At 70.9% G+C, this 57,671-nt stretch carries 47 protein-coding genes (2 of these 47 cut by a window edge); 28 read left to right on the forward strand and 19 right to left on the reverse strand.

Annotation, left to right across the window (positions count from 1 at the left end):
* Together WME82_RS18820 and WME82_RS18825 are read left to right on the forward strand one after the other, a co-directional pair.
* Positions 1-335, forward strand: partial view of a DUF6603 domain-containing protein gene (locus WME82_RS18820; RefSeq protein WP_438043962.1) — the final stretch only. The gene continues 2,725 nt to the left of window position 1, outside the view; the window shows 335 of its 3,060 coding nt (coding positions 2,726-3,060); its start codon lies off the left edge, out of view; the stop codon is at positions 333-335.
* Between the two features lie 29 nt (positions 336-364).
* On the forward strand, positions 365-2,365 hold the full coding sequence (locus tag WME82_RS18825) for a hypothetical protein (protein WP_438043963.1): 2,001 nt from the start codon (positions 365-367) through the stop codon (positions 2,363-2,365).
* Between the two features lie 280 nt (positions 2,366-2,645).
* Here the strand turns inward: WME82_RS18825 and WME82_RS18830 are convergent, their stop codons facing one another.
* The 6 genes from WME82_RS18830 to WME82_RS18855 all read right to left on the reverse strand — a co-directional run bounded on the left by WME82_RS18830 (position 2,646) and on the right by WME82_RS18855 (position 7,717).
* Complete coding sequence (locus tag WME82_RS18830) at positions 2,646-3,101, reverse strand: nucleoside deaminase (protein ID WP_438043964.1); 456 nt, start codon at positions 3,099-3,101, stop codon at positions 2,646-2,648.
* On the reverse strand, positions 3,098-4,138 hold the full coding sequence (locus WME82_RS18835; protein ID WP_438043965.1) for an aliphatic sulfonate ABC transporter substrate-binding protein: 1,041 nt from the start codon (positions 4,136-4,138) through the stop codon (positions 3,098-3,100). Before WME82_RS18835 ends, WME82_RS18830 begins: the two co-directional genes overlap by 4 nt.
* The gene (locus WME82_RS18840; protein WP_438043966.1) at positions 4,135-4,980 is read right to left on the reverse strand and encodes an ABC transporter ATP-binding protein; all 846 of its coding nucleotides are present in this window, start codon (positions 4,978-4,980) and stop codon (positions 4,135-4,137) included. The genes WME82_RS18835 and WME82_RS18840 overlap by 4 nt, the downstream gene beginning before the upstream one ends.
* Entirely contained in the window at positions 4,977-5,822 is an 846-nt protein-coding gene (locus tag WME82_RS18845; protein WP_438043967.1) for an ABC transporter permease, read from the reverse strand. The genes WME82_RS18840 and WME82_RS18845 overlap by 4 nt, the downstream gene beginning before the upstream one ends.
* A 3-nt stretch (positions 5,823-5,825) precedes the next feature.
* On the reverse strand, positions 5,826-6,428 hold the full coding sequence (locus tag WME82_RS18850) for a cysteine hydrolase family protein (protein ID WP_438043968.1): 603 nt from the start codon (positions 6,426-6,428) through the stop codon (positions 5,826-5,828).
* 284 nt (positions 6,429-6,712) lie between these two features.
* On the reverse strand, positions 6,713-7,717 hold the full coding sequence (locus WME82_RS18855) for a PAS domain-containing protein (RefSeq protein WP_438043969.1): 1,005 nt from the start codon (positions 7,715-7,717) through the stop codon (positions 6,713-6,715).
* 686 nt (positions 7,718-8,403) lie between these two features.
* Here WME82_RS18855 and WME82_RS18860 point away from each other — a divergent pair.
* Positions 8,404-9,330, forward strand: a complete 927-nt coding sequence (locus WME82_RS18860) for an SMP-30/gluconolactonase/LRE family protein (protein ID WP_438043970.1) — start codon at positions 8,404-8,406, stop codon at positions 9,328-9,330.
* A gap of 115 nt (positions 9,331-9,445) precedes the next feature.
* On the forward strand, positions 9,446-10,435 hold the full coding sequence (locus WME82_RS18865) for a helix-turn-helix transcriptional regulator (protein ID WP_438043971.1): 990 nt from the start codon (positions 9,446-9,448) through the stop codon (positions 10,433-10,435).
* Positions 10,436-10,440: 5 nt separating this feature from the next.
* Here WME82_RS18865 and WME82_RS18870 read toward each other — a convergent pair whose 3' ends face one another.
* Positions 10,441-11,571 carry a pirin family protein gene (locus WME82_RS18870; protein ID WP_438043972.1) on the reverse strand — a complete coding sequence of 377 codons (1,131 nt, stop codon included), beginning with the start codon at positions 11,569-11,571 and terminating at the stop codon, positions 10,441-10,443.
* 209 nt (positions 11,572-11,780) lie between these two features.
* Between WME82_RS18870 and WME82_RS18875 the strand changes: the two genes are divergently transcribed.
* Positions 11,781-12,992, forward strand: coding sequence for an MFS transporter (locus tag WME82_RS18875; protein WP_438043973.1), 1,212 nt, complete (start codon positions 11,781-11,783; stop codon positions 12,990-12,992).
* Between the two features lie 57 nt (positions 12,993-13,049).
* On the opposite strand, the gene WME82_RS18880 is transcribed toward WME82_RS18875, so the two are convergent.
* Both WME82_RS18880 and WME82_RS18885 read right to left on the reverse strand, forming a co-directional pair.
* Complete coding sequence (locus tag WME82_RS18880; protein ID WP_438043974.1) at positions 13,050-13,274, reverse strand: hypothetical protein; 225 nt, start codon at positions 13,272-13,274, stop codon at positions 13,050-13,052.
* Between the two features lie 194 nt (positions 13,275-13,468).
* Positions 13,469-13,768: a hypothetical protein gene (locus tag WME82_RS18885; RefSeq protein ID WP_438045046.1), complete on the reverse strand. Its 300-nt coding sequence runs from the start codon at positions 13,766-13,768 to the stop codon at positions 13,469-13,471.
* Positions 13,769-14,500: 732 nt separating this feature from the next.
* Between WME82_RS18885 and WME82_RS18890 the strand changes: the two genes are divergently transcribed.
* Together WME82_RS18890 and WME82_RS18895 are read left to right on the forward strand one after the other, a co-directional pair.
* Positions 14,501-15,211, forward strand: coding sequence for a hypothetical protein (locus WME82_RS18890; RefSeq protein ID WP_438043975.1), 711 nt, complete (start codon positions 14,501-14,503; stop codon positions 15,209-15,211).
* Positions 15,212-15,431: 220 nt separating this feature from the next.
* Positions 15,432-16,232, forward strand: coding sequence for a Uma2 family endonuclease (locus WME82_RS18895; RefSeq protein ID WP_438043976.1), 801 nt, complete (start codon positions 15,432-15,434; stop codon positions 16,230-16,232).
* A 56-nt stretch (positions 16,233-16,288) separates the two neighbouring features.
* Here WME82_RS18895 and pheT read toward each other — a convergent pair whose 3' ends face one another.
* Both pheT and pheS read right to left on the reverse strand, forming a co-directional pair.
* Entirely contained in the window at positions 16,289-18,748 is a 2,460-nt protein-coding gene (gene pheT / locus WME82_RS18900; RefSeq protein WP_438043977.1) for a phenylalanine--tRNA ligase subunit beta, read from the reverse strand.
* A gap of 33 nt (positions 18,749-18,781) precedes the next feature.
* Positions 18,782-19,831 carry a phenylalanine--tRNA ligase subunit alpha gene (gene pheS, locus WME82_RS18905; RefSeq protein ID WP_012236022.1) on the reverse strand — a complete coding sequence of 350 codons (1,050 nt, stop codon included), beginning with the start codon at positions 19,829-19,831 and terminating at the stop codon, positions 18,782-18,784.
* A gap of 598 nt (positions 19,832-20,429) precedes the next feature.
* Between pheS and WME82_RS18910 the strand changes: the two genes are divergently transcribed.
* The 11 genes from WME82_RS18910 (at position 20,430) to WME82_RS18960 (ending at position 32,772) form a co-directional block, all read left to right on the forward strand.
* Complete coding sequence (locus WME82_RS18910; protein WP_438043978.1) at positions 20,430-21,482, forward strand: TRAP transporter substrate-binding protein; 1,053 nt, start codon at positions 20,430-20,432, stop codon at positions 21,480-21,482.
* A 197-nt stretch (positions 21,483-21,679) separates the two neighbouring features.
* The gene (locus WME82_RS18915; protein ID WP_438043979.1) at positions 21,680-22,147 is read left to right on the forward strand and encodes a TRAP transporter small permease; all 468 of its coding nucleotides are present in this window, start codon (positions 21,680-21,682) and stop codon (positions 22,145-22,147) included.
* 20 nt (positions 22,148-22,167) lie between these two features.
* Entirely contained in the window at positions 22,168-23,460 is a 1,293-nt protein-coding gene (locus WME82_RS18920; RefSeq protein WP_437746890.1) for a TRAP transporter large permease, read from the forward strand.
* A 663-nt stretch (positions 23,461-24,123) separates the two neighbouring features.
* Positions 24,124-25,782 carry a carbohydrate porin gene (locus WME82_RS18925; RefSeq protein ID WP_438043980.1) on the forward strand — a complete coding sequence of 553 codons (1,659 nt, stop codon included), beginning with the start codon at positions 24,124-24,126 and terminating at the stop codon, positions 25,780-25,782.
* Between the two features lie 76 nt (positions 25,783-25,858).
* Positions 25,859-26,677, forward strand: a complete 819-nt coding sequence (locus WME82_RS18930; protein WP_437746892.1) for a 5-deoxy-glucuronate isomerase — start codon at positions 25,859-25,861, stop codon at positions 26,675-26,677.
* Between the two features lie 83 nt (positions 26,678-26,760).
* Positions 26,761-28,068: an MFS transporter gene (locus WME82_RS18935; protein WP_438044906.1), complete on the forward strand. Its 1,308-nt coding sequence runs from the start codon at positions 26,761-26,763 to the stop codon at positions 28,066-28,068.
* A gap of 4 nt (positions 28,069-28,072) precedes the next feature.
* Positions 28,073-28,834, forward strand: a complete 762-nt coding sequence (gene kduD, locus WME82_RS18940) for a 2-dehydro-3-deoxy-D-gluconate 5-dehydrogenase KduD (RefSeq protein ID WP_437872803.1) — start codon at positions 28,073-28,075, stop codon at positions 28,832-28,834.
* Between the two features lie 11 nt (positions 28,835-28,845).
* A complete protein-coding gene (locus tag WME82_RS18945; protein ID WP_438043981.1) occupies positions 28,846-29,934 on the forward strand; it encodes a PfkB family carbohydrate kinase in 1,089 nt (362 codons plus the stop codon).
* Positions 29,931-30,620, forward strand: a complete 690-nt coding sequence (locus WME82_RS18950) for a bifunctional 4-hydroxy-2-oxoglutarate aldolase/2-dehydro-3-deoxy-phosphogluconate aldolase (protein WP_438043982.1) — start codon at positions 29,931-29,933, stop codon at positions 30,618-30,620. The genes WME82_RS18945 and WME82_RS18950 overlap by 4 nt, the downstream gene beginning before the upstream one ends.
* Positions 30,621-30,649: 29 nt before the next feature.
* Positions 30,650-31,009 (forward strand): cupin domain-containing protein, encoded by a 360-nt coding sequence (locus tag WME82_RS18955; RefSeq protein ID WP_438043983.1) that lies wholly within the window; start codon positions 30,650-30,652, stop codon positions 31,007-31,009.
* Between the two features lie 98 nt (positions 31,010-31,107).
* Positions 31,108-32,772, forward strand: a complete 1,665-nt coding sequence (locus tag WME82_RS18960; RefSeq protein ID WP_438043984.1) for a pectate lyase — start codon at positions 31,108-31,110, stop codon at positions 32,770-32,772.
* A gap of 83 nt (positions 32,773-32,855) precedes the next feature.
* Here WME82_RS18960 and WME82_RS18965 read toward each other — a convergent pair whose 3' ends face one another.
* Positions 32,856-33,185, reverse strand: coding sequence for a hypothetical protein (locus WME82_RS18965; protein ID WP_438043985.1), 330 nt, complete (start codon positions 33,183-33,185; stop codon positions 32,856-32,858).
* Between the two features lie 11 nt (positions 33,186-33,196).
* Between WME82_RS18965 and WME82_RS18970 the strand changes: the two genes are divergently transcribed.
* From WME82_RS18970 to WME82_RS18990, 5 genes are all read left to right on the forward strand, one after another.
* A complete protein-coding gene (locus WME82_RS18970; RefSeq protein WP_438043986.1) occupies positions 33,197-34,690 on the forward strand; it encodes a right-handed parallel beta-helix repeat-containing protein in 1,494 nt (497 codons plus the stop codon).
* A 66-nt stretch (positions 34,691-34,756) separates the two neighbouring features.
* Positions 34,757-36,016 carry a pectate lyase family protein gene (locus WME82_RS18975; protein ID WP_438043987.1) on the forward strand — a complete coding sequence of 420 codons (1,260 nt, stop codon included), beginning with the start codon at positions 34,757-34,759 and terminating at the stop codon, positions 36,014-36,016.
* A gap of 152 nt (positions 36,017-36,168) precedes the next feature.
* The gene (locus WME82_RS18980) at positions 36,169-37,353 is read left to right on the forward strand and encodes a vWA domain-containing protein (RefSeq protein ID WP_438043988.1); all 1,185 of its coding nucleotides are present in this window, start codon (positions 36,169-36,171) and stop codon (positions 37,351-37,353) included.
* Between the two features lie 278 nt (positions 37,354-37,631).
* Positions 37,632-39,293: a serine/threonine-protein kinase gene (locus WME82_RS18985; RefSeq protein ID WP_438043989.1), complete on the forward strand. Its 1,662-nt coding sequence runs from the start codon at positions 37,632-37,634 to the stop codon at positions 39,291-39,293.
* A gap of 28 nt (positions 39,294-39,321) precedes the next feature.
* Positions 39,322-40,146 (forward strand): hypothetical protein, encoded by an 825-nt coding sequence (locus WME82_RS18990; protein WP_438043990.1) that lies wholly within the window; start codon positions 39,322-39,324, stop codon positions 40,144-40,146.
* A gap of 46 nt (positions 40,147-40,192) precedes the next feature.
* Here the strand turns inward: WME82_RS18990 and WME82_RS18995 are convergent, their stop codons facing one another.
* Positions 40,193-41,518: a sigma 54-interacting transcriptional regulator gene (locus WME82_RS18995; protein WP_438043991.1), complete on the reverse strand. Its 1,326-nt coding sequence runs from the start codon at positions 41,516-41,518 to the stop codon at positions 40,193-40,195.
* 108 nt (positions 41,519-41,626) lie between these two features.
* Between WME82_RS18995 and WME82_RS19000 the strand changes: the two genes are divergently transcribed.
* Positions 41,627-42,616: a diguanylate cyclase gene (locus tag WME82_RS19000; RefSeq protein WP_438043992.1), complete on the forward strand. Its 990-nt coding sequence runs from the start codon at positions 41,627-41,629 to the stop codon at positions 42,614-42,616.
* A 71-nt stretch (positions 42,617-42,687) separates the two neighbouring features.
* Positions 42,688-43,278 carry an HD domain-containing protein gene (locus WME82_RS19005; protein WP_438044907.1) on the forward strand — a complete coding sequence of 197 codons (591 nt, stop codon included), beginning with the start codon at positions 42,688-42,690 and terminating at the stop codon, positions 43,276-43,278.
* Positions 43,279-43,414: 136 nt separating this feature from the next.
* On the opposite strand, the gene WME82_RS19010 is transcribed toward WME82_RS19005, so the two are convergent.
* Positions 43,415-44,488: a pectate lyase gene (locus WME82_RS19010; protein WP_438043993.1), complete on the reverse strand. Its 1,074-nt coding sequence runs from the start codon at positions 44,486-44,488 to the stop codon at positions 43,415-43,417.
* Positions 44,489-44,885: 397 nt separating this feature from the next.
* Here WME82_RS19010 and WME82_RS19015 point away from each other — a divergent pair, with 397 nt between their 5' ends.
* Complete coding sequence (locus tag WME82_RS19015) at positions 44,886-45,500, forward strand: hypothetical protein (RefSeq protein ID WP_438043994.1); 615 nt, start codon at positions 44,886-44,888, stop codon at positions 45,498-45,500.
* Positions 45,501-45,634: 134 nt separating this feature from the next.
* On the opposite strand, the gene WME82_RS19020 is transcribed toward WME82_RS19015, so the two are convergent.
* From WME82_RS19020 to WME82_RS19030, 3 genes are all read right to left on the reverse strand, one after another.
* Positions 45,635-46,747: a vWA domain-containing protein gene (locus WME82_RS19020; protein WP_438043995.1), complete on the reverse strand. Its 1,113-nt coding sequence runs from the start codon at positions 46,745-46,747 to the stop codon at positions 45,635-45,637.
* 116 nt (positions 46,748-46,863) lie between these two features.
* Entirely contained in the window at positions 46,864-48,366 is a 1,503-nt protein-coding gene (locus WME82_RS19025; RefSeq protein ID WP_438043996.1) for a pectate lyase family protein, read from the reverse strand.
* A gap of 59 nt (positions 48,367-48,425) precedes the next feature.
* Entirely contained in the window at positions 48,426-49,631 is a 1,206-nt protein-coding gene (locus WME82_RS19030) for a pectate lyase (protein WP_438043997.1), read from the reverse strand.
* 719 nt (positions 49,632-50,350) lie between these two features.
* Here WME82_RS19030 and WME82_RS19035 point away from each other — a divergent pair.
* Complete coding sequence (locus WME82_RS19035; protein WP_438043998.1) at positions 50,351-51,532, forward strand: pectate lyase family protein; 1,182 nt, start codon at positions 50,351-50,353, stop codon at positions 51,530-51,532.
* 10 nt (positions 51,533-51,542) lie between these two features.
* On the opposite strand, the gene WME82_RS19040 is transcribed toward WME82_RS19035, so the two are convergent.
* Positions 51,543-52,403: a hypothetical protein gene (locus WME82_RS19040; protein ID WP_438043999.1), complete on the reverse strand. Its 861-nt coding sequence runs from the start codon at positions 52,401-52,403 to the stop codon at positions 51,543-51,545.
* Between the two features lie 248 nt (positions 52,404-52,651).
* Between WME82_RS19040 and WME82_RS19045 the strand changes: the two genes are divergently transcribed.
* On the forward strand, positions 52,652-57,025 hold the full coding sequence (locus WME82_RS19045) for a DNA topoisomerase 3 (RefSeq protein WP_438044000.1): 4,374 nt from the start codon (positions 52,652-52,654) through the stop codon (positions 57,023-57,025).
* 165 nt (positions 57,026-57,190) lie between these two features.
* Here the strand turns inward: WME82_RS19045 and WME82_RS19050 are convergent, their stop codons facing one another.
* A protein-coding gene (locus WME82_RS19050; RefSeq protein WP_438044001.1) for an SBBP repeat-containing protein crosses the window boundary here: on the reverse strand, positions 57,191-57,671 show its 3' end. 929 nt of this gene lie beyond the right edge of the window; the window shows 481 of its 1,410 coding nt (coding positions 930-1,410); the start codon falls outside the window, past its right edge; its stop codon occupies positions 57,191-57,193.

Genomic DNA, 57,671 nt, shown 5'->3' on the forward strand with positions numbered 1-57,671 from the left:
CCCTCTCCGGCCTGCAGGTAAGGCCCGCGGTGCAGCCGAAGGGCGGTATCACCGACAGGCTGCCGGTCGCGCGGCTGCAGTTCGAGGTGGAAGAAGCCGCCGGCGGCTACGCCTTCGGGACGTTGCCCGCGTTCCACGAGAGCGGGGACGAGGACGCCGGGCGCCGCGAGACCATCCGGACGACAATCGTCAGGAACACGCAGCGGGACGCGCTGCTCTCGTCGCTGGGCTTCGACCCGGCCGAGGATGTGGTCCTCACCGAGGACATCGCGGCTGCCTTCGTGATCCCGCCGCAGGTGAAGGAAGCCGGCGAGAGCGCGCAGGCGAGCGCATGAAGCCCCAAGGAACAGCGAGGTATACCCCCATGCAGCTTCTCAACATTCCGAGCCCGGGTGCGCAGATCGAGTTCCTGGAGTTCCAGCAGCCCGCGCTGGAGAGCGGGACGTACGAGGTCGAGGTCAAGCAGACCCTCACGGGCGTGTCCGCCAGCAACCCCGAGGAGACAATCGACGAGGAGTTCCCGCAGCACCTCACCTTCGAGGTCACCGGAGAGCGCTTCGGCCCGCTCAGCCCGACGGACATCGCCGCCGTGTTCCCTCCTCCCGACAGCGTGGGTGAGCACGCCAATGTGCTGCCGCACATCACCCTCCGGCGCAGCACGTTGCCCTGGGAGCGCTTCCCGGGGCAGGAGGGAAAGGACGAGAACCTCTCGTGGCTCGTGCTGCTCCTGCTCCGCGCGTCCGACTTCGGCGAAGGCGAGAAGGAGCCCGAGCCGAAGAGCATCACCGTTCGTGACCTGCTCGCCACCCGGCCAGAAACGGCGTACTTCCCCGAGCTGCTGAAGGAGCACGGCCAGCAGGACGACGATCTGGTCACGGTGATCGACGTGCCGCGGAGGATCCTCGAGCCGCTGTTGCCGAGCGCCGCGGAGCTCGCCTGGCTCGCGCACGCGCGGCAGCGCCTGACGCAGAACGACGCCGTGGAGAGCGAGGCCGAGGCGACGGTGCTCTGCAGGCGGTTGCCCGCGCCAGGAGGCAAGAGCACCGTCCATCTGGTGTCGGTGGAGAGGCGCTACAAGGCCGATGGAACCTTCGATTTCACCTTCGGTTCCCAGGAGGGTTCCCAGGAGGGTTCCCAGGAGGCCGGCCCGACGGACCTGATCCGGCTGGTGAGCCTTGCGCGCTGGACGTTCCACTGCGTGGATCCGGCGCAGAGCTTCAGCGCCCTGCTCGAGAAGCTCGACAGGGAGCCGGGCGTGCTCCGGGCGCCGGTCACGGACGAGATGACGACCGAGGCAGCGGCCTGGATCGAGCAGGGCCACGTCCCGGTGGTGCACCGGATGCGTCAGGGCAACAGGACGGTCTCGTTCTATCGCGGGCCCCTGCTGCCCGGCCCGAACCCGGACACGGTCTCCCTGGAGGACGTGCAGTGCGCGGACCAGCTCTTGCGCTACCACCCGGACTCGGGACTGCTCGACGTGTCCTATGCGGCCGCGTGGGAGCTTGGGCGGCTCTTGACGCTGGACAACACCCGCGTGGCGCTCGAGCTGTTCAACTGGAAGCGGCAGACCGCGCATCAGGAGCATACGCTGCGGCAGCGCTCGGTGAGGCGCCTGCCGCGCGGGCGGCAGCGGGCGGAGGTGTCGAGCGCGAAGCCGCAGGCCGTGGCGGCCTGGTTCCAGGGCCTCACGCGCCTGGTCGGGCTGCCGTTCTCCTACCTGGTGCCGGAGGAGCGGCTCTTGCCCGCCGAGTCGCTGCGCTTCTTCTGGCTCGACCCGGTGTGGGTCGACTGCCTGACGGACGGGGCGCTGAGCGTGGGCCGGGTGACGGAGGCGGACATGGTGCACGATCGCCGCCTGCGCGCGCGCATGGCCCTGCGACAGGGCGGGCCCGCGGTGACCGGGTTCTTGATACGCTCGAGCGTGGTCTCGGGCTGGCCCGATCTGCTCGTGGAGGGCTACCCCGAGCGGGTGGACGACGCCGGCTTCATCCCCGACCGCGGGGATACGCTGAAGCTGTTGCGGTTCGACCGGCTCGCCGACGATGTGCTCATCTGCCTGTTCGAGGGAGAGATCAAGACGCTGGATGTGCACCAGAAGCCGGAGGCCATGCACTTCGGGCTCGACGCGAGAGATGACCCGGCGGACCCGTACAGCAAGAACCTGCGGACCCGCGACGGGACCGGCGAGGAGGAGCTGTTGATCGAGCGCGTCCCCTGGAGTGATGAGCGCAAGGGGATACTCGACATCCCGGCGCTCGCGGCGCAGATGAAGGAGAAGCTCGGGTGGGATTCCTTCACCGCGGCGCAGTTCGCGCTGCAGATGATCGAGGGGGTGCAGAAGGTGCGATTCCTCTCCGAGGGCTGAGCGTCTGCGCTGGAGGTCCCCCGGGATGCCCAGCTCCGTCTCCGGCAACGCGCGCCCGCGAGCTGCGCGCGGATCTGCAGCGCGCAGCGCGCCACGAGCGCCGCCTGGTCGGTCGCGCTGCCCGCGCTCACCGCGATCGCCGCCACTGGCAAGGCGGACCAGTCGCGTGGACCTCAGCGCCCGGAGCGCATCCAACGTGGGTCGGGTCGTCAACCCGGTCGTCTCGACCCGCCACGCGAGCCTCGCGTCCACTCGCCGGGACTCGACGTCGGCGAGCGCGTCACGACTCGTTGAAGAGCGCGAGGCACCGATCGGCGAGCACGCCGCCGACGAGATCGATGGGCGCGCCGGAGCTCTCGTTCATCCACCGCGCGGGGACGGCCAGCTCGCGCTGCGCGCCCCCGGTCGCCGCCGTGACCTCCTGCATCGTGCAGCCGAAGACGACGCGGCTCACGCGGGCGAGCCAGGCCGCGGTGAAGCACATCGGGCAGGGCTCCACGGTGGTGTACAGCGTGTAGCCCGTGAGGTCCGGCCCGGCGGCCGCGCAGGCGCGGCGGACGGCGCCGACCTCGGCGTGCCACGTGAAGTCGCGCTGGGCGTTCACCTCGTCGGTCGCCTCGGCCACGACGGTGCCGTCGGGGGCGGCCACCAGGGCGCCGAACGGCGGCTCGCCCGCGCGCTGCGCGCCGCGCGCGAGCTCCAGCGCGCGCGCCATGCGCGCCTCGTCGCGGCTCATCGGACGAGCCTCGGATCGAGCAGCGACTCGGGCGCCGGCGCCTTCTTGACGAGCTTGGACTCGACCGCGAAGTCGACCACCACCTTCATCGTGGCGTACACGGGGCCGGCCTTCTCCGCCGTGCCGAAGAGCTGCTTGTTGTCGGCCAGATCGTAGATCTTGTCGCCGCCCAGCATGCCCTTCACGTCCTCGGGCGGAGCGTTCAAGTACTTGCCGACGATGGGAATCGCCTTGTCGGGCTCGCTGCGCAGGACGCGCACCCCCTGATCGATGGCGCCGATGAACCTCGAGCAGGCGTCACCGGACTCGGCGAGCCGCGATCGGCGCACGGCCACAGCGTCCACGATGGTGTCGGGGACGCTGGCGCTCGAGAAGATCACGCGACCGCCGCCCTTGGTCGCCTTGGTGATCCACGGCTCCCAGGTGACCGCGGCGTCGACCTTCCCCGCCACGAACGCGGCCCCGGCATCGTCTGCGCTCATGCTCGTGACCTTCACGTCGTCCGCGGAGAGCCCGGACTTCTTCAGGCCGGCGAGGAACAGCATGTGATTGACCTCGCCGAGGGTGAGCGCGACCGTCTTGCCCTTGAGATCGGCCATGGACGCGACTCCCTCCTTCGCCACCACCGCGTCCGCGCCGTTCGAGCTGTCGATGAGCGCGATGGCCACGACGTCCGTGTCGCCGTTGCCGCTCAGCACGGCCAGGTTCTGCAGGGTCGTCAGGCCGATATCGAGCTTCCCCGCGGCCAGCGCCGGCAGCGTGTCCCCGGGGTTCGAGAACGGCTTGAGCTCGACGTCGAGGCCAGCCTGCTTGAACAGCCCGAGCTCGTTCGCGATGAACACGCCCGCATAACCGATCCACAGGTCGTGTCCCACGGTCAGCTTCACCGGCGCGTTCGCCGCGGCCCCGGGCTTCTCGCCCGGCGCGGCGGCGGCGGGCATCTCGCGCGCTGGCTCGTCCTTCTTCGAGCAGCCTGGCGACAGGAGGAGGCAGGTGAGCGCTGCCCCCAGCTCTAGCACGACGGTCCTTCGGTTCATGGATCCTCTCCCCTCGGCGGTTGCGTGAGCCCGAGGAGCAAGCGGCGGCGCTGCTCCTCGGGGCGGGCCTTCCCCCGCAGGAGCGAGAGAATATCCCGTTTGAGGCGCAGCAACGCCTCGTCGAGCTTGAGGTCGGGCGAGCGATCCGCCCGGGGTACCGGCACGTCGATGGTGGCCACGACGCGGCCGGGGCGCTCGGAGAAGACCACCACGCGATCGGACAGGATCAGGGCCTCATCCACGTCGTGGGTGACGAAGAGCGTCGTGATCCGGTGATGTCGGATCACATGGAGCAGGAGCCCCTGCATCTCCTCACGTGTCTGGGCGTCGAGGGCGCCGAACGGCTCATCCATCAGCAGCACCTCCGGCTGCGCGGCGAGCGCCCGCGCCAGCGCGGCGCGCTGCTGCATGCCGCCGCTCAGCTCCGCGGGCGCGCTGTCACGGAAGTCCCACAGATCGACGAGGCGCAGCAGGCGCTCGACGCGGTCCGCCTCTCGCTCGGAGCCGGCCTGCCGCGCCCGGCCGCGGTGGCGGGCCAGCGTCAGCGGGAAGCGGACGTTCTCCCGCACGCTGAGCCACGGGAAGAGCGTCTGTTGCTGGAACACGACGCCGAGCTCGGCGCCGGGGCCGAGGACGCGCTCGCCGCCGAGCGTGACGGCCCCGGTGGTCGCCGGCTCGAGCCCCGCGACGATGTGCAGCAGCGTCGATTTCCCGCACCCGGAGGGGCCCACGAGGCTCACGAACTCGCCCTCGCCGACATCGAGGTCGAGCGGGCAGAGCGCGCTGGTCTCGCCGCGGCGGCCGGCGTACGCCTTGCTGACGCCGCGCACGGAGAGCGTCACGCGTCGCGCCCCCTGGCCCAGCGGAAGAGCCGGCGGTGCGCTGCGCCGAACGCCCAGTCGAGCCCCAGGCCGATCGCGCCCAGCACCGCCAGGTACGCGTAGATGCTGGGCGTCTGGATGAAGCGATAGAACCTGAGGACGCGGAAGCCGAGGCCCTCGGTGGCGGCCACGAGCTCCGCGACGACGACGTAGCTCCACGCCCACCCGTTGCACATGCGCAGCGCGCTCCAGATGCCGGGGAGGGCGGCCGGGGCCAGCACGCGCCAGACGATCTCCCGCCGGGTGGCTCCGAGGCTCTGGCTGACCTGGAGCAGCGGCGCCGGGACCCGCCGTACCTCGTCCGCGGTCATGAGCAGCAGCTGGAAGAAGGTCCCCAGGAAGATGAGGAGGACCTTCGCGCCCTCGCCGATGCCCGCCGCGATCATGACGAGCGGGATCAGCGCCGGCACGGGGACATAGCGGAGGAACTCGGTCGGCGGCTCGATCAGCGCGGCGATCGATCGGAACGCGCCGGCGAGCACGCCGAGCGGGACCGCGAGGAGCGCGGCGGCCACGAACCCGGCCGTGACCCGCAGGAAGCTATGGCGGACGTCGAGCCAGAGCTCCGCCGAGCCGAGCGCGTCCGCCGTCGCCCGCCCGATGCTCGCGAGCGTGGGAGCGAGGGCGGTGTTCACCCCGTCGCGGCCCGCGAGCCCGGCGTACGCCGCGAGGGTGGCGACGAAGCTCGCCGCGCCGAGCGCGAGGCGGACCCGGGCGGGAACGGGGCGGCCGAGCGCGAGCCAGCGCGGCGGTGGTCGCTCGCACTGTCGCGACGGGGCTCGCGGCGCTCGGTCGCCGGGCATCCGTCAGCCGAAGAGCTGCATCACCGCGGCGCTCTCGGTGACGTAGGCGAACGCGTTGCTCATGCAGAGGATCGCGGCGTCGTGGAGCTCCCGTGAGGTCCCGGCCACGGCGTCGACCGGGAGCAGCACGCGGTAATCCAGGTTCCTCGCGGTGAGCACGGTGCTGAGCACGCAGATGTTGGTGCACACGCCGCAGCAGATGAGGTTCTCCACCCCCTTGCACCGGAGCAGCAGGTCGAGGTCGGTGCCCAGAAAACAGTCGTAGCGCCGCTTGGTGAAGATCCGATGATCCTGCGGCTCGATCCGCAGCCCATCGACCATCTCGGCGCCGCGGGATCCCTCGAGGCAGTGCAGCGGCTCGAACTCCAGCTCGATGCCGAAGTCGCACCCATCGGCCCTGTGCATCTCCTGGGTGAAGACGACCGGCAGGCCGTGCCCTCTCGCCCACGCGGCGAGTGCGTTGACGCGCTGTACGATATCGAGCGCCCCGCGCGCCTCGCAGGGCGCGCCCTCCTCGACGAAGTCCCGCTGCATGTCGATGACGAGGAGGGCGGTGGTGGCGGGGCGGACCTGGTCGAAGGGCAACGGGCGGATACGCGGCGTCATCGCTGGCCTGGACGTTCGACGCGCAGGGGACACCGGGCACGTCGAGCTCGCTGAGGTGTGGTGAAGTGGTGAACCGACCGTCTCTACATCAGCCGGGAATGCAGCGCTAAAAGGCTGAACGGAACTTAGCGGGTGCCTCGCCGGAGGGTCAAGCGAGACCTGGGCGCGTGAGCACTTCGAGAGGGCGTGAGGTCGCCCGCTGTGTGGAACAAGGTGCGAGGGGGAGGGGCAGAGGTCTCTCGGCGCCGTTCGGCGTCGCCTGACGTCTACGGCGGCGCCATCGGCTACGGCGGCGCCATCGGCTGCGCGCCGGTCAACTTCTTCCGCCGCGCCATCGCGTAACGCACGCCGGCCCGGAGATCTCTCAGGAGGACGATCCCCTCCAGCGCCTCGCCGAGGCTCGCGAGCGCCGCGGCGGTGCTGGCCGACATCCCCACGAGGACGCTCTCGGCGCCGAGCAGGCCCACGGCCTGCACCGCGCGCAGGAGGTGGAGCGCGACGGCGCTGTCGATCATCGGGACGCCGGTGAGATCGACGATCACGAACTCGGCGTCGTGGCGCTCCACGCCTTGAAGGAGCGCCGCCATGAGCTGGGTGCCCCGCATCGTGTCGAGATGGCCGATGAGCGGCACGACGATGACCCCGTGGTCGATGGGCAGGACCGGCGTCGAGAGCGCGGCTATCGTCTCGAGGAGGCGCGACTGGATGGCGAGGAGATCGGCCTCGGTGCTCCGCAGCGCCTCTTCCGTCCTCTTTCGTGCGGTCATGTCGACCACGACCCCGACCATCCCGATCACACGCCCGCTCGCGTCGCGGAACGGGACGTTGTTCTCCAGCGTCCAGCCGTCGCTCCCGTCCTCGAGCTTCCACCGGAGCTCCACGTTGATCCGCGGGATCCCCTCGGACATGATGATCTCGTCGTTCTCGCGGTAGCTGCGCGCGACCTCGTCGACGAATATCTCCTCGTCGCGCTTCCCGACGATCCTGTCGCTCGAGAGGCGATAGTGCTCCGCATAAGCCTTGTTGACGGCGAGGTACCGGTGGTCCCGAGCCTTGAAGAACACCATCGCCGGGATCGCGTCGAGCATCGCGGCGTACCCCGAGGCCTCCGCCGCGAAGAAGCTGGCCAGGAGCTCGTGCTCCCGTGCGGCGGGCCGCGCCTCGCGTACGACCGCGCTCGGTCGCTGCGCCTCGGCCAGGGCCTGCTCCAGGTCCGCGACGCGCCTGCGGAGCGCCGCGACCTGCTCGTGCAGCGACGTCTCGCTATCTGGGTCTGAAAGACACTGCATTAAAGGGTACCACGCGTCGGCCGGGCCACGGCGACCGCATGATTGTCGGGGGCGCAACACTTGTCAAGCGCTCGATGTCCGTTGTCGACTCACGGCGTGTCGTCGGTGTGGGCCGGCAGGTCCCGTGGATGTCGACCAAGACGTTCCTCGCCCGTGCGGAGGGCGAGCGCGCGCTGTTACGCGCTGTTACGCGCTGTTACGCGCCGTTACGCGCCGTTACGCGCCGTTTACCCGCCGTTGACGCGCCGTTTACCCGCCGTTGACGCGCCGTTTACCCGCCGTTGACGCGCCGTTCAAGCTGGACCCGTGCTCATTTGTCAGGACAGGATCTGCGGAGGGCGGGAATCTACCTCGTACAACGCGGACGATGATTGTCCGTCGCGCGTGGCCGATGAAGCGGCGTGGACGTGAGATTCGTTGTCTCGCGGTTCTCGATTCCCGGTCGAGTGGAACCACGGAGGCGCCTTGAACGATCGGCTCTTCCCTGGTCGATACGCGCCATGGCCGGGGGTGGCCCCGCCGCCTGCGCGAGGCCTTGTGTCTTGGCCGGCTGCGGCGCAAAGCGCGGCGCGTGCGCGTTTCGGGCGTACCAATGAGCGCCGCGGGCGCGCGCCGCGCGGCGCGCGGGCGCAGGGTAGGCGCACCAGCCGGCGCGTCGCCGGCCCGTTCACACGAGAGAGCGCACCATGAAAACGCAACCGAAACGCCTCGCCGCGGTCCTCGCCTGCCTCGCTGCCGTCCTCCCGGCGTGCGCCGAGAGCGAGGCCCCGGCCGCGCCGGAGCTCCGCCGCGTCGCCGGCTTCAGCACACCCGAGTCGGTGCTCCACGACGAGGAGCGCGACGTTTACCTCGTCTCGAACATCGTCGGCTCACCCGTCGAGAAGGACGACCGCGCGTTCATCTCGCGCGTCTCGCCGGACGGCGAGATCCTCGACCTGACATGGATCGACGGCGCGTCGGAGGGCGTGACGCTGAGCGCCCCGAAGGGCATGGCCATCGCGGGCGGCAGGCTCTATGTGGCCGATATCGACGTGATCCGCGTCTTCGACGCGAGCGACGGCGCGCCCATCGAGGACATCGAGGTGGCCGGCGCCGGCCTGCTCAACGACGTCGCGGCCATGCCCGACGGGTCGATCGTGGTCTCGGACTCCGGCGTGGCCATCGAGGACGGCGCAATCACCTCGATCGGCACCGACGCGCTCGTCTCGGTCGATCCGGGCGGGGAGGTCTCCCGGCTGATCGCGGATCCCGCGCTGCCGCACCCGAACGGCGTGGCGTGCGCGGAGGGCGAGATCTGGGTGGCTTACCTCGGCGCGGCGCGGGTCGACGCGCTCGACGCGCTCGACGTCTCCGCGCAGCCGCGGCGCGAGATCTCCCTGCCGGCTGGCACGCTGGACGGCCTCGTGCGCCTCGACGACGGCCGGCTCCTCGTGTCGAGCTGGGACGCGGGCGCCGTCTTCGAGATCGACCCCGCCGGGGACGCGGCGCCGCGCGTCTCCACGCTCGCGGAGGATCTCCCGAGCCCCGCCGATCTCGGCTGGGACCGCGCCAGGAATCGCCTGCTCGTCCCGCTCTTCAACGACGGCGAGATCGTCCTGCTCGACGTGAAGTGAGCCGGCGGAACAGCGCTTTGGGCCCAGGGGCGGCGCGGTTACGCTGCGCCGCCCCGGCCGGCCCCGCGCTGTGTCTCCGCGGCGAGAGACGCGCCCTTTTCCATCAGGAGCGACGATGAAGACCCAGCTCACCCGACTGCTCGAGCCCACCGATCAAGCCCAGGCCTGGGGCGCGCTCAGAGAGGCCATCTCCCGCCTGGAGCGCACGTCATCGGCGAGCGGCGCCGGCCTGGCCCGGTGGGTCGGCGTCTTCACCCGCACGCGCGATCGGATAACGATACAGCGGCTCTCCCGGCCGCTCGTCGTGCTCATCCTCGACGGCGCGAAGCGGATCTTCCTCGACGGCCCGGACGGCAACACGCGCCTCGTCGCCCGGGAGGGGCAGATCCTGCTCGTGCCGCAGGGCATCCCCCTCGAGCTCGTGAACGAGCCCGATCCCGAGCGCGGCGCCTACCGCTCGTTCACGATCGAGCTCTTGAGCGAGGTCGACGAGCGGCTCCAGCGCCGGTATCCCACGCTCTGCGTCCAGCGGGGGCTCGGCGGCTTCGAGGCGGATCGGCCGCACCTCCTGCGCTCCGCGATGCCGTCGATCCAGGCGCTGATCCACCTCGTGAACACGCTCCTCTTGCCCGGCGCGCACGCGCTGCTCATCGAGCACCGGCTGGAGGATCTCATCCTGACCTTGCTCCTGCAGCACCGGGAGCAGCTCGACGAGGCGCGCGTCGCCTCCTCGACGCTGGCGCTCGATCCGACGCTCGCGGTGCGGGCGCTTGTGCGCCGCGATCCGGCGCGCCCGTGGGCGGCCCCGGAGGTCGCGCGCGCGCTCGGGGTGAGCGACGCGACGCTGCGCCGCCGGCTCGGCGCGAAGGGGGTCTCGTTCAGGGCCCTCCTGTGGAAGGAGCGCCTCGATCTCGCCAAGGGGCTCCTGCGCTCGGGGCGCCACGGCGTGCTGGAGGTCGCGACGGCCTGCGGCTACGACTCGGCGTCGCGCTTCGCCGAGCAATTCCGGCGCTCCGAGGGCGTCAGCCCCTCGGAGTACCGCGCGCGGCACCGGGCGAGCGCGAACGACTGCTGGAGCGAGGAGCCCGAGCTCGGCGCGAGGTGAGGGGCTCAGCCCGCCTTGTCGATGCGGCCGTCGGGGTAGCGCGCGAAGCGGCCTTCCGCGCGCCCGTGGACCGGGCCGTCGCTCGGCCACGGCCATCCGCCGAAGCCCGTCCGCCGGTAGTCGAGGAAGGCCTGCTGGACCTCCGCCATCGAGGTCATCACGAAGGGGCCTTGCTGCGCGACGGGCTCGCCGATCGGCTTGCCCTGGAGGAGAAGGATCTCGCCCTCGTCGGGGCCGTTCTCGAGCAGCGCTGCGGCGCCGTCGCGGAGCGTGATCCTGTGGGCCGCGGAGACGCGGCGGGCGCCGACGCGTAGCTCGGCGCCGCCGAAGAAGTAGAGCGCGCGGTTCGTGCCGGGGGAGGCGGCCGGCAGCGTGAACCGCGCGCCCGGGGCCATCTTGAGCGTCCAGATCGCCACGTCGGACGCGGCGCGCGCCGCCCACGATCTCGGCGGCGGTGCCGGCGGGCGGAGCTCGCCGAGGCGGCCGGCGACGATGGTGATCTCGGTCGTCCTGCCCGCGGCGTCGCGCGCGATCTGCCTGGGGATCGTGTCGCCCCACATCATCACGAAGCGCGGTTCGGCGAGCTTGTCGGCGCGCGGCAGGTTGAGCCAGATCTGGAAGAGCTCGAGCGGGTTGGGCCCGTCCTTCTCGACGAGCGGGAACATCTCCGCGTGGACGATGCCGCTCCCCGCCGTGAGCCACTGGACGTCGCCGCGGCCGTAGCGCGCGGCCGCCCCGAGCGAGTCCGCGTGATCGACGAGCCCGCGCCGCACGACGGTCACGGTCTCGAAGCCGCGGTGCGGGTGCTGCGGGAAGCCGGGGACCACGTCGCCGTGGTACATGCGCCAGCCGTCCTTGCCCGCGAAGTCGCGCCCGATGGCGCGGCCCGCGAGCGAGGCGGCCGGACCCATCCGCTCGTCGCCGGCCGGGTACGCGTCGTCGTGGTGGACGCAGAACAGGAAGGGATCGAGCGTCTCCCAGGGGAACCCGAGCGGCGCGACGTCGCGGACGACGTCCTCCGCGGCGAGCGCGGCCTCGTCGCCACGACCGGGCGAGGGTGCGGAGGGGTCGCACGCGGCGACGACGGGCGTTGCGGCGAGGGCGCCGAGGGCTGTGCGGCGATCCATGGGGCTCATCGTCTCATCGTAAGGTGGACCTCATGGAGGGACAACGGTGCGAGCGCGCAACGTGGCGTTGCGCCGACAGCAACGCGCGCGACGCGCGAGCCGCCGCGCGGGCTGGGTAGAGCAGGGGAGCGGTGAGGGGGCGCGTCTGGGCGTGAGCGCGGCGCTTTTTCGTGCGGAGGCGGGGCGGGCGCGCCTGGAGTCGACTAGAGTCGAGCCTCGTGTCCAAACGGCGCTCCGAATCGAGCATCATCTTCCTTGTCGCTGCGGTCCAGTTCATCAACATCCTCGACTTCGTGATGGTGATGCCGCTCGGGCCCGACTTCGCGGTCGCGCTGGGCATCCCGATGTCCAGCATCGGCTTCATCGGCGGCAGCTACACCGCGGCGGCCGCGGTCTCGGGCCTCGCGGGCGCGTTCTTCCTCGACCGCTTCGACCGGCGCAGCGCGCTCGCCGTGGCGATGCTCGGCCTCGTCGCCGGCACGGCGGCCGGGGGCTTCGCCACGGGGCTCCCGAGCCTCATGGCGGCGCGCGTGCTCGCCGGGGCGTTCGGCGGGCCCGCGACCTCGGTCGCGTTCTCGATCGTCGCCGACGTGATCCCGCCCGAGCGGCGCGGCAAGGCGATGGGCGTCGTGATGGGCTCGTTCTCGGTCGCCTCGGTGCTCGGCGTCCCCGCCGGGCTGGAGCTCGCCCGCCGCGGCGGCTTTCCGCTGCCGTTCTTCGCGGTCGCGGCGCTCGGGCTGCTCGTCGCCGGGCTCGCGATCTTCCTCCTGCCGTCGATGCGGGATCACCTGACCGGCGCGCCGCCGTCGGGCAGCGCGCTCGGCGAGCTCGGCGCGCTCCTCGGCCGGCCGATCGTGCTGCTCTCGTACGCGACGACGGCGATCCTGACGGTGGCGTCGTTCCTGGTGATCCCCAACATCTCGGCTTACGTGCAGTACAACCTCGGGTATCCGCGCGAGCGGCTCGGGCTGCTCTACTTCGTGGGAGGCCTGGTGAGCTTCGCCGCGATGCGGGCCGTGGGACCCTTGGTGGACCGCTTCGGCGCGTTTCAGACGGGCTCGGTGGGGGCGGCGGTGCTCGCGGGCGTCCTCTACGCCGGGTTCGTCTCGTATACGCCGGGGCTGCCGGTGCTCGCGATCTTCATCGTCTTCATGCTGGGCATGACGTTCCGCAACGTCTCGTACAACACGCTGACGTCGAAGGTGCCGCGCCCCGCCGAGCGGGCGCGCTTCACCTCGATGCAGTCGGCCGTGCAGCACATGTCCTCCGCGATCGCGGCGTTCGCGGCGGCCAGGATGCTCCACGAGCTGCCGGACCACCGCCTCGATGGCATGCCGGTCGTCGCGGGGCTGTCGATCGTGTTCACGGTGGCGCTGCCGCTGCTGTTCCTCGGGATCGAGCGGCGCGTCGCGGTCGCGCAGCCCTCGTAGCCATGCCGCGAGCGGCGATGAGCCGCTGCGACACCGGCCACTCCGATCGCCATCGGATCAGAACACGAACCGGGCCGATACCATCGCTGCGGCGGGCGACGCGGCGGGGCGGATCTCGACCCTCACACCCCCTCCGTCCTCCGTGCGGCAGGACTGCGGCATGCTCATGAAGATCATGACCGTCGCCGTGATCACCGTCGCTCCGCCGGCGAAGAGGGTGCCGGCAGCCAGCCAGCTCTCGTTGACGCTGGCGTCGTCCTGGAAGGCGGAGGACGGAGGCACGACTGACCGCACTGTTGCACGCTCCGATCCTGGGCATTCCCATGGAGCTCGTCGGCCTGCCACATCAACGTGCCACCCACGACGGAGATGGCTGCGCCAGCCCCGAGCGTGGCCCAGGGGAGCCAGCCGCGTGCGCGCCCTCTCGCGAGCGCACGCGTCCGGCATCATCCACCGTGACCTGAAGCCCGAGAACATCATGCTGGAGGCGTCGGGGCGCTCCCCCACACTCCATAGAGCGATGCCAGCGTCGGCGCTTCCATCCTGCGCCAGCGCTCGCCGTCGTAGTGCAAGATCGCGCTCTCCAGGCCGACAGCGAAGACATCCTCTGGCCCGCTCCCCCACACGGCCTGGAGATGTTCTCCTGAGTCCAAGAGCGTCACTTGCCAGCTCTCGCCGTCGTAGTGCGCGATCGTGCCCTCGTCGCCGACGACGAAGACATCGTCGGGTCCGCTCCCCCAGACGCCACCGAGAAGAACCGACGTTGGCGAATCCAAGGGGTCTCGATATCATCCGGGCGCTCGTTTCGATGCCCCCCGCGTGGTCGCGACCAAGCGCAGAGGTCCTTCTGGAGCCGATGGACTGGTCGAGACCGCTCCATTTGTATGAAAAGATCCAATTTGTTTGGTTGGGACCGTCTTTCAGGCTGAAATGATCCCTCGCGATCGGTTGAGACCCCTCCTCGGCCTCACGACGAGCGCCGGCTCTGGGCACGACCTCCGTGGCACCTCCTTTTCTGCCGGCCGGGTTGGTCTCGCGCCGTCGCAAACTCGCCGCCAAGGAGAAGACGGCGCCGGTGCCGGCAAGCGGTATGGCGGGACGTCCGCGGGCGAGGCGCCGAGCCTGGAGGAGCCGGGGGAGCCGGCGGTGGGTGAAGAGGAAGAGGCGGGTGCGGGGGACGGCGAGTTCGTGAGCTGAGTCGACCGCCGCGAGCGTCGCGCGAGGCCAGCCACCGGCCGGCTTGCAGCAGAACGTCTCGCCCCACGTGGGCTTGATCTTCTCGCCCTCCGCGAGCCTCACCCGCCCGTATCCACACCCACGCTGGCGCTCCGCCGCGCGATCGGCTGCTGCGCCCGTCCGGCCTGCCTGCGCCCGCATCGGTCCGCCGGGCGGCCTCGCGTTGCGTTCGGCGGCGTCGAACGCGGCCACGCTGAAAGGGAAACCGTGGTAGGGTGAGGGCCGTTCATTATGGCTCTCGATTCGCGCCCGAAACAAGGAGAATTGTTGCCATGAGGAGAATCGTTCGTGTCAGAGTGCTTGCCTGCGGTCTGGCGATATCGGTTGCATACTCGACGACTCCGGGTTGCGTCATCCGATTGGGCCCGAGCACCGAGGAAGACACGACGGGCAACGGAACGGACACGGGCGCGACGCCGGAGAATCCGGTCGCTCCAGAGCCCACGCAGGAGGAGGAGGAGGCCGCCGAGGCGTTCGCTCAGGTGGATCCGGAACAGCTCGTGCTCGCCGAGGCGAAGGCGTCGCTGACCACGGCGTACCTGGTCGCCCAGGCGGAGTCTTCGGGCATCGATCCCAGCACGCTGGATGAGGCCGCGCTCGAACAGCTCATGCAGCAGTACCTCCCTGCAGCAGCGGCCGCGGCGGATGCATGGCTGGCGACGCTGGATCCGTCGACGTTTCCAGCATGGCATGAAAAAAGCGAATGCGAATTCGATGAGGGCTGCGCCTCTCGCGTGCCGTGTAAATACAATGCTCCGCCGGTAAGGCACTGGTGTTTCGTCACCGATTGTGGCAAGTCCAAGTGCTCGATTTGTCCTGACTGGGTGGCCGATCTCTTGAAGAGCCTGGTGCTCACGTCCTGGTGTGCGTACGTCTGTGTCGAGCTTGGGAAGCCTTCGCAGACCAGCGTGGTCGCGATCGGAGCGGGGGGGATTTCCGCGTTCAGAGGGTATTTCGTGGGTCCTATCTGTAAGGACCCTTGAGGATCGAGCCATGACGGACGAGCTCAAGACGAATGCGCCGGATCAGGCCGCTGGGAGCGTGACGCCGAGCTCGCTGGGAGCGGCGGAGGATCAGGCCAGAGCGCTCGCGATCGGCCTTTCGGCCGCGCTGAACGTCGCGGGGCTCCTGGCAGCGCCGCGTCTCCTTGCGAAGGCGATGCGAACGAAAAAGGAGGCGCCGACCGGCGAGGCTCTCTCGGCGGTGCTCGAGAATGCCTCGACGGCGTTTCGCTCCTCCGGCGATGCGACGGGGCTCGTCGCGTCGCTGTCCGAGCTGCGCGGTCGCCTTTTGACCTGGGAAGGCCGGAGCCCCGCACCGGAGCCGATCGTCGAGGCAGCGCGCGGGGTGCTTCGTGCGCTGGATGTCGAGGAGCCCGAGGAGGGGTGGGACCGCTGGGAAGGTCCGACCGAGGAGCAGACGGCGCCGCCCGCCCGGCAGATGCCGCGCATTCTCCGCGCCGAGCCGATGACGATCGAAGCGTGGCTTGCATTCGACGGCCCCGGAGAGCTCTGCGAAGGCGTTCTCGTCGAAGAGAAGACCTCGACGGCGCTGGAGGACGCGGTCGCAGCCTGGTTTCTCACGGTGCTGCGTGCGTGGGCGCTGCCGCGCGGAGGTGTCGTGTGCGGCCGGGGGCACAAGCTCGCCGTATCGACGGTGTCAGGTCGAAAACCCGATGTCTGCGTTTATATGCCGAACGATCCGTCTGCCGAGACCGGCGCCCCCTCGACGCCGACGCTGGTCCTGGAGGTGGTCTCCGCAACCCCCGCGGACCAACGGCGTGCACGCTTGACGACCAGCAGGGAATACGGCGCGCTGGGCGTGCGATGGTACTGGCTCGTCGATGCGCTGAACCGCACGCTCGAGGTTCTCGAGCTCGGATCCGGAGGCCGCTACATCATGTTCTTGGCTGCGATCGATGGGACGATGTCCCAAGTGGGTCCTGAAGGGCTTGCCATCGACCTCGACGCCCTCTGGGCCGCCGTCGCCCCGATGGGGCTTTGACACGCAGCCATCGTGCTTCATCGGCTGGCACGTTGACGGGCGCGGGACGCCCGCCCTCAGCGCTGCTGCGCCCCGAACCGCGCCTTCGCCGCGTCCACCGCGGCCTTCGTCCACTTGTCGACCTCGTCGTCCGTCAACGTCCGCTCGGCCGACCGGAACCACAGCGCGAACCCCAGCGAGTGCGTCCCCGCCGGGAGCTCTTCGCCGCGGTACCGATCGAACATCTCGACCTTCTCGCAGCGCTCCCCCGCGGTGGTCCGCAGCACCTCGAGCACCTCTCCCGCCGGCACGTCGAGCGGCAAGAGCAGCGCCACGTCGTGCCGCATCGCCGGGAACCGGCTCGGCTTCGCGGCCACCGGCGCCTTGTACGCCGCAGCCACCGCCGCGAGATCCAGCTCCGCCACGACGGCCCCGCTCGTGATCTCCAGCGCCTCGCGCACGTCCGGGTGCAGCTCCGCCACGTACCCGACCTCGCGGTCGTCGAGCAGGACGCGGGCCCCCTTCTTCGGGTGCGCCCACGGCGGCGCCTCGCCCGAGAGGTCGAACGCCGGCGTCACGCTGCCCGCGAGCTCCGCCAGCACCGCCTCGACCGCGCCCTTGCCGTCGTAGAAATCGACGTCCTCGGGCCGCGTCAGGTAGCTGTCGCGCGGCCCCGCGAGGAAGATCGTGAGCCGCGTCGGCTCGTTCACCGGCGGCCGCTCGACCCGCGCCAGCTGGCTCGCGCCGCTCGCCTCGCCCTGCCACGGCAGGAACACCTGGCTCACCTCGAACAGCCGCACCCGAGGCACGTTGTACCGCTGCGAGCGCTGCACCACCGTGAGCAGCCCAGGGACCAGCGACGGCCGCATCACCGACTTCTCCTCGGAGAGCGGGTTGAGCAGCCGCAGGAGCGATCCGTCGTCGTAGCGCGCCGCCTTCAGCTCCTGGGGCGACAGGAACGAGTACGTCACCGCCTCGTGCAGGCCGATCCCCGTGCAGATCTGCCGCACCCTGCGCCGCAGCCGGTAATCGCCGCGGGCGCCCGCCGGCGCGGCCCCGACGCGCGGCAGCCGGCTCGGGATCTGGTCGTAGCCAGCGATGCGCGCGACCTCCTCGATGAGGTCGATCTCCTCCGCGATGTCGGGCCGGTGCTCCGGCACCTCGACGAGGAGCCGGTCCGCCTTCTGCTCCAGCACCGAGAGCCCCAGCGTCTCCAGGATCTCCCGCGCCCGCGCCGGGGCCTCGGCCCCGATGATCCGCTGGTACCGCGGGAGCCGCAGCGTCAGGCGGCGCGGCGCGCGCGGCGCCACGTACGCGTCGATCGGCTCGCCCGCCGCCTCGCCGCCCGCGAGCTCGCAGATGAGCGCGCTCCCGCGGTCGCGCGACAGGGGGACCCCCGAGAGGTCCACCTCCCGCTCGAAGCGGTGCGACGCCTCGGTGTGGAAGCCGTACCGGCGCGCCGACCTGCGGATCCCGCGCGGCTCGAAGTACGCCGACTCGAGGAACACCCGCCGCGTCGTCGCGGTGACGCCGCTGTCCGCGCCGCCGATGACGCCCGCCAGGGCCACCACGCGGTCCGCGTCGGCGATGACCAGGTCGTCCTCGTCCAGGGACAGCTTCTGCCCGTCGAGCGCGACGAACGCCTCGCCGGGCTTGGCCCTCCGGATCTCGATCGGAAGCCGCAGCGTGTCGAGATCGAAGGCGTGGAGCGGCTGCCCCCGCTCGAGCATCACCAGGTTGGTCGCGTCGACGATGTTGGTGATCGGCCGGACGCCGAGGCGGCCGAGCCGCACCCGCGCCCAGAGCGGCGAGGGGCCGACGCCGACGCCCTCGATCACCTGCCCGTCATACCGGGGGCAGCGGTCCCCGTCGCGCACCTCCACGGCGGCGCGTGTCTGCTCGGCCGCGGGCGCTCCGGCGCCGTTCGCCCGTGGCGCGGCGACGGCGGGCGGACGGAACGGTAGGCCGAGCACCGCGGCCACGTCCCGCGCCACGCCCAGGTGCCCCAGCGCGTCGGGCCGGTTCGGGGTGACGCTCAGCTCGATGATCCAGTCCTCGAGGCGAGGCTCCCAGTCGAGCAGCGATTGCCCCGGACGCCCGCCCTCCACGGTCAGGAGACCCTCGTGGCTCGACCCGAGCCCGAGCTCGTCCTCGGCGCAGAGCATGCCGGGCGACGTGAAGCCGGCGACCGCCTTCTCGGTCAGCGTCACGAGCGCGCCGGTGCGGTCGAGCACCTGCGCTCCCACGGGCGCATAACAGACGAGCGCCGGAGCCGCCGGGATGACCGGCGCGCCGCACGCGACCTCGACGCCTTCTCCGCCTCCGCCCGCGTCCACGCGGACCACCGTCAGGCCCTTCTTGCCCGCCGGGTGCGGCCGCGTCGCGACGACGCTCGCGAGGACCACGGAGCGCAGCGCGGCGCCGACGTGCGTCACGCGGTCGACCTCGAGCCCGCCGCGGCCGAGCGCCGAGGTCACCGCGTCGACGCCGGGATCGGCGCCGAGGATCTCTTGAAGCCACTTGTAGGATATCAACATGGGGAATCGGGGCTGCGGGCGAGGGGCAGCGGCCTAGAGGCTTCCGAGGAAGCGGACGTCGTTCTCGTAGAAGGCGCGGATATCGTCGACGGCGAACTTCATGTTGGCCGTGCGATCCACGCCGATGCCGAACGCCAGCCCCGTGTATTCCTCCGGGTCGATCCCGACGTTCCGGAGCACCGTCGGGTGGACCATGCCGCACCCGAGCACCTCCAGCCAGCCCGTCCCCTTGCACTGCGGGCAGGCGCGGTTCTCGCCGAAACAGACGAGGCAGGACACGTCGAGCTCCGCGCTGGGCTCGGTGAAGGGGAAGTAGCTCGGCCGGAAGCGCGTCCTCGTGGCCTCGCCGAACATCCGGCGGCTGTAGACCTCGAGCAGGCCCTTCAGATCGGCGAGCGACACGTCGCGGTCGACCACGAGCCCCTCGATCTGCACGAACATGGGGCTGTGGCTCGCGTCGTCGTCGCGGCGATACACGACCCCGGGCGCGACGATCATCACCGGCGGAGGGTGGGAGAGCATCTCGCGCACCTGGACCGGGCTCGTGTGCGTCCGGAGGAGCACGTTCTGGCCAGGATCGCCGGCCATGTAGAACGTGTCGTGCATGTCCATGGCCGGGTGATCCGCCGGGAACCCGAGGAGATCGAAGTTGTAGCGCGCGAGCTCGATCTGCGGCCCTTCGGCCACGTCGAACCCGAGCCCGACGAAGATATCGACGATCTCGTCGAGGGTCCGCATGATCGGGTGCGGCCGCCCGGGCGCGCGCCAGCGGCCGGGCAGGGTGATATCGAGGGGCGGCGCGGAGAGCTCGCGATCGCGCGCAGCGCGCTTGATCCTCGCCGTCGCCTCCTCGCGGGCGCGCTCCACGCGGCCCTTGACGGCGTTGAGGCGCTGGCCGAGCGCCTTGCGCTCCTCGGGCGCCGCGCCGGGCAGCTGCTTCATCAGCGCATTGAGCGACCCGCGGCGCCCGAGGAGGCTGGCATACAGGCGGTTCAGCTCATCGAGATCGCCGGCAGCGGCGAACTGGACGTCCACCGTGCGATCGACCTCGTCGATGAGGCGGCCGAGTTCGGGACCACTCATTGCCGCCCCCCTTACCGCGAAGGCCATGGCAAGGCAAGACGTGACCTACGGCGCTGGTCCAGCGCGTGCAGGACGTCCGGGTCGCGGGCGGCGGCGACGGAGCACGCCTGGTCACGAGGGGCAGGCCGCCTGCGCCGAGGAGCCAGCCAGATCCGCGCGCCGCCGCGCCGCGCTCCCCGCGCGCAGCGCGCAACAACCGATGTCCACTCAGTCAACTCCAGGTTGCCAGCGCTCCGGCAGCGCCGGCACAGCGTGTCTGGGGATCTCCGCCGTGCCGCCCTCGCGCCGGCGCCGGCGCCGGCGACGAGCGATGACGCCGCGCCACGCCGCCGCCGACTCTGGAGGTGCGCATCGAGCGAGGCCAGGCGGCCGGAGCGAGACGGCCCGGGACGCGCCAGGCGAGAGCGGGACGGCGCAGCTCACTGCCTGGCGCAGCGATTGCAAACCCGTGGTCCACGTGTGGAGCGCCGCTGAGCTCCGCGCGCGGCCGCCCTCGAGGCCTGCTTGCCGCGGGCTGCCCTCGGCCCTCCGGGACACCGCTGCGCTGCGCCGTGCCGTTCAACCCTCACCGACAACCCCGATTCTGGCGTGCATCGATATGGACAAGAAAGCCGTCTCCTTCGTCGTGCTCGGTTGCCTGCTGGGGATCATCATCACCTCCGGCGCCTTCTCCATGCTGGCCCGCCCCGCGTCCGCCGAGGGCGCGAGCGCAGGGCAAGCGTCCGACGCGACGAGCGCCGGCACGAAGAAGGTGATCCTGAAGCTATCGCACGCGCTCGATCAGTCGCACCCGGTGCACCTCGCCATGGAGTACATGGCGAGGCAGCTCGACAAGCGATCGGGCGGCGCCGTGCAACTGCAGATCTTCCCCAACGGCCAGCTGGGCAGCGAGACCGAGAGCATCGAGCAGGTGCAGCGAGGGGCGCTGGCGATGGTCAAGACCTCCACCGCGCCGCTCGAAGGCTTCATCCCGGAGATGGCGATCTTCGGGCTGCCTTACCTCTTCCGGGACCAGGACCACTACTGGAAGGTTCTCCTCGGCGACGTGGGCAGGGATCTCGCCTCGGCCGGGACGAAGGTGGGCGTGAGGGGCCTCTGTTACTACGACTCCGGGAGCCGCAGCTTCTACACGAGCGGCGCGCCCGTCATGAGCCCTGACGATCTCAAGGGCAAGAAGATCCGCGTCATGCAGAGCAAGACCGCGATGGACATGATCTCGCAGATGGGCGGCGCGCCGACGCCGATCGCGTTCGGTGAGCTGTATTCTGCGCTGCAGCAGGGGATGGTCGACGGGGCCGAGAACAACCCGCCCAGCCTCTTCACGAGCCGTCACTTCGAGGTCACCAAGCACTACTCGCTCGACGAGCATACGCGCGTCCCCGACATCATCCTGTTCAGCCAGAAGATCTGGGAGTCGCTGAGCCCGGAGGTGCAGCGGTGGATCGAGGAGGCGGCCGACGAGTCGGCCGCGTTCCAGCGCGAGGCGTGGAAGAAGAGCACCCAGGACGCCCTGGATGCGCTGAAGAAGGCAGGGGTGACCATCCACGAGCCGGACAAGGAGCCGTTCCGCAGGCAGGTCCAGCCCATGTACGACCGCCTCGAGGGCACGGAGATCGGCAAGCTCGTCAAGCGGATCCAGGAGGTCAAGTGATGGGCGCTCAGGAGCGTCGGGTAGAGCTTTTCGTCGACGGGGAGACGAGCGCCTCTCAGGAGCCTCCGCCGCCGGCGCGAGCGCCGGAGGTGGTTCCGGACGGGCCAGCCCGTCCGGCGAACGCGGGAAAGCGAGCGCCGGGCGTTATCGGGCCGCTCCACAGGCTGCACGCGGGTCTGATCAAGACGCTGGAAGTCGTGCTGGTCGCCGCGTTCGCGGCGCTCACGCTGGACACCCTCTGGGGCGTGTTCTCCCGCTACGTGCTCGGCAACCAGAGCCGCTGGACCGAGGAGCTCGCCGTCTATCTGCTGGTCTGGATCTCGCTCCTCGGCGCCGGGCTCGCCTACGGCGAAAAGGCGCACCTCGGCGTCGACTACTTCGTCGGGAAGATGGATCCGGCGGCCCAGCGCGTCGCGGCGATCGCCATCGAGCTCCTGGTGGCGTCCTTCGCCGGCTTCGCGCTGGTCTACGGCGGCTTCACGCTCGTCTCGAAGACGCTCGAGGCCAAGCAGGTGTCGCCCGCGCTCGGCCTCCAGGTGGGGTACGCCTATCTGGCCGTGCCCATCAGCGGGGTCTTCTTCCTCACGTTCTGCATCGAAAACCTGGTGGAGCTGTTCACCGGGCAGGCGTCGCCCCGGAAGGGCGCGCCTGTCACCGACGCGTAACCCTTCAGCCCGGGCCCGCCATGGAAATCCAAGTCCTCATCCTGGTGTTCAGCTTCTTCGCGCTGCTCCTCCTCAACGTCCCGGTCGCCGTCTGCATCGGCCTCTCCACGGTGCTGACGATCGGCTCGCTCGGCGACGTGCCCACGGCCTACATCGTGGCTCAACGCATGTCGACCGGCATCGCCAGCTTCCCGCTGCTCGCCATTCCCTTCTTCGTCCTCTCCGGCGTGCTCATGGGCGAGGGCGGCATGGCGCGCAGGCTCATGGATTTCGCCAGCGCCGTCGTCGGCCGCTTTCACGGCGGCCTTGCCTACGTCAACACGCTGACCTGCATGCTCTTCGGGGCCGTCTCGGGCTCGGCGGCGGCCGCCGTCTCCTCCGTGGGAGGCTTCATGATCCCGGAGATGGAGCGAAAGAACTACGGCAGGGACTTCAGCGTGGCGCTGACCACGACGTCGGCGACGACCGGGCTCCTGATCCCCCCGAGCAACATCATGATCGTCTACGCCGTGGTGGCCGGGAACGTCTCGGTGGCCGCGCTGTTTCTGGCCGGCGTCATCCCGGGCTTCCTGGTGGGCGTGTGCATCATGGTCGTCGCGTTCCTGGCCAACCGCAAGCAGGCGGTGGGCGTGAGCGAGAAGGTCCCGCTCGGCGCGATCATGCGGAGCTTTGCCCAGGCGATCCCCAGCTTGCTCATGATCCTGATCGTCATGGGCGGGATCCTCACCGGGGTGTTCTCGGCGACCGAGGCCAGCGCGGTGTCCGTGGCTTACGCGTTCCTGCTGGGGGCGCTGTTCTATCGTGAGGTCAAGCTCAGGGACATGCCGCGTATCCTGCTCAAATCCGCCAAGACCACCGCGGTGGTCATGATCCTGGTGGGGGCCAGCCAGGCCATGAGCTGGGTGCTCGCGTTCGAGCAGGTGCCCCAGAGCGTCAGCCAGGCGATGCTCGGGATCTCCCAGAGCCCGTTCGCGACGCTGCTCATCATCAACGTGCTCCTGCTCGTCGTCGGCACCTTCATGGACATGACGCCTGCGGTCCTGATCTTCACGCCCATCTTCCTCCCGGTCGTCACGGGGATGGGCATGAACCCGGTGCACTTCGGCGTCCTGATGGTCACGAACCTGTGCATCGGCCTGTGCACCCCGCCGGTGGGCACTTGCCTGTTCGTGGGGTGCGGCGTCGGCAAGACCACGATCGCCAGGGTGGTCCGGCCGATGCTCCCGATGTTCGCCGCCATGATCGTCGCCCTCATGCTCATCAGCTACGTGCCCCAGCTCTCGCTCTGGCTTCCGGCACAGTTCAACCTCTGAGGCGCGCCCCCGCGCCTGCGACACGCCGGCTGGGCAGGAAGGCCGCTCTCGACGTCGGCACCGCCCGCCGCGTACCGCCGGAGGAGCCCCGCTCCGGCGCCCCGTCAAAGCCCCCTCAACTCACAAGCGGATCGAGAGCTCGCCGCTCCCGCAGGCGTCCGCGCGCGACAGCGACGGTCCATGCGCGCGTCAACCACGGCTGTCGCTCATGTCAACCCGGGGTTTACGGCGTTCCGAGGGGAAACTGCCCTTCGTCCACGGTCAGCACGCCACGTCGTCGTCGGGTCGCCTCAGGGCACGTCATGCGCTCGGGTCGGATCCGGCGCAATCCCGGCTGCGGACGAGCTTGGGTTGGAATTCCTCCTCGGCAAGTCGTGCGCGCCATGGCGTCGCGGCGGCCCTGGGTGCCCTTGGCTCGTCGCTTGCTACTGCGTGCATCAAGCGTGGACGCTGCCAGCGCACCACGCGCTGAGCGAGCCACAGGACGTGCTGTCGGGCCTCGCTCGCCTCGACGACAGCCCCGCTGTTCGCGCTGGTGCAGCCCCAACCCTCCACGAGATCGGCGCCCCCTTGAATTCCATCGTCAGTCCCTGTTGCCACCCTGGGCATGATATTCAGCGCGATCCGGAGCGCGGCTCGTTCTCGACAGACGGAGACGCGTCCGTGTCGTCTACCCGCCTCGCGCGCGGGAGACGATGGGCGAGCGCGCGCAACCTGGTCTGTGCCCTGCTCGGCGCGGCCCTCTGCGCGTCTCCAGCGGTCGTCCACGGGCAGCCGCTGCCTCCTCCCACGACGCCGACGCCCTCGCCGGGCGCGGCTCCCGCCGACGCGACGGCTCCGCCTCCGGAGACGCCGGCCGCGGCGGAGCCCGCCGAGGGCGCGGCTCCGGCCCCCGACGCCGGAGGCGCCGAGCCCGCCGCCGCGGCCATCGCGCCCTCCCAGCAGCCGCAGCAGAAAGAAGAGCGCACGACACCACCGGCGCCGCCGGAGAGCGGGTTCTTCTTCGGCGGCGTCGGCCGCGCCGTCGCGGCCATGGATGGAGACGGCGGGCCTGGGCGTGATGCCGACATCGTCTTGAGAGGCTCGCGCCTCGACGAGTCCACGTTCGTCCAGCTGGACCTGGAGCGGCAGGATTACTGGGAGTCCACCGGCGCCACCACGCGCGTCGCCGTCCGCCTGGCCATAGACGCCCCGACCCTCCACTACAACAACGCGAGGCCGTGGAACATCAACACGTCGCTCCGCAACGCCTTCGTCGAGGAGCGAGACCTCGGCGTCAAGGGGCTGTCCGTGTGGATAGGCTCGCGCCTCTACCGCGGTGACAACTCGGAGCTGCTCGATTTCTGGCCGCTCGACTGGCTGAACACGCTGGGCGGAGGCGTCCGCTACGACCTGCCCTCGAAGCGCACGTACTTCGCGGCGCACGCCGGCATCAACCGGCCGCTCACGCCGTATTACCTCCAGACGGTGGAGCGCTCGCCGGCGCTCAACCAGCCTGGCACGGCGAACGTCAACCTCCTCGATCGCCAGCGGCTCATCTCGAGCTTCAAGGCGAGCCACACCGTTCCGGTCGGGGAGAAAGGCGGCGTCAAGGGCGTCCTGTACGGCGAAGTGCACCAGCTGCCGTCGGGCACGCGCGAGACGGCGGAGGCCGGCGTGTACGAGCGGTTGCCTCGGGACTCCGGGTACGTCATCGGCGCGCAGGTCAGCCCGTTCACCGGCGTGAACAACGGCCACCTGCACCTGTTCCTCCGCTATGCGGGCGACCTCGCGGCGCACGGCGAGTTCGGCACCCCCACGCAGCCCGCGCCGGACGGCACCGCGAGCGGAGCGCACGAGCTCATGTTCACCATGAGCGGCAACTACGAGACGGGGATGCTCGGCCTGATGGCCTCCGGGTACATCCGCTCGTTCCGCAACGCCAGCGAGCCGTTCGACTTCGCGGATCTGGACGAAGGCATCTTCGTCGTTCGGCCGCACTTCTATCTGCGCGACTGGGGAGGCATCGCCGTCGAGGCATCTTACCAGGCGCAGCGGCGCGGGAGGGTCCCGCCCCCGGCCGAGCCCGCGGCGCCGGGCGCGCACGCCGCGGCCAGCCACCACAGCGCGAGCCTCGTGCGCTTCGGGCTCGTGCCGTTCCTGAACGCGGCGGGCAAGGGGGACTTCAAGCGCCCTCAGTTCCGCTTCATCTGGCTCGTGACCCGGCGCGATGAGGGCGCGAAGGCGCTCTATCCGCAGGACGACGTGTTCAGCCAGCGCACGTGGGAGCATTTCATCGGCTTGAACGTCGAGTGGAACATCAAGGCCAGCCCGGCGTTCTGACGCAGCCGCGGGGCTCCGGGGATTCACCGCGTCCATTCGTAAATTCCGTTAACGAAGCAAGGGAAGGGTTTTGTCCATGAAGCCAGTGAACCCTGGTCAGGTCGTGGTCCGCGGGACGGCGTCGCACAGGGGGCGGAAGCTCTTCGTGACGCCGGACAACAGCCCCATGAAGCGCCTGCATTACGGCCGGATCCTGCTCGATCAGAGCGCGCCGAGGGCCCTCTTCGAGACCTCCGGCCGCGAGGTCGGGCTCCTCTGCATGGACGGCCAGTGCGCCGTGCAGGTGAACGGCGAGGACACGATCGGGCTCGGCCGGTACGACGCCATCTACGTGCCTCGCGGATCGACCGTCGAGGTGCGCACGAGCTCGGCGGTCGATCTCGTCGAGTGCGGCGCCGAGGTGGAGGGGGACTATCCCCTCCAGGTCGTCCGCTACAAGGACGTCGAGCAGAGCCCGTCGCTCAAGTTCAAGGCGGGCGGCGACGCCACCACGCGCGAGCTCAGCATCCTGCTCGGCAAGAACGTGCAGGCCGGCCGGATCGTCGCGGGCTTCACGCGCTCGGCGCCGGGGCACTGGACCAGCTGGCCCCCGCACGAGCACACCGACCTGCTCGAGGAGATGTACGTCTATTTCGATATGCCGCCACCGGCGTTCGGCGTGCAATTCGTCTACACGGCCCCGGAGGCGCCCGAGGTGGTCACCGTGGTGCGGGACGGCGACGCCGTGCTGATGCCGGCGGGGTATCACCCGAACGTCGCGGCGCCGGGGCACTCCATCAACTTCGTCTGGCTCATGGCCGCGCACCGCGAGCGCGAAGATCGGGTGTTCGGCGTGGTCAACGTGCAGCCGGAGTTCGCCCAGCGCGGCTCCGGGCTCGAGGCGAGCCTCAAGTAGCCGGCAGGGGAGCGGGCCAGCGTCAGGCGGGTCGAGCTTGGGAGGATAGCTTCATGGTGATGAATTCGGAGTCCACGACGGCCATCGCCGACGCGCCCGCGGGGGTGCCGCGCAGCGCCGACGCCGCGCCGGTTTCGGCCGGCATCGGGCGTTATCGGTGGGTGATCTGCGCCCTCTTGTTCACGGCCGCGACGATCAACTACGTCGACCGGCAGGTCCTCGGCGTCCTCAAGACGACGCTGCAGAAGGAGCTCGGCTACAACGACATCGATTACGGCAACATCGTCACGTCGTTCCAGGCCGCTTACGCCATCGGGATGCTGACGATGGGCCGCCTCATGGATCGCATCGGGACGCGGCGCGGGTTCTCGTTCGCCGTCGGGTTCTGGAGCCTCGCGGCGGCGGCGCACGCGCTCGTCGGCAGCGCCGGGGGGCTCTCGGCGGCGCGGTTCGCCCTCGGCATCGGCGAGGCCGGCATGTTCCCGGGCGCCCTCAAGACGATCGCGGAGTGGTTCCCCAAGAAGGAGCGCGCGCTCGCGACCGGCCTGTTCAACTCCGGCACGAACATCGGCGCGATCGTGTGCCCCCTCGTGGTCCCGTGGATCGCGGTGGCCTGGGGGTGGCGCGCGGCCTTCGCGCTGACCGGCGCGATCGGGGCGCTGTGGATCATCGCCTGGATGATCCTGTATCGCCCCCTCGCGGAGAACCCGCGCGTCACGCCGGAGGAGCGCGCCTACATCACGAGCGAGCCGTCGCCGGCGCCCGGCAAGGTCGGCTGGCTCAGCCTGATCCCGCACCGCCAGACGTGGGCGTTCGCGATCGGCAAGTTCATGACCGATCCGTTCTGGTGGCTTTACCTGTTCTGGGTCCCCGACTTCCTGAACCGCAAGCATGGATTGAACCTCCTCCAGATCGGCCCGCCGCTCGTCACGATCTACCTGCTCTCCGACGTGGGCAGCATCGCCGGCGGCTGGTTCTCCTCGATGCTGATGCGCCGCGGCTGGACGGCGAACGCGGCGCGCAAGACCGCGATGCTCGCCTGCGCGCTCGGCGTGGCGCCCGTCTTCCTCGCGACGCGCACCGACTCGCTGTGGGGCGCCGTGCTGCTCCTCGGCCTCGCGACCGCAGCGCACCAGGGCTTCTCGGCGAACCTGTTCACGCTCACCACGGACATGTTCCCGTCGCAGGCCGTGGGGTCGGCCGTCGGGTTCGGGGGCATGGCCGGGGCCATCGGCGGGATGCTCATCGCGCAGATCGCGGGCCGCGTCCTCCAGCTCACGGGGAGCTACTCGACGCTGTTCATCATGGCGGCGTCTGCCTACGTGCTCGCGCTCGCCATCATTCACGCGCTCGTGCCGCGGCTCGAGGCCGCGCAGCTGAAGCAGGGATAAGACAATGACGAATGATCCGTTTCGTTTGGACGGCAAGGTCGCGCTCGTGACGGGCTCGGCCACGGGCATCGGCGCCGCGATCGCGACGGCGCTCGCGGCGGCGGGCGCGGACATCGCGTGTCACGGCAAGGACGAGCCGGGCGAGGCCACCATGGCGGCGGTGCGGAAGCTCGGGCGTCGCGCCACCGGCATGGCCGCGGATCTCGCGGATCGCGCCTCACACGCCGAGCTCGTCCGGAGGGCGAAGGCCGAGCTCGGGCGCATCGACATCCTCGTGAACAACGCAGGTCTCATCCGGCGGTCGCCGGCCGTCGAGTACGCCGAGGAGGACTGGGATCTCCTGATCGAGGTCAACCTGACGTCCGCGTTCCGCCTGTCGCAGCTCGCCGGGAAGCAGATGCTCGAGCAGGGGTCGGGCAGGATCGTGAACATCGCGTCGCTGCTCTCGTTCCAGGGCGGGATCCTGGTGCCGGCCTACGCGGCGTCCAAGGGTGGGATCGCGCAGCTGACGAAGGCGCTCGCGAACGAGTGGGCCGGGAGGGGCGTCAACGTGAACGCGGTCGCCCCGGGGTACATCACGACGGACAACACGGCGGCGCTCAGGGCCGACGAGGCGCGCAGCCGGCAGATCCTCGATCGCATCCCGGCGGGGCGCTGGGGCGAGCCGAGCGACATCGCGGGAGCTGCGCTGTTCCTGTGCTCGGAGGCGAGCAGGTACGTCCACGGCCACGTGCTGGTCGTCGACGGCGGGTGGATGAGCCGTTGAGGAGCGTGAAGATGAAGATCCGAAATGCAAAGAGCTGTGCGTGGGACCAGGTGAGCCTCGGGGAGGTGATGCTGCGCCTCGACCCGGGAGAGCGGCGGATCCACACCGCGCGGGCGTTCGACATCGGGGAGGGAGGGGGGGAGTACAACGTGGCGCGGGGGCTCCGGCGCTGCTTCGGGCTCCGGACAGCCATCGTCACGGCGCTCGCGGACAACCCGGTCGGGCGGCTGATCGAGGACCTGATGCTCCAGGGCGGGGTCGACACCTCCCACGTGCGCTGGGTCGATTACGACGGTGTGGGCCGCGAGGCGCGCAATGGCCTCAACTTCACCGAGCGCGGCTTCGGGCCGCGCGCCGCCGTGGGGTGCTCGGATCGCGGCCACAGCGCGGCCTCCAGGCTGAAGGCCGGCGATCTCCCGTGGAAGGCCGTCTTCGGGGAGCGCGGCGCCCGCTGGTTCCACACGGGCGGCATCTTCTGCGCGCTCTCGGAGAGCACGGCCGGCGTGGCGCGCGAGGCCATGGAGGCCGCGCGCGAGCACGACGTGCGGATCTCCTACGATCTCAACTACCGGCCCTCGCTCTGGAAGAACTTCGGCGGCCAGGCGAGGGCGCGCGAGGTCAACCGCGCCCTCATGCCGCACGTCGACTGCCTCTTCGGCAACGAGGAGGACTTCGTCGCGGCGCTCGGCTTCGAGGTGCCCGGCGTCGATGAGGGCTATCGCCAGCTCGACACGACGGGGTTCCGCCGGATGATCTCGGAGGTCGTCGCGACGTACCCCAACATCTCGGTCGTGGCCACGAGCCTCAGGACGGCCAGGAGCGCGAGCGTCAACGGCTGGGGCGGCATCCTGTACTGCAAGGGCGAGTTCTACGAGGTCGCCCAGCGAGACATCGAGATCCTCGACCGCGTCGGAGGGGGCGACTCGTTCGCCTCGGGGATCATCTATGGGCTCCTCTCGGAGCAGAGCCCGGAGTGGGCGCTCCAGTGCGGCGTCGCGCACGGGGCGCTCGCGATGTCGACGCCGGGAGACACGTCGATGGCGTCGCTCGCCGAGGTGCGGCGGGCGATGAGCGGGGCCAGCGCGAGGATCGATCGATGAAGCAAGCGATGAATCACGCGATGGACCGAGAGCACGTCGTCCGCCGCATCGAGGAGATCGGCGTCGTCCCCGTGGTGCGCGCGTCGAGCGGCGCGCTCGCCGTGCGCGCCGGTCGCGCGCTGTGCGCGGGAGGGATCGAGGTCCTCGAGATCACGATGACAATCCCGGACGCCCTCGCCGTGATGCATGAGATCATCTCGCAGATGGGGAATAACGTCCTCGTCGGCGCGGGTACGGTGCTCACCGCGGACGCCGCCCGCGGGTGCATCGAGGCCGGCGCGCAGTTCATCGTGAGCCCGGGGCTCGACCTCGAGGTCATCCGCGCGGCGCGCGAGCTCGGGAAGGCGGTCTTCCCCGGGGCGCTCACCCCGACCGAGGTGATCGCCGCGTGGAGCGCCGGCGCCGACGCGGTGAAGGTGTTCCCGTGCTCCGCGATGGGAGGCGCGAAGTACCTGCGCGCGCTGCGGGGGCCGCTCCCGCACGTGAAGCTGCTGCCGACCGGCGGGGTCAACCTCGCGACCGCGCGCGAGTTCATCGAGGCCGGCGCCGTGGCGCTCGGCGTCGGCGGCGAGCTCGTCGACGCGGCCGCGCTGGAGGCCGGCTGCGACGAGGTCCTCACGGAGCGCGCGCGGGAGTTCCTTTCCGTGGTCCGGTCCGCGCGGGCCGGGATCGAGAATCGCGCCTGAGCGGGCCGCCGCGAGGCGCTGGAGGAAGCATGAGTGTTCTGAAGAAAAGCGATGTCCCGAGCCTGGCTCGCGTGTCGGGCGATGCGGTGGAGTTCTTCACGCCCGAGCCGGGGCTCAAGCGCCGGGTGCTGGCCCACAACCCCAACCTGATGCTCGTCGAGCACCACATGGAGGTCGGCTGGGCCGGAGCGCGCCACAGCCACCCTCACGATCAGCTGGTCTATATCATCTCCGGACACCTCAAGTTCTCGTGTGGAGACGAGGAGTTCGAGGCGCGGTCCGGGGACAGCTTCGTGGTCCGCGGGGGCGTCGAGCACCAGGCCTGGGCGTTCGAGCCGTCCGTCGTGCTCGACGTGTTCACCCCCGCGCGCGAAGAGTACATGCCCTGAGCGCGGGAATCCGGTCAGCCTTTCAGTTCACCAAGATCATCCTGTCTTTTCGACGGGCCCTGCGACCGACGCAGCGGCCCTGTGCGATCGAGGAGCCTATGAAACGCAGAACGTTCGCGATGTCGATCCTCTTGCCCCTCGCGCTGGCCGCCTGCGGCGGGGACAGCGAGCCGGGCCCTGGTCCCGGCCCGGAAGTGCCGCCCGAGATGGTCCCGTACGTCGACGCGATGAAGCGCGCGGCCACCTTCATGAGCGAGGAGGTCGCGTACAAGGGCGGTTACGTGTGGAACTACCTCCCGGATCTCTCGCGGAGCTGGGGCGAGATGGAGGCGAAGCGCACCATGCTGTGGGTGCAGCCGCCCGGCACGCCGTCGATGGGGCACCTCTACCTGGACGCTTACCACGCCACCGGCGACGAGCTCTATTACAAGGCTGCCGAGCAGGTCACGCTCGCCCTGATCGAGGCCCAGCACGAGGCCGGCGGCTGGAACTACATCTATGACTTCGCGGGCGAGGAGTCGCTCAAGGACTGGTACGACACCATCGGCAAGAACGGCTGGCGGCTCGAGGAGTTCCAGCATTACTACGGCAACGCGACGTTCGACGACGCGGGCACCGCCGTGGCCTCGCAGCTCCTCCTGCGCATGTACCTCGAGAAGAAGGACGAGCGGTTCCGCGAGCCCCTCTACAAGGCGATCGGCTTCGTCACGGAGAGCCAGTACGAGGGGGGCGGCTGGCCGCAGCGCTTCCCGCTGATGGGCAAGGGCGGCCAGCCCGACTACACGAGCTACATCACCTTCAACGACGACGTGGCCGGAGAGAACATCAAGTTCCTGATCATGTGCCACCTCGCGCTGGGCGAGTCGCAGCTGCTCGGGAACATCGAGCGCGCCATGGACAACTTCGTCGCGTTGCAGCAGCCCGCGCCGCAGCCCGCGTGGGGCCTTCAGTTCACGCAGGACGGCAAGCCGGCCGGGGCGCGGACCTACGAGCCGGAGGCGCTGACCACCCACACGACGGCCAACAACATCCAGCAGCTGCTCAATTTCTACAACCTGACCGGGGACGAGAAGTACATCGCCCGCGTGCCCGAGGCGCTGGACTGGCTGGACAAGGTCAAGCTGCCGCCGGAGCTCGTGGAGATCTTCCCCGACCGAACACACCCCACGTACATCGAGATCGGGACCGACGTGCCGCTCTACGTCCACCGGCGCGGCTCGAACGTCGTCAACGGCGAGTATTACTTCGACAAGGACCCCGCGAAGCCCATCGGCCACTACGGGCAGGCGCGCAAGCTCGACGTGGACGCCATGCGCGCCCGCTACGAGGAGCTCGCGGCGATGTCGCCCGAGGAGCTGGCGGCGGGCTCGCCCCTCAAGATCGCGGGGCCGGTGGAGCTCCCGCGGTACTTCTCGCTGCGCGAGGTGAAGCTCGACGACCTGTACGCGGGCGCCACGATGACGACCGCGCCGGTGACCGAGGAGGAGGCGCTGAAGCTCGTCGGAGAGCTCAACGCGGAGGGATACTGGCCGACCAAGATCACGATGATCACGAACCCCTACGTCAGCCCTGGCACGGATGAGCCTTATCTCGAGGACGCGTACGCCACCACGCACGTCGGCGATCGCAACGATACCTCGCCTTACGACCCGACCAAGGCGCCGGCGACCTACCCGGCCGAGGAGTCGCCGACGGGCATCTCGGTGGAGGGCTTCATCAAGAACATGGGCGTCCTCATCGCCCATGTCGCGCCCGTGAAGTAGCCTCGACTTGGGCACAGCTGGCCGGTGTCAGACAGCCGTGTCCAAGCACGCTCCGCGTCTCTCGCGCACAGGGAGCGCGATCGTCACAGGGAGCCGGCAAGACCCAGGATCGCGCCGCCCTGCACCGGAACGAACAGCGGCGTGACAGCGAGGTCTTGCACGGACCGCCACGCCGCATTCCTCACGGGTCCCCTGACCGTCTCAATGCTCAAGCCGGCAATGTCGATGGCGCCCGAAAGGTGCAGCCCGGCGGCGGCGCCGATGATGCCGACCGATGATGCCGTCGCGTCGAGCAGCGAGGACGCGCGGTCCTGGGCGCGCGCCGTGGCATCCCGCGTGCTTGGAAGCCCGGGACCACGCGCGATCCCGGTGTCGCGATGCCGGACGGCCAGCGCCGGCGCGCGGTCGTGCAAGGAGTCGACTTATGAAATTGCTTACGATCGTCTTGTCGGTGCTGAGCGTGGCTGTGGCCGGGCTCGGGTGCGGTAGCAGCGCGAGCAGCGCGAGCGACGGCGCTGAAGATGAAGGAGCGAGCTCCGGCGGGACCGGCGGCGCGGGCCCCGCCGCGGTCACGGGAGGCGGCGGCCAGGGGGCGACCACCGCAGGACAGGGGGGCGGGGCGGCCACCTCCGCAGGAACGGGCGGATCGCCGGCCGTCTCCTCCGGCGCCAGCTCCTCGACGGGCGTCGGCGGCATGGATCAGCCGCCCTCGGGCGACGACCTCTACGTCGCCCCCGACGGCGCGGAGGACAACCCCGGAACCATCGACGCGCCCACGACGCTGCACAAGGCGATCACCCTGGTGCAGCCGGGGCAGACCATCTACCTGCGCGGGGGCGAGTACCTCTACGTCCCGACGGTGGAGATCGCCTACGGGAACGACGGGACGCCCGAGCAGCGGAAGCGCCTGTTCGCCTATCCCGGCGAGAAGCCTGTGCTCGAGTTCAAGGACCAGTACTACAAGAAGGGCGACCCGGCCAGCCCGCGCGGCGTCGAGCTGCACGGCAGCTACTGGCACATCCAGAGGATCGAGATCGCCAACGCCGGCGACAACGGCCTCTTCATCTCGGGGCACCACAACGTCATCGAGCGCTGCGTCTTCCACCACAACCGGGACTCGGGCCTCCAGCTCGGCGGCCGGCTGGGCGAGCTGGATACCCCGGAGGAGGAGTGGCCGTCCCACAACAAGATCATCAACTGCGACTCGTATAGCAATTTCGACCCGCCCGACGGCGGCGACGCGGACGGCTTCGCCCCGAAGCTGAACGTCGGCGAAGGGAACGAGTTCCGCGGCTGCCGCGCCTGGAACAACTCGGACGACGGCTGGGACATGTTCAACCGCAACGGCAAGCCGCTCAAGCCGGTCCTCCTGGACCAGTGCTGGGCCTTCGACAACGGCTACGAGGAAGGCGGGTACATGAGCACGCCGCCGCCGGTCCCGTACATGGGCAACGGCAACGGCTTCAAGATGGGCGGGAGCAACGGCCTTGCGTCCGACCACGTGATCACCCGCTCCGTCGCGTTCGGCAACAAGGTCCGCGGCTTCGACGAGAACAACAATGTCGGCAACATCACGGTGAAGAACTGCACCGGATGGCTGAACGGATCCATGAACTTCGCGTTCGGCGAGGGCGGGTTCCACACGTTCATCAACAACATCTCGCACGCGAGGAAATCCAGCGACGAGCCGGTCGGCAACGCGGTCTCGAACGCGTTCGAGGGCGCCACCGACGCCGACTTCCTCAGCCTCGATCGCGCGCTGGCCAAGGCCCCACGCAACCCGGACGGCAGCCTCCCCGCGACCGATTTCCTGCGGCTCGCCCCGGGGAGCCAGTTCGTCGACGCGGGGTCGGCCGAGGGCCTCGCGCTGCCGTTCGCCGGCGCTGCGCCCGACCTCGGCGCCTTCGAGGTCGAGTGAGCCCAGAGGCGGCCCGGGCGGGGGCGACTGCGCAACGGTCTTTCTTCACGCTTTCAGGAGGCAATCATGCGGTATGAGAGGTCGAATCGTTTCACCCCCTTTGCGGCGGCCCTCGTCGCGCTCTGCGGCGCGGGAGGCTGCGCGGCGTCGGGGGACGACGGCGATGCAACCGGCGCGGGCGGCGCGTCGTCGTCCGGGGCCGGGCCGAGCGGGCCGTCGTCGACGAGCGGCGGCGCAACGAGCGGCGGCGCAACGAGCAGCGGCGGCACGACCGGCGGCGGCACGACGAGCAGCAGCGGGACCACGGGCACCGGGGGAGGCGCGACCAGCGGCACGGGTGGCGGGGGCGGCGGCCAAGGCGCGGGCGGCTCGGGCACCGGCGGCGGCACCGTCGACGGTTGTCCCGCCAGCGCGCCGATCGGGTGGGCGGGCGAGAGCGGCCACGGCGTGGCCACCACGACGGGCGGCCTCGGCGGGATGACGGTCACGGCGACCACGACCGCGCAGCTCGTCGAGTACGCCGAGAGCCCCGAGCCGCTGATCATCCAGATCTCCGGCGACATCGACATCAGCGGCGTGGACGTCGACGTGGCGTCGAACAAGACGCTGATCGGCGCGAGCCCCGACGCGACCCTCCGGGGCCGCCTCCAGATCCGGGGGAAGTCGATCGACACCCCGATCCAGAACGTCATCATCCAGAACCTCAAGATCGACGCCAGCTCGACCACGGACGACGGGATCCAGATCCACTTCGCCCACCACGTCTGGGTGGATCACGTGGAGATCTGGGACGGGCTGGACGGCAACCTCGACGTCGTCCACGGCTCGGACCTCGTGACCGTCTCGTGGTGCAAGTTCCACTACACGAGCAACGCGCCGGATCCCGCGCACCGCTTCTCGAACCTGGTCGGCCACAGCAACAACAACAGCGACGAGGACACAGGGAGACTCCGCGTCACGTTCCATCACAACTGGTGGGCCGACGGCGTGATCGAGCGCATGCCCCGCGTCCGCTTCGGCGAGGTCCACGTCTTCAACAACTACTACTCGGCGGCCGGCAACAACTACGCCATCGGGGGCGGCCTCCAGGCCAGGCTCCGGATCGAGAACAACTACTTCGACGGGGTGAAGGACCCGCACGTCTTCTACGACGGCGAGCCGACCGCGCAGATCGTGGCGAGCGGGAACGCCTATATCGGCATGTCGGACACCACCCGGAAGGACACGGGGCAGGGGAGCGCGTTCGCCCCGCCTTACACCGTCGCTCTGGGCACGGCCGACGCCTCGCTGAAGGACGTCGTGACACGGTGCGCTGGTCCGAGATAGCGGCGCCTGCGAACAGCACACCTCATCGACGACGCAGAGCCCCGCGCCCTGGCACCGCGCGTGCTTCGGAGACCCATGACCACGCGCCATCCCGATGACTCGATGCCAGCGGCGCGAGGCCGGGACGCGGCGGTGGAAGGAGCCGACGACTTATGAAATTGCTTCCAATTGCCTTGGCGATGCTGAGCGTGGCTGCGGTCGGGCTCGGGTGCGGCAGCAGCCCGAGCGACGGGGGAGAAGAAGGTGAAGGGGCGAGCTCCGGCGGTAGCTTCGGCGCCGGCTCGGGCGAGGGGGGCTCGCTGGACATCGGCGGCGGGATCCGGCCCGGATCGAGCGGCGCGGGCGGCGCCAGCCCCGCGGGCGGAGGCGGAGCGTGCGCCACCCAGACGGCGGCGGCATCGCTCCAGCCCGTGTACCTGGCGTTCGCGTTCGACGTGTCGGGCAGCATGGGCAAGGGCGACAAGGACTGGCACGACAAGGACCTCAAGTGGGATCCTGTGGTCGCTGCGACCAAGCAGTTCTTCTCGGATCCCGGGTCCGAAGGGCTGACGGCTTCGCTCTCGTTCTTTCCAGCCGACGACGACAAGTGTTCTGTCGAGATCTACGCGACGCCGGACGTGCCGCTCACGCCGCTCCCCTCGGACGCCTTCGCCGAGGCGATCGCCGCGATCGAGCCGGAGAGCTCGGACGACTGGCGCGGCGGCACGCCGACCGCGTGGGTGATGCGGGGCACGAGCGGGTTCATCGAGGCGCAGCGGCAGCAGAACCCCGGGAAATACGCGATCGTGCTCGTGACGGACGGCTACCCGCAGGGCTGCGACGAGGCCTCCGACACGATCGACGCCGTCGTGGCCGACGCCCAGGCGGCGCTGGCGGAGGGGGTCCCGACCTACGTCATCGGGGTCGAGAACCCGCCGATCGATGGCGCGCCGGACACCCTCGACGACCTGCACGAGATCGCCGCAGCCGGCGGCACCGAGGGCGCCGTGCTCATCGACACCGGCGATCCGTCGCAGACCACGGCCGCTTTCAAGGCGGCGGTCGACCGGATCCGCGGCGCCTCGGTCTCGTGCACGATGGCGATCCCGCTCCCGCCGAACGGGAGCGCGTTCGACAAGGAGAAGGTCCGCGTGCTCTACACGAGCGGATCGAGCGCGACCACGGAGCTCGTGTACGACCAGAGCTGCGCGATCGAGGGCGCCTGGCGCTACGACGAGCCCGGGAGTCCGACGCAGATCGTGCTGTGTGCCGACGCGTGCACCACGGTCCAGGCGGACATGGTGGCGAAGCTGAGCGTCGATTTCACCTGCGAGAGCGTGATCGAGGTTCCCCTGTAGCCGCAGGCCGCCGCGCCTCTGTCGCGCCGCGCCTGCGGGGCGCTCGGCCTCGCCTACCGGCGCGCGCGCCGCCAGCCCGACCCATGTCAACGGTGAGTTGACACTGTGGACACACCCAGTTGCTTCTCCACCGGTCCACCTCGGCAGGGGCGGTCAGACACCCATGTGCCGCGTCGAGCGCCCTCGCCGCTGCCCGGCGTCAATGGCCGCCTGACGCGAGCGCGGCGCGCAGGTTACCGTCCAGCAACGCTGCCGAGATGTTGTAGAACAGAGCCATCATGGCACCTGCTCAGGAGCGCGAGCGGCGGACCCTCGATCGATACACGCTCCATGGCGTGATCGCCTCCGGGGGGATGGCGTCCGTCCATTTCGGGCGGCTCGTGGGCGCCCATGGCTTTGCCCGCACTGTCGCGATCAAGCGCCTGCACCCGCAGTTCGCCAGGGACCCCGAGTTCTCGTCGATGCTCCTCGACGAGGCGCGGCTCGCGGTGCGCATCCGCCACCCGAACGTCGTCACGACGCTCGACAGCGTCCAGGCCGACGACGAGCTCTTCGTGGTCATGGAGTACATCGCGGGGGAATCGCTCTCGAGCCTGCTGCGCGAGGCCGGCAGGCGAGGGGCCCGGGTGCCGCAGCCCGTCGGCTCGGCCATCATCGCCGGCGCCCTCGCGGGCCTGCACGCGGCGCACGAGGCGACCGACGAGGAGGGCGCCGCGCTCCAGATCGTCCACCGCGACGTGTCGCCGCAGAACCTCCTCGTCGGCGAGGACGGCATCGCGCGCGTGCTCGATTTCGGCATCGCGCGGGCGGCGGTGCGGAGCCAGGTGAGCCGCGTCGGGCAGCTCAAGGGCAAGCTCAGCTACATGGCGCCGGAGCAGCTGCGCGGAGCCCCCCTGACCCGCCGCGCCGACATCTACGCTGCTTCTGTGGTCCTGTGGGAGGTGCTCACCGGGCGGCGGCTGTTCACGGGGGAGTGCGACGCGGAGATCTTCGGGCGGATCCTCGAGGGCGTCGTCCAGCCGCCGAGCGTGTACGGCGACGTGCCGAAGGCGCTCGACGAGGTGGTGCTCCGCGGCCTCGACAGGGATCCTGCTCGGCGTTACGCGACCGCGCTGGAGATGGCGGCTGCGCTGGAGGAGGCGCTGCCGCCGGCGAGCCCGCGCGCGGTGGGAGCGTGGGTCGAGGCGACGGCGGGGACGCTCCTCGAGGCGCGGGCGAAGAGCCTCGCCGCGATCGAGACGTCGCAGCGGAGCGCGGCCCCAGCGCCGCCGCCGCCGAGATCCGCCGCGGTTGACGACGCGTCGCCGCGGGACGTCGAGGCGCGCCTCGCGCAGCCGTCTGGCGGCCGCGGGCGCGCGCTGAGGACCTCGGTGACGGTTCCGACGATGACGAGGACGGTCGAGGACATGGCGCGGCCCGTGGCGTCGGCGCTCGCGACGCCGGTCGCCGCGGCGGCGCCGCCGCGGCTGGCGAGCGCGCAGCTCGTCCGCGCCTCCACGCTCGCGCTCGGGGCCAGCGCGCTGGTGCTCGCCGTGGCCCTCGGCAGGAGCTGTAGCGTGCGTCCAGAGCCCGATGCGCCGCAGGACGAGCGCGCTGGCGCCGGCGAGTCCTCGCGGTCCGCCGCGCCGCCGTCAGCGCTCGCGCCGCCTGCCGCGAGCGTGGGGGCGCCGGAGGTGCCTGCGGAGGCGCCTGCGGCCTTGTCGGCGGCGTCCGCGGCGGCGCCTGAGGCATCGGCGGCCTCGCCGGCGCCGGCCGCGCCGGGGGCCTCCGCGAGCGCCGTCGCGGCGTCGGCGCCGACCGCGCGCGCGGCCGCGCCGGATCGCGCCGCGGGCGTGCGCGCCGCTTCCCCCGCGCGCAGCGCGCGGCCGCGATCGCGCTGCGTGCCTCCGTACTATCTGGACGCCAACGGCATCCGGCGGATCAAGCGAGAGTGCCTGTGAACGACGGAAGCGTGTAGCCTGCGCTGCGATGAAAGGGCGCCTCCTCGCCGCCTTCGCCGCGGCTGCCACGCTCCTTGCGGGCCCACGCGCCCGCGCTCAGGGCGTGGGAGAGACGTGCGCGGCCTCGTACGAGCAGGCGCAGCAGCTCCTCCGCGACAGGGCGCTGCTGCGCGCCCGCGCCGAGCTCCGCGTCTGCGTGAGCTCGTGCCCGGCGACGCTCGCCCGCGACTGCCAGAGCTGGAGCGAGCAGCTCGAGCGCGACATGCCCAGCGTCGCGCTGTCGGCCACGTCCGCGGACGGCCGCGCGCCGGGCCGGGTCCGGGTGCTCCTCGACGGCGCGCCGCTGCTCGACGCGCTCCCGAAGGACCCGATCGAGCTCGATCCCGGGCGCCATACGCTGACCTTCGAGGACGCGGCGGGGACGCGGGTCGCCGCCGTTGTCACGCTGCCGCCGGGCGACAAGGCGCTGCCGATCGCTGTGCGCTTCCCGGCGCCGGCGCCGTCGCGCCCCGCGGCCGTCGCCGACGCGCCGCCGGTGCGGCAGCGCTGGCCGCTCGTGCTCGTCGGCGTCGGCGCGGCGGGGCTCGGCGTGGGCGCGTTCCTCGGCGTCAAGGGGCACCTCGATCGGAGCGAGCTCCGCACGCGGTGCGCGCCCGGATGCCCGGCGGAGGACGTCGAGGCGATCGATCTCACGTGGAAGGCCGGCGCGATCTCCGCGGGCGTGGGGTTCCTCGCGGCCGGCCTGGGCGCGGTGCTCTACTTCCAGCTCGATCCCGTCGCGCCCGCCGCGCCGGTCGCGAGCTTCTCGCTCTCGCCGGGCGGCCCCGGGCTCTCGCTCCGCGGCGCGTTCTGAGCGCCGCGCCGCGCGTCCCGAGCACCGCGCCGCGCCGCGCGCCCCGTCAGCCCTTGCTGCGGATGCCGTAGCGCTCCATCAGCCGGTGGACGAGCTGCCGGGAGACGCCCATCGACGCGGCGGCCCGCGCCACGTTGCCGCCGCTCTCCCGGAGCTTCATCGCGATGTACGTGCGCTCGAACTGCTCGACGACCATGTCGCGCGCCTCGCGGAGCGGCAGCGCGACGAACTGGCCGACGCCCATGTCGGCGGGCCGCGGCGCCACCTTCACGATCGCCTCCTCGGCGAGGTGCGGGAACAGCATGAGCCGCGCGACGGTGTTGCGGAGCTCGCGCACGTTGCCCGGCCAGTGGTGCCCGCGGAGCAGCTCCAGCGCGTTCGGCGGCAGGTCGGCGAGCGAGCGCGGAGGCACCTGCGCCGCGAGGAAGCGCTCGACGAGCAGCGGGATGTCCTCCTTGCGCTCGCGCAGCGGGGGCACGACGGTCTCGACGACGGCGAGCCGGTAGTAGAGATCCTCGCGGAACGCGCCCGACGCGACGCGGCCCTGGAGATCGCGGTGCGTGGCGGCGATCACGCGGGCGTCGAACGACGTGTACGCGGCGGCGCCGATGCGCCGCACCTGGCGAGCCTCGAGCGCGCGCAGGAGCTTCGGCTGGAGATCGAGCGGGAGCTCGCCGATCTCGTCGAGGAAGAGCGTGCCGCCGGTCGCCTCCTCGAGCAGGCCGGCGCGCGCGCCCTGGGCGCCCGTGAACGCGCCCTTCGTGTAGCCGAAGAGCTCGGCCTCGATGAGGTTCGGGGCGACGGCGCTGCAGTCGAACACGACGAAGGGGCCGCCGCTGCGCGGGCTCGCCGCGTGGATGGCGCGGGCGAGGACCTCCTTGCCGGTGCCGGACTCGCCGAGCAGGAGGATCGTCTCCGAGGTGGCCGCGGCGCGCTCGAGGCGGGCGAAGAGCGCGCGCATGGGGACGCTGCTGCCGAGGGCCTCGCCGAAGCTGGCCGAGGTGGAGAGCGGGACGACGACAGGGGCGCCGCCGACGCGCACGGTGAGGGGCACGCCGCCCAGGGAGGCCACGGCGCTCGGGGTGAGGAAGCCCTCGACGATCAGGACATCGTTGATGAACGTGCCGTTCTTGCTGCCGAGGTCGGTGAGGACGACCCCGCGCGGCGAGAACCGGAGCTGGCAGTGGCGGCGTGAGACGCGGGAGTCGGGGATGATGACGTCGCACTCGCCGCTCGTTCCGAGCACGAGCGGCGCGACGCCGAGGGCGGCCTCGATCGGCGGGCTCTTCTGCGGGGTGACGAGGATGCGCAGGTCCGGGAGCTCGACCGCGTCGCTTCGGAGGGTCGTGATCGTCCGGGTGGGGTCGTGCATTGATCGCGCGGGAGGGGGACGGGGCAGCATCTCCGAATTTCTGGCAGATTTCCAGCGCGCGGTGCGTCCCGGGCGCTGGGCGCACCGCCGCCGGGGTATCCTCGTGAGGTGCTCGAGTTCACGCAGTCCGAGGCCAAGATCCTGTCCCAGTGCGTCACCCGGTTCACGGATGCGTTCCGCCGCGACGTGGCGGACGTGATCCGGCACGAGTTCCGCGGCTACGAGCCGCCGGAGGTGACGGAGCTGATCGGACAGCTGAGCCTCCTCGGGCGGCAGCTCGAGCTGCGCCCGCCGCACGCGCAGATCCACGACACGCAGGGCCCGCTGCTCAAGCGCATCCTGATCGACCTCCGGCGCGACAGCGCCACGGCGATCGAGGAGCCGCTCCAGAAGGCCGTGAACGCCGAGACGATCCGGCACCTCCGGCGCGAGGTCCACGGGCTGGAGCAGCTGATGGCCGCGCCCTGGTTCGCGGCCACGCGCGCGCTCAAGGTGCCGCAGCTCACCGACTACATGTCGATCCGGCACGCCGAGGCCGTGATGCCGGAGGCGCCGCCGCTCCGCCCGCGCGAGTACGACGAGAAGTTCCACATCCTCGAGGCGCCCGGGCTCTTCCTGCCCGATCTGGCGCACTACCGGGCGCGCTGCGCGCTGCGCGGCGCCTCCATCGCCGTGGCGTTCGTCGACATCGACGACTTCAAGGCGTTCAACGTCCAGCACACCGAGACCGCGGTCGATCTCCACGTGCTCCCGCCGCTCATGGAGAGCATCGAGGCGCACGTCTTCGCGCACGGGCACGCGTACCGGTTCGGCGGCGACGAGTACATGATCACGCTGCCCAACGCGACGCGCGCGTGGGCGGTGGACTTCCTGCGCGCGCTCCAGGAGCGGCTCGGCCGCCGTCGCTACCGCCGCGTCGAGCGGTCGCCGACGATCTCGGCCGGGCTGTGCGTCGCCGACGTCGACTGCTTCCTGACGGATCGCGAGATCCAGGGGCGCGCCAACCTCGCGAAGAACCACGCGAAGGCCACGGAGAAGGGCAGCGTCGCCACGTACGACGGGGAGCTGTTCCGCCCCGAGGATCTGGTGCTCGCGTGAGGCCGGACGGCGGGATCGCGGCGGGCGAGGCGCGCGCCGACGGCGACGCGCCGCCGGAGGCCCCGGACGGCCTGGTCCTGCCCGAGCCGCTGTGGGGCGCGGTGCGCGCGGCCTACGGCGAGCCCGGGCGCGCGTACCACGACCTGGCGCACGTGCGCGAGGTGCTCCGCCGGGTGGGCGAGGTCGCCCGCGACGTCGGCTGGCGGAGGCCGCGGGAGGTGTTCCTGGCCGCGCTCTTCCACGACGCCGTGTACGTGCCCGGCCGCCACGACAACGAGGCGCGCAGCGCGGAGCTCGCGCGCGAGGCGGTGGCGCGCTGGCTGCCCGGCGAGGGGTTCGACGAGGGCCTCATCGAGCGGCTCATCCTGCTCACGGCGCGCCACGGGGCCCTCGGGCCGGCGGACGTCGGCGAGGAGGAGGCCCTCTTCCTCGATTGCGACATGGCCATCCTGGGCAGCGACGCGGCGGTGTTCGACGCGTACGACCGGGCGATCGCCGCGGAGTACAGCGCCGTGCCGCCCGAGCTCTACGCTGCAGGCCGGCGGCGCTTCTTCGAGAAGCTGCTCGCGGCGGAGCGGATCTTCCTCTCGCCGTACTTCCACGCCCGCCTCGAGGCGAGCGCGCGCGACAACCTGCGCCGGAAGCTCGACGCGGGCGCGTAGCGGCGCTGCGCGGGGGTCGTCGGGGCGGGGGTCGTCGGTGGACGGCGCGGTCGTCACGGGCGCGGCGGTCCGCGCCGCCGGGTCGCGCCAGGATGCAGGGGGGCAGCGACGCTGGCGCGCGCTGCCCCTCGCGCGATCACCAGCTCTTCACGTCGCTCTTGCTCACGCGGCACGTGGCGGTGTCCCACTGGCTCGCGCCGCCGTGGAGCTTCTCGGACTCGCCCATGTGATCGGTGACGGCCCTGTACTCCTGGCAGATCTTCGGCTTGTCGTCGTCCGCGTCGTAGCCCCCCTTGACGTAGAGGTTCGTGATCGTGACCGTGTCGCCGTAGTTCTGGTTCGCGCCGGCGATCGTCGTCTTCACCCGGTCCACTCTGACATTGTCGATGATCAGGTGCCGCGGGCCGCCGTTCGCGGTGCAGTCGCCGCACGAGCGCCAAAGCTTCCCGAAGTCGGCGATGTACGAGTTCGTGACGATGGTCGTGGAGCCGCCCTTGGCGTTGTGCTGGAAGATCTTGTCGGCCGAGTGCAGGGCGATGGAGCTGTTGATGTGCATCGTCGCCCCGTCGGCGCTGTTGGTCGCCGCGTCCTCGCAGACGTCCTCCCAGTAGACGTGATCGAGCGTGCAGTCGCCCTTGCAGACGATTCCGTTGCCGCCGGGGAGGCCGCCGGCGATGATGAGGTTCTTCACGGTGACGCCGTCCTCGACCTCGAACACGGTCTTCTGGCCCTCGCCGTCGTCGCAGTCCTCCGTGTTGTTCACGCCGATCTTCTGGTTGTTGAAGTCGTAGACGTCCTGCCCGCCGTGGGCGGCGTTCTTGAGCACCGTCGTCTCGGTCCTGATCTCGCCGTCGCCGTTCGTGGGCGTCGGGATCTCCATCGGGAGCTCGTCGCCGAGCGGCTCCTCTCCGCCGGTGCCGCTGCTCGTGGTGCTCGCGGCCGTGGAGCTCGCGGCCGTGGTGCTTGCAGCCGTGGAGCTCGCGGCCGTGGTGCTGGAGCTGCTCGTGGTCGCGCTGCTCGTGGTGCTCGCGGCGGTGCTGCCGCCGCCGGCGCCGCCCGTGCTGCTGGTGCTCCCGCCGGTCGCGGTGGTGCTGCTGCTCGAGCTGCTGCCTCCCTGGCCGTCGTCCGGCGTCGCTGCGTCGTCCGAACAGCCGAGCTGGGAAGCGCCAGCGGCGCCGATCACGAGCAGCAAAGTGAAAGCTGACTTCATTCCGAACCTCATCTCGCTACCTCTCGTTCTGGGATTCATGGTGGACGACCCGCGGCCCGGAAGCGCTCGCACGACGCCGGCCGGCGCCGTCGAATCCCCGACGCAACCCCGTCGAGGGGGGGCAACCACGAGCCCGCGCTTCGCGTCGTTCAGCTGGCCTCTGCGTCGAGTGACTGCAAGCGGCGATCCAGGGCGCGCGGCGGGACGTCGGGTCGTCGCGCGGACGTGTGCCGCGGCCTTCGTGTCAACGCGAGGTCGACACTGGTTGACGATCGCGGTTGACGCGCGGGCGCTCCGCGCGCGGGCAGATCGCGCTGCCGCCGCGCGGGAAAAGCGCGCCGTGGCGCGCCGGCAGGAGGCGCGCCACGGCCGGCATTGTGCACGAGGGCGCCGCGCCATGAACAAGGATCAAACCATCAATCGGAGAGAATCCAACCGCCCTCTGGCCTCGGGCCTGCTGCTCGCGCTCGCGGTCGCGCTCACCGCGTGCGGCGATGACGGCGACGGAGGCGGCAGCGGCGGCGCGGGCGGCGCGAGCGCCAGCAGCAGCGGCGCGAGCACGACCAGCGGCGTCGGCAGCGCGTCCAGCGCCACCAGCGGCGGCGGCGCGACGAGCACGACCAGCAGCACGAGCGGCGCCGGCGGCTCGGGCTCGTGCCCGGGGTTCGATGACAACGACCCGTGCACATTCACTGGGATGTGCCCCTCGGCGTGCGGCATCGAGGAGCTGGGCTCGCGCATCTGTGCCTGCGCGGGCGGCGTCGCCGACTGCGAGCCGTGCCTGCCGCCCGACGCCGCGCAGTACCCCATCAACCCGGTCGCGGTCGACTGCAGCACCGTGGGCGGCAACGGCAGCGCGGCGTCGACTCGGAACACCCCCTGTACCGCGGTGGAGGAAGGGACGTCGTGTATCGGGAACGAGACGGGCAGCCCCCGGGGCTGTGTCTGCTGGGATCTCGGGGCCGGCTTTCAGTGGGAGTGCGGCTCGGTCAACAAATGGTTTGCCAAGTAGTCGCGCGGCGGCGCGAATGACCCCTTGAACGAGCGCGGAGCTCCGGGGGAGGGCGCCCCCAGGGCGACGGCGATCTCCCCCATCGGATCCGCGAGCTGCCGAGCACGGCGCCCGGCCGGCGCGCGCCCGGAAGCTCAGAAGATCGGGTCGTCCTTGCAGCCGAAGATCACCTTGACGGAGCCGGCGCCGCTGCTCGCCACCTGCTCGCACGCGGAGCCATACAGCTTGATCGTCATCATGTCGGGCCCCGTGTAGTTCCAGCCGTCCGTGCCCGTGGTGTCCTGCGCGACCGCTTGCTCCCCGACGAACACGCCGACGTGGTCCGGGTTCGGCGGCGGCCCGCTCAGCGGGAACAGGCAGGTCGAGATCTCTCCCGTGATCGTCAGCAGCGACGTCACGAGCTGGTCCTTCGTGGCCGCGAGGTAGAACTTGGGCGCGAGCGGATCTTGATCCTGGCGCGGCTCGAGCCCTGCGACGGCGAGGCCGTTGAGCGCCTCGATCTTGCTCGCCTGCGACGCGATCCCAACCACGAACGTATGGAAGCCGGCGGCGGCCGCGCTCGACACCGCCTGCACGGCGAACTCGTCCGAGTCGCTCTTGGGGCATGACGGATCTCCGTCCGTCGCAAGCAGGATGTACTTCGGGTCGTCGTTCTGGATCGTCTGCAGGTACTCGACCGCCTTGTTGACGGCGTCGCCTGTCGGCGTGCCGTCGCCCTCGGGGGTCGTGCTCGAGATCGCTTGGTTCACCGTGGGTGCGTTGTTCGTCGCGATCGGGATCAGGATGTCGCTCGGGAAGCTCTCCCCGGTGCAGGTACCCGTCCTGTCGCCCTGCGGGAACACCTTCAGGCCCCAGGAGGCCGCCTCGTTCGTCGCCGCGATGACCTCCTGCAAGGCGGGCACGACGATGTCCCATTTCGACGGCGTGCCCTCGTCTCCGTTCGGATCGTCGTGCATCGACGCCGAGCGATCGAGGACCAGCAGGATGCTGGCCGGCTTGCGCTCGACGTTGAAGTTCTGCCGCCCGCAGTCCACGCCTTCGCCGGGGCCGGCGTCGGGGTTGAGGTCTCCGGGCACGCCGCCCGGGTCTTCCGTCCCGTCGCCGACGTCGCCGTACCCGGGATCGCCGGGGCCCGGCTCGCCGGAGCCCGGCTCGTCGCTGCTGCTGCTGTTGTCTTCGTTGCTCGACGCACAGCCCGATAGCGCTGCCAACACGATGACGGAACCGATCGATGATGCTCTCAGCATGCTGTCTCCTGTAAGCGGAATCCTGGTGACGTCACCGCGAGCGCCGCGCCGGCGCCTGCTCTCCACGGGCGGCGGCCTCGCGAAGCGGGGCCCGGCGACGGCGCGGGCGACGCTGGCTACTCGAGCTCGTCGGCGAGGCGCTCGAGCCAGCCCTCGATGTCCTCGGTCGGCACGACCAGCGGCCGCGAGGTCGGCTCTGCCGTCGGGTAGCCCCCCACCTCGTCCTGGCTGTTCACGAACATGCCGCCGCCGGACAGGACGTCTGCGACGATGCGCAGATCGATCTCGTCGCGGTCCCTGGGCCGCGCGCCTGCGTGCGCGAGCACCGAGTCCAGGACCGACGCTGCGGGGAGCGCCACGAGGCCCTCGGGCCACGCGGGCTTCTCGGCGAGGACGACGATCTCCGGCGAGACGATGGGCGCCGCTGCGCCGAGGGCGTCGACGGCGATATTGTCCTCGAGGTAGGCGGATCCCAGCGAGTTGGTGCCCACCATCGGGAGGCCCGGCATCGTGTTCACGCCGTGCCGCATGACATTGCCGACGATGCTGACCCTGGGGGGCTCCGGCGTGACGCCCGAGCTCTCCCACTCCCTGACGACGGGGCCGAGCCGCATGGCCCATTTTCCGGGGTTGTAGACGACGTTGTTCACGATCGCCCCGGTCGCGAACCCCTTGTACCAGGGGTTTCGCTCGTTGTTGTGGGCGTAGAGATTGCCGACCACGGTGACGTCGGTGCAGTGGTCGTGCACGAGGGTGCCCATCGAATGAGAGCCCTTCTCGTGGATCGACTCGAGGAGCCCTTCAGCGATGATGTTGTTGCTGAGGGTGACGCGGCGTGATGTGCCGCTGGGGCCGTCGAAGCGGGGGCCCGAGACCGACAGGTTCTCGTCGACGCCCCAGGCCACCGAGCAGTGGTCGATCACGATGTTGTAAGCCGAGGCGCCGTCCGTCGTGACGTCGGGCTCGAACCCCGACGCCGGCGCGGCCCCGGCGTCGCCCATCCGGAAGCGGAGGTGCTGGATCCGCACGTCGTGCGTGCTGATCCTCATCCCGCCGCGGATCAGCGTGATGCCCGGCGAGGGCGCTGTCTGGCCGGCGATGGTGACGAACGGCTCGGTGATGTTGAGTCGGGCCCTGTTCAGATCGATGATCCCGCCGACCTCGAACACGATGATGCGCGGCCCCGGCGTCTCGATGGCCTCGCGCAACGATCCCGGGCCGTCCGCGTCGAGGTTCGTCACCTTGAGGATGGTGCCCACGCCCTCGACGGGCCCCGATCCACCAGCGCCGCCCGAGCCTGAGGTGGTTGAGCCGCCAGCGCCGCCGCCCGAGCCTGAGGTGGTTGAGCCGCCAGCGCCGCCGCCCGAGCCTGAGGTGGTTGAGCCGCCAGCGCCGCCGCCCGAGCCGGAGGTGGAGGAGCCGCCAGCGCCGCCCGAGCCGGAGGTGGAGGAGCCGCCGGCACCGCCTGCCGAGCCGGAGGTGGCCGAGCCTGCGCCGCCTGTCGAGCCGCTGGTCGCCGTTCCTCCATCGGAGTCGGTCGAGCATGCCGCGACGATCATGAGCATCGCGAGGGCGGCCGCGCCGGACGCCCTGCGAGCGCGGAATAATCGAATGTACACTGGGATCTCCGTTGTTGCGGCGGACCCTGCTCCGAGACGTCCGCCTGTGAAGGGAAGCTTCAAAGGTCGATCTTGCCCACGCCCGCGCCGGCCATCACCATCGCCGGGACATCGGCGCTCCTGTCCAGCGTGTAGTCGTAGTAGGTGCTCGGCTCGACGACCGGCCCGGCCACCTCGATCTCGTGGTTGCACTCGACGAGGGTGTTGTCCCGGGCAATCATGCGCCCAGGGCTGTTGTCCTCGAAGATCACCCGGCCGGGGTTGTTGACGCTGAAGAAGTAATTGCCCTCGGCGACCACCCCGGCGTTCCAGGTGGAGGCGATGCCATAGCTGTTGTCGTTGTAATAGTTGTTGTAGACATGCACGGGCTCGCCGAAGCGGACCCGCGGGTTCCGCTGATCGGAGCGATCGAAGAAATTGTGGTGGTAGGTGACCCGGAGCCGCCCGATGTCCTGAGAGCCGCCGAGCTCGTCGTGCCCGAGGAGGCAGGTCTTCGTGTGGTCGTAGAAGTGGTTCCAGGACACGGTGACGAGATCCGAGCCCCGCTTGATGTCGAGCGCGCCGTCGCCGCCGTTCGAGAGGTCGCAGTGGTCGATCCAGATGTGGTGGGAGAACATCTGGATGTTGATGAGATCGTCCGAGGCCCCCGTGATCTTGATGTTGCGGATGATGATGTTGTGGACGGCGTCCGGCGGGGGCGAGGTGATGGCGTCGTCCACGGGCAAGCCGATCTTGAGGCCGCCGCCGGTGAGCGTCGCGTCCGCGCCGAGGCCGAGGATCGTCTTGTGGGACGTCACGTCGTGCATGCCGTCGGTGGTGCCGGTAGGCAGCGCGATCGTCCCGGCGACCTGGATGACGTAGGGCCCGGGGCGCGCGATGTGATCGAGGAACTCCTCGGTTGTCGTGACCGTGACGACCGGACCGCCCGCGCCGCCCGTGGTGGTCCTGACCCCGTAGCCCTCGACGGCCGCGAACCCGTCCGGCCCGTCCCCGAGCACCGGAGGCGCGCCGCCGTGGCCGCCCGAGCTCGTGTCGCCGCCGTGGCCGCCCGAGGTTGCGCCGCCGCCTTGGCCGCTCGCACCCGTGGCGTCGCCTGGCGCGCCCGCGCCCGCAGAGCTGCCGTGGCTGCCCGCGCCCGGAGCGCCGCTTCCGGTGCCGCCCTGTCCGGCCGCGTCCTCGCTCGGCCCGGGCGAGTTCGCTGCGCCGGAGCAACCGGCCAGGACCGCGCAACCGAGGAGGACGAACAAGAGAACAGCGGCTTTCATGCGACCGATCCTTTCGAATTGAAACACTCCACCCGGGCGCTCAGGCGCCGAGCCCGCGCGGACAACAACAGCGCATCGCGGCTCACCGTCGCTGCGCTCGATGCACGCGCGCCTCGGCGTGGCACCCGGTGGGTCGCGCGGTTCGGGCTAGCGTCAGGTGCCGGCCGCCGAACGGTGCCGGAGCCGCGCCTCGCCCGCGAGCGGCGAGATAAGCAATTACGATGCCGTCTTCTCGAAGCCGCCTGCCGGCGGTCAATCCGGTCCGCAGAAACCGCGTTGCGCTCGCGTCGTGAGAGCCCTTGTCGCAGCGCGCCGTGGCGTCGCCGAGTCAACCACGGGTTGACGTGCTTGACGGCACCGACGCACTACGTGTTAACCGCAGATTGACCAGCAGCCATCGGCGGGAGCTCCACCGGCGCCCCGTGGACAGCCGGCGACGCCATCGCTGCGCGCCACCAGGCCAGCGAGAGCCCATAGCAGCCATGTCTTTGGAGTATTTCAGAATAGCGAGCGGCTGGATCGCGTTGGCGCCGAACGGCACAGCCGTTGCGTATGCGTGGTGAGCGACGCGTTGCGCACGACAGGCGAAGCCGTACCGTGGAGGCCTGATGGTGGCGCCGCCGGCGAGCGCCATCCATCGAGCTCCGACGTCCGCTGCCTCGACGACGGGCAGAACGATGATGCCAGCATCCCATTCGAGGCAGAGGTGAGGCTGAAGGATGAACTCAAGCAGCAGCTCATGTCGGATCCTCGTGTTCCCGCTCGCCCTGCTGGCGCTCGGCCTGTTCGCGTGCGGTGGCGACGGCGCCACCCCTCCATCGGCGGACGGGGCCGGGGGCGCTGGAGGCTCGCTCCCGGCCGGCGCCGGCGCGACGACCGGCAGCACCACCGCCAGCGTGGCGAGCAGCACCACCGCCAGCGCGGCGAGCGGCACCACCAGCGCGTCGACCGGCGCCGGCGGCGATCCCTCGACGGATCCGCCGCCGCCCGCCCCCGAGGACGGTCCCGTCGGGTTCGCGTCGCTGAACGGCGGGACCACGGGCGGCGAGGGGGGCATGGTGGTGATGGTCTCGGACGCGGAGTCGCTCACGGCGGCCATGGTGGGCACCGAGCCGCTCGTCATCCAGATCTCCGGGACCATCGAGCTGTCCGGCATGAACGACGTCGGCTCGAACAAGACCATCGTCGGTCTCGGCTCCGACGCGAAGATCGTCGGCGGCGGGCTGTATCTGTACCGGGAGCGGAACGTCATCATCCGGAACATCACGTTCGAGGGCGCGAGCGAGGACGCCATCGGCATCACCACCGAGACCACGAACGTCTGGATCGATCACTGTACGTTCATGAACGGGGCCGACGGCCTGATCGACATCGTCCGGGAGTCGTCGTACGTGACCTTGTCGTGGAACGTCTTCCGGAACCATCACAAGACGATCCTCATCGGCCACTCCGACGCGGCCACGTCGGACGCCGGGTTCCTCCAGATCACGCTGCACCACAACTGGTTCGACGCCACCGAGACGCGCCATCCGAGCGTCCGCTTCGGCCAGGTGCACGTGTTCAACAACTACTACCTCGACAACCTCTCCTACGGGGTCGCGTCGCGCATGGAGGCCGACGTCGTCGTGGAGGGGAACTACTTCCTGAACACCTGGTTTCCTTGCCGGGCGGGGTACGCCGACTCCGAGCCTGGAGACATCGTCGAGCGCGCCAACATCATCGAGACCAACATGCCGCCTTCGGCGTCGGAGGACCCGAACGATCCCCCGCCTCCCGAAACGCCGGTCTGCGAGACGCGCGGCACCGCGTTCGATCCAGTATCGATGTATTCTTACACCATGGACCCGGCGGAGCACGTTCCGGCGCTGGTCATGCGCTACGCCGGGGCCGGGCGGCTCTGATCCCCGGCGCTCACCCCTTCCAGCCGGGCGGCGGCTTGGCGAAGCCGGTCTCGGCCGGGAACGGGCTGGCGGTCTCGCGCTGGTGGAGCCCGTCCACGTCGATCCCGAGCGCCCGCAGCCCCTCGCGTTGCTCGTAGCGGATCACCAGCACCGCGGCGGGCTTCGGCGTCGCCCGATCGAACTGCGTCGACGTGATGCGCGACTCGCGCCGCTCGCCGAACGTCGTGCCGAGCCCCTTCGGCGCCGCGGGCGCCGGCGGGCCGAACCCCCCCGGAGCCGGCCCCGGTGGCGGGGCACCGGGCGCCGGCGGGCCGAACCCCGGAGCCGGGGCCGGTGCGCGCAGCACGGCGGGCGGCGGCGGCGCGCCGCCAGGCGGCCCGCCGAACGCCGGTGGCGGGGCCGCGCCGGAGATCATCTGCTCGTCGAACGCCGGAGGCGGCGGCGTGAAGGGCGGCGGAGGAGGCGGCGGCGGGGGCGCGAGCTCCTCGAACACCGCCAGGCCGATGACACCCACGTTGCGGGGCTTGCCGATCTGCGCGGCGTACGACTGCTCGATGCTCCCGAACCGGAACGTCGCGACCTCGGTGTGGCTGATGCGGAACCCGGTGAAATCGAACGACTCGTGCGCCCTGATCACCATGCCGCGGGCGTCGAACGACGCGTCCTTGCCGCTCTGCACGTCGAGGCCATCGACGGTGGGCACCACCTCGACGCGCGCGCCCGTCAGGTTCCGCACGCGCAGCGCATAGCGCTGGCCTGACCGTCCCTCGACATAGGTCGACTCTCGATGGACGTACTCCCGCGTCGGCGTGAGCGCGCCGCCCTCCTCGACGAGCAGCTCCACCTCGACGATCCCCTTCAGGTCTCGCATCTCGATGCCCCTCTCCCTGAGCCGTCGCGCGCCCTCGTGCGGCGGCAAGCGTCCGGGCACTACGTGAACCCGCTCGGCGCCAGCGTGTCAAGGCGCCGGTCGGGCGCGGGCCTCGCTGCCCGCTCGCTTCCCCATACCGCCCGCCCGCGGCTCGCGCTATCAACGCACCTGCGTGAGGCGCGGGCGACGCTCGCCGCCCTCGGTTTTCGAACGTTTCGCGCGTTTCGCATGTTTCGCATGGTCGCCGCATGATCGCCGTGGTCGCAGAGAAGCCCGCCGTCGCCCGTGACATCGCCGCGGTGCTCGGGGCCTCGAAGCGCGCCGAGGGCTTCCTCGAGGGCGGCGGCTACGTCGTCACGTGGGCGATCGGGCACCTCGTCGCCATCGCCGAGCCGCACCAGATCGACCCCGCCTGGAAGCGCTGGCGCCTCGACCTCCTCCCGATGCTGCCCGGGCAGTTTCCGCTCGTCGTCCTCCCCGGGACGCGGGCCCAGTTCGAGATCGTCCGGAAGGTCCTGGGCCGGCGCGACGTCGAGCGCGTCGTCTGCGCCACGGACGCCGGCCGCGAGGGCGAGCTCATCTTCCGGTACCTCTACGAGGCGGCCGGGTGCAAGAAGCCGGTCGAGCGGCTCTGGATCTCGTCCCTCACGCCCGACGCCATCCGCGACGGGCTCCGTCGGCTGCGGGACGCGCGCGGCTACGACGGCCTCGCCGACGCGGCGCGCGGGCGCAGCCGGGCGGACTGGCTCGTCGGCATGAACCTCTCGCGCGCCTACAGCCTGGTCTTCGACCAGGATCTCTCGGTCGGCCGCGTGCAGACGCCGACGCTGTCCATGGTCGTCGAGCGCGAGCTCGCGATCCGGCGGTTCGTCCCCGAGCCGTACCTCGAGGTCATCGCGACCTTCTGCCCGCTCCGGGAGGACGGCTCGGGCGCGGCCGACGAGTCCTACAAGGGCACGTATTTCAACGACAAACCGCTCCCGGGCCAGCCGCCGGGCGCCGGCGAGGGGCCGAATGCCGGCGAGGGGCCGAATGCCGGCGAGCGACCCGAGACCGCGCCGTCGCGGAGGCGCCTGCCCCCGGACGGCGAGGAGGCGCGGCGCATCGTCGAGCGGGCCCGGCGCGGCGAGGCGCGCATCGAGGCGGTCCGGTCGGAGTCTCGCCGCCTCCCGCCGCCGCTGCTCTACGACCTGACCGAGCTCCAGCGGCACGCCAACCGCCTTTACGGCTTCTCTGCGCAGAAGACGCTGGAGGTGGCCCAGGCGCTGTACGAGCGCAGGAAGCTCATCAGCTATCCGCGCACCGACAGCCGGCACCTCTCGACGGACGTCGCGGCCACGCTCGGCGCGGTGGTGCAGGCGATCGAGGGCTCGTATCGGGGGATGCTCGCCCCGGGGACGGGGGCTCGGCCGCTCGGCAAGCGCTTCGTCGACGACGGCAAGGTCGGGGATCACCACGCCATCATCCCCACGGGGGCTCGGTCCTCGCGCGCGGAGCTCTCGACCGACGAGCAGAAGATCTTCGATCTCATCTGCCGGCGCCTCCTCTCGGCGTGGCACGAGGATCACGTCACGTCGATCACCACCGTCATCACCGCGATCACCACGCGCGGCGGCGCGGGCGCGCGCGGCGGCGAGCCGATCGTGGACCGCTACCACAGCGCGGGCAGCGTCGTGGAGAAGGTCGGGTGGAAGGTGCTCGACATCGGCTTCGGCAAGCCGCCGGCGAAGCCGCGTAAGAAGGGCGAATCGGACGGCGATGGACGCGATGCGCGCGACGGGGAGGGTGGGGAGGGCGAGCGCGAGACCGCGGATCAGCGGCTCCCGCCGGGCCTCGCGAGGGGGCAGGTGCAGCTCGTGCTCGACGCGGAGGCGCAGGCCAAGAAGACGCGTCCGCCGCCGCGCTTCACCGAGGCCACGCTGCTCACCGCCATGGAGACCGCGGGCAGCAGCCTCGAAGAGAAGGAGCTCTCCGAGGCGATGAAGGACTCGGGCCTCGGCACGCCGGCCACGCGGGCCGCGATCATCGAGACGCTCCTCCGGCGCGAGTACATCGTGCGCAAGGGCAAGCTGCTGCACGCGACCGACAAGGGCGTCGGGCTGATCGAGGTCGTCCACGCGGACGTGAAGAGCCCCGCGATGACGGGCGCCTGGGAGGCGAAGCTCGCCCGCATGGCCCGGGGCGGGGGCGATCTGCCGTCGTTCATGGCGGGCATCGAGTCGTACGTGCGCCAGGTGGTGGCGGAGGTGAGCGCGGGGCGGCGCGCGGCCGGGGACGGTGCGCTTTCCCCGGAGGCCGGGGCGTCGCCGTTTCAGGAGCGCGGCGAGGCGCGGTCGCGCGCGAAGGGTGGCCGCGCCGCGGCCGCCGCGCCGGGGACCGGTCGAGGCCGCGAGGCGACGCCTCGCCGCGCTCCGGGCAGCAGCGCAGGGGTCGTGCCGGGCGACGCATCGGCTGGCACGCTGCAGGCGGTCGCAGCGGCGGCTGCAGCATCGCCGCCGGCTCGGGCGCAGGCGCGGTCGCGTGCGGCGGCGGCGCCGTCGCCAGCGCGACCTGCGGCGGCGGCGACGGCGCGACGTGTGGCGGTAGCGCCGTCGCCTGCGCGGCCTGTGGCAGCGACGTCGCCGCCGGCGCGACCCGCGGCCGTAGCGCCGGCGCCCGCGCGACCTGCGGCAGCGACGTCGCCGCCGGCGCGACCCGCGGCGGTGGCGCCGTCGCCCGCGCGTGCGGCGGCCATCGGGTCCTTCCCGGCGCGTGGGGCGGGCGCGGCGTCCTCGCCGGCGGTCGCCTCGTCTCCAGCGCGCCGGCCGGAGGATCTCGTCGAGCTGCTCCACCAATGTTTCGGCTTCAGCGCTTTCCGCCCCTACCAGGAGGCCGTCTGCCGGACGGCGGCCGCGGGGAGCGACGTGCTGCTCGTCATGCCGACCGGCGCCGGCAAATCGCTCTGTTACCAGCTCCCCGGCATCGCCCGAGGCGGCACGACGCTCGTCGTGAGCCCGCTCATCGCGCTCATGGAGGATCAGGCCTCGAAGCTCCGGGCGCGCGGCTTCGCCGCCGAGCGGATCCACTCCGGCCGGAGCCGCGCCGAGTCGCGGAAGGCCTGCATCGATTACCTCGACGGCGCGCTCGACTTCCTCTTCATCGCCCCCGAGCGGCTCCGCGTGCCCGGGTTCCCCGAGCTGCTCGCCCGCCGGAAGCCCGTGCTCGTCGCCGTCGACGAGGCCCATTGCATCTCGAAATGGGGCCACGACTTCCGACCTGATTACCGGATGCTCGGTCAGCGCCTCCCGGCGCTCCGGCCCGCGCCGGTCATCGCGCTGACCGCCACCGCCACGCCGGTCGTGCAGGACGATATCGTCGAGCAGCTCGGCCTCGCGTCCGCGGCGCGGTTCATTCACGGCTTCCGGCGGAGCAACCTGGGTATCGAGATCCTCGAGGTCAGCCCGGGAGAGCGCCTCGCCCGGGTGCGCGCGCTGCTCGGGCAGGAGGGCCGGACGCCGGCCATCGTCTACGCCGGGACGCGGAAGGACGCCGAGGCGCTCGCCGCCGGCCTCTCGGAGGATCTCCCGGCCGAGGCGTACCACGCGGGCCTCGCCCCCCCGGTGCGCGACCGGATCCAGGCGGCCTTTCTGGACGGCAGCACCGAGATCATCGTCGCCACGATCGCCTTCGGCATGGGCATCGACAAGCCCGATGTCCGCACGGTCGTCCACGCCGGGCTGCCCGGGAGCGTCGAGGGGTATTACCAGGAGATCGGCCGGGCTGGCCGCGACGGGCACCCCTCGCGGGCCGTGCTGATGCACTCGTATGTCGACCGGCGAATGCACGAGTTCTTCCACGAGCGCGACTACCCTGATTCGGCGATGCTCCAGCGGATCGAAGAGGTCCTGTCGGAAGAGCCCCGCCCGAAGGAGGCGATCCTGGGCGATCTCGGCATCGATCCCGATGTGGCGGACAAGGCCCTCGAGAAGCTCTGGATCCACGGCGGCGCGCGCGTGGATCCGGACGGGGGTATCGCCCTGGGCGAGCCGGGGTGGCGCGGGCCCTACGAGGCGCAGCGGCGCCACAAGCTCGCCGAGCTCGTGCAGATGGCGCGGTTCACCGAGGGCCATGGCTGTCGCATGCTCCACCTGGTCCGCCATTTCGGCGATCAGGAGGACACGGGCGAGCCCTGCGGCCTCTGCGACGTCTGCGCGCCGGCCGCCTGCGCCGCGCGGGAGTTCCGGGCGCCGAGCCGCGACGAGGCGCAGGCGATCGCGAAGATCCTGGCGGCGCTTCGCGAGAGCGAGCAGCCGACTGGCCGGCTCTACCGGGAGGCGTTCGCCGACGGATCGCTGGAGCGGCGCGACTTCGAGCACCTCCTCGGCGGGCTCGTGCGGGCTGGCCTTGTCTGCGTGCGCGAGGACTCGTTCGAGAAGGCGGGCGAGCTCATCACGTACCAGCGCGCATCGCTCACGTCGCGCGGCCTCCTCGGCGGGCCGCGCGGCGCGAGCGACGTCGTGGGCGATGTGCCGCTCGCCAAGCTCCCGCCGAAGGTGAAGAAGCGGCAGAGCGCGAAGTCCTCGGACGCGCGGAGGGCGTTCTTCGCCCGCAAGGCGCAGCGGAAGAAGGGCCGATCGCGCTGAGCGGCGCGCGGGCGGCGCTCAGCGGAAGATGCCGAAGTGACCGAGCGCCCACCAGAGCAGGACGAAGATGAGGAGGGTGCTGAAGCACCCGCCGCCGAGCTTCTTCGCGCCGTAACCCGCCGCGATCCCACGTAAACCTGTTGCCTCGCCATGAATCGCGATGTGCTACCAGCCGAGTTTGGCGATGACGAGGCGCTTCCGCTCGCCGTCGCTGGTGCCGGGTAGGGGCCCCGTGCCGAAGTCGGCGTCCGGAGCGGTCGTCGTGCCCGCGACGAGCGTCTCGCCGACCGGCGAGGTGGCGACTGCGCGCAGATCATCTTGGCTTGTGGTGCCCATGAGGCGGCTCCACACGAGCTGTGCATCGGGCGTGAGCTTGGCGACGAAGATGTTCGGACGGCCCTTTGCTCTCAGGGAGCCGCTGCCGAAGTCGATCTGTCCAGCGGCAGTGCCGACGACGACGAGATTACCAGAAGGATCGCGAGCGACTCCGTACGCGTGCTGCTGGTCTACCGCGTCTCCGAACGCGCGCATCCATCGGGACTCCCCGTTCGCCTCGAGCTGCACCACGAAGACATCCCTGTCGTCCCCTCCCGTTAACGTGTGCTCGCCAACATGCATCTCGCCGCTGAACGAGCCCACCACCACG

Origin of the sequence: Sorangium sp. So ce128 (assembly GCF_051525245.1) — a bacterium.
GTDB lineage: Bacteria > Myxococcota_A > Polyangia > Polyangiales > Polyangiaceae > Sorangium > Sorangium cellulosum_B.

What these genes read in the sequence shown, in the direction of transcription:
- WME82_RS18825 (WP_438043963.1), top strand. Translation starts at nt 365, where the DNA reads ATGCAGCTTCTCAACATTCCGAGCCCGGGTGCGCAGATCGAGTTCCTG.
- WME82_RS18830 (WP_438043964.1), bottom strand. Translation starts at nt 3,101, where the DNA reads ATGAGCCGCGACGAGGCGCGCATGGCGCGCGCGCTGGAGCTCGCGCGC.
- WME82_RS18835 (WP_438043965.1), bottom strand. Translation starts at nt 4,138, where the DNA reads ATGAACCGAAGGACCGTCGTGCTAGAGCTGGGGGCAGCGCTCACCTGC.
- WME82_RS18845 (WP_438043967.1), bottom strand. Translation starts at nt 5,822, where the DNA reads ATGCCCGGCGACCGAGCGCCGCGAGCCCCGTCGCGACAGTGCGAGCGA.
- WME82_RS18850 (WP_438043968.1), bottom strand. Translation starts at nt 6,428, where the DNA reads ATGACGCCGCGTATCCGCCCGTTGCCCTTCGACCAGGTCCGCCCCGCC.
- WME82_RS18855 (WP_438043969.1), bottom strand. Translation starts at nt 7,717, where the DNA reads ATGCAGTGTCTTTCAGACCCAGATAGCGAGACGTCGCTGCACGAGCAG.
- WME82_RS18860 (WP_438043970.1), top strand. Translation starts at nt 8,404, where the DNA reads ATGAAAACGCAACCGAAACGCCTCGCCGCGGTCCTCGCCTGCCTCGCT.
- WME82_RS18865 (WP_438043971.1), top strand. Translation starts at nt 9,446, where the DNA reads ATGAAGACCCAGCTCACCCGACTGCTCGAGCCCACCGATCAAGCCCAG.
- WME82_RS18870 (WP_438043972.1), bottom strand. Translation starts at nt 11,571, where the DNA reads ATGAGCCCCATGGATCGCCGCACAGCCCTCGGCGCCCTCGCCGCAACG.
- WME82_RS18890 (WP_438043975.1), top strand. Translation starts at nt 14,501, where the DNA reads ATGAGGAGAATCGTTCGTGTCAGAGTGCTTGCCTGCGGTCTGGCGATA.
- pheT (WP_438043977.1), bottom strand. Translation starts at nt 18,748, where the DNA reads ATGTTGATATCCTACAAGTGGCTTCAAGAGATCCTCGGCGCCGATCCC.
- pheS (WP_012236022.1), bottom strand. Translation starts at nt 19,831, where the DNA reads ATGAGTGGTCCCGAACTCGGCCGCCTCATCGACGAGGTCGATCGCACG.
- WME82_RS18910 (WP_438043978.1), top strand. Translation starts at nt 20,430, where the DNA reads ATGGACAAGAAAGCCGTCTCCTTCGTCGTGCTCGGTTGCCTGCTGGGG.
- WME82_RS18920 (WP_437746890.1), top strand. Translation starts at nt 22,168, where the DNA reads ATGGAAATCCAAGTCCTCATCCTGGTGTTCAGCTTCTTCGCGCTGCTC.
- WME82_RS18930 (WP_437746892.1), top strand. Translation starts at nt 25,859, where the DNA reads ATGAAGCCAGTGAACCCTGGTCAGGTCGTGGTCCGCGGGACGGCGTCG.
- kduD (WP_437872803.1), top strand. Translation starts at nt 28,073, where the DNA reads ATGACGAATGATCCGTTTCGTTTGGACGGCAAGGTCGCGCTCGTGACG.
- WME82_RS18945 (WP_438043981.1), top strand. Translation starts at nt 28,846, where the DNA reads ATGAAGATCCGAAATGCAAAGAGCTGTGCGTGGGACCAGGTGAGCCTC.
- WME82_RS18950 (WP_438043982.1), top strand. Translation starts at nt 29,931, where the DNA reads ATGAAGCAAGCGATGAATCACGCGATGGACCGAGAGCACGTCGTCCGC.
- WME82_RS18955 (WP_438043983.1), top strand. Translation starts at nt 30,650, where the DNA reads ATGAGTGTTCTGAAGAAAAGCGATGTCCCGAGCCTGGCTCGCGTGTCG.
- WME82_RS18960 (WP_438043984.1), top strand. Translation starts at nt 31,108, where the DNA reads ATGAAACGCAGAACGTTCGCGATGTCGATCCTCTTGCCCCTCGCGCTG.
- WME82_RS18970 (WP_438043986.1), top strand. Translation starts at nt 33,197, where the DNA reads ATGAAATTGCTTACGATCGTCTTGTCGGTGCTGAGCGTGGCTGTGGCC.
- WME82_RS18975 (WP_438043987.1), top strand. Translation starts at nt 34,757, where the DNA reads ATGCGGTATGAGAGGTCGAATCGTTTCACCCCCTTTGCGGCGGCCCTC.
- WME82_RS18980 (WP_438043988.1), top strand. Translation starts at nt 36,169, where the DNA reads ATGAAATTGCTTCCAATTGCCTTGGCGATGCTGAGCGTGGCTGCGGTC.
- WME82_RS18985 (WP_438043989.1), top strand. Translation starts at nt 37,632, where the DNA reads ATGGCACCTGCTCAGGAGCGCGAGCGGCGGACCCTCGATCGATACACG.
- WME82_RS18990 (WP_438043990.1), top strand. Translation starts at nt 39,322, where the DNA reads ATGAAAGGGCGCCTCCTCGCCGCCTTCGCCGCGGCTGCCACGCTCCTT.
- WME82_RS18995 (WP_438043991.1), bottom strand. Translation starts at nt 41,518, where the DNA reads ATGCACGACCCCACCCGGACGATCACGACCCTCCGAAGCGACGCGGTC.
- WME82_RS19010 (WP_438043993.1), bottom strand. Translation starts at nt 44,488, where the DNA reads ATGAAGTCAGCTTTCACTTTGCTGCTCGTGATCGGCGCCGCTGGCGCT.
- WME82_RS19015 (WP_438043994.1), top strand. Translation starts at nt 44,886, where the DNA reads ATGAACAAGGATCAAACCATCAATCGGAGAGAATCCAACCGCCCTCTG.
- WME82_RS19020 (WP_438043995.1), bottom strand. Translation starts at nt 46,747, where the DNA reads ATGCTGAGAGCATCATCGATCGGTTCCGTCATCGTGTTGGCAGCGCTA.
- WME82_RS19030 (WP_438043997.1), bottom strand. Translation starts at nt 49,631, where the DNA reads ATGAAAGCCGCTGTTCTCTTGTTCGTCCTCCTCGGTTGCGCGGTCCTG.
- WME82_RS19035 (WP_438043998.1), top strand. Translation starts at nt 50,351, where the DNA reads ATGAACTCAAGCAGCAGCTCATGTCGGATCCTCGTGTTCCCGCTCGCC.
- WME82_RS19040 (WP_438043999.1), bottom strand. Translation starts at nt 52,403, where the DNA reads ATGCGAGACCTGAAGGGGATCGTCGAGGTGGAGCTGCTCGTCGAGGAG.
- WME82_RS19045 (WP_438044000.1), top strand. Translation starts at nt 52,652, where the DNA reads ATGATCGCCGTGGTCGCAGAGAAGCCCGCCGTCGCCCGTGACATCGCC.